Source organism: Methylobacterium sp. 285MFTsu5.1 (assembly GCF_000383455.1).
Lineage (GTDB): Bacteria > Pseudomonadota > Alphaproteobacteria > Rhizobiales > Beijerinckiaceae > Methylobacterium.
This window is the reverse complement of sequence record NZ_KB911286.1, coordinates 1-54505: the sequence shown is the minus strand read 5'-3', so window position 1 is coordinate 54505 and position 54505 is coordinate 1. Positions and strand designations below refer to the sequence as shown.

Sequence of the window (54505 nt, the reverse complement as noted above, 5' to 3'; positions counted from 1 at the left end):
CCCGGTGATCGGCGCCACCCGATCGACGCGCCGGGCGAACCGCCGGCGGTCAGTACCGGACCGTGCGGACGCCGCCGGCCCCGCCGCTCACGACGCTCCGGATGACCTCCTTGGTCGACGGGCTGATCCCACCGTCACCGCGCAGCCGGCGCCCGTCCGCCCGGTCGAGGCGCGCGACGTCGTCGGAGCATCGGTCCAGGGCGCGGCGGACCTTGGACGACAGCGGCCCGCCGCGTTCCGCTGGGGCGCCGGCCATCTCGAACCGCAGGCAGGACGCCAGATAGCCTTTCAGGTCGTCGAAGGCGGCGGCCTGGGCCCCCGACGTCAGGACGATGAAGATCAGGGCGGATCGGGCGAGCATCACGCGCTCCAGGGAAAGCGGTCCGCGCGGACAACGCGCGAGCGGGGCGTTGGTCCCGGAGGCCGCGCCCTCGCGGCCGCCGCACTCAGCCGCTGCGGCGGGGCGCCTGGGCCGCGTCGCGCCGCTGGTCCTGGGTTCCCCGACACTGCACGTATTCCGGCGTTCCCGGCTCGGCGCCGTAGCCCCGGCAGATCGCGTCGTCCTTCGCGGCGACGTCGGCCTCGCTCATGAAGAGCTCGCCGCGGCCGGGCCGGTTCGCCGCGTTGCAGGCCGTCAGGGCCGTGGCCGCGATGGCCAGAACGATGATGTGCTTCATGGGACTCCTCGCCGCCGATCAGCACCACAGCGGCAGGACGCTGTCGATGACGCTGTCGACGACGCTGCCGCGGCGTCCACAAGCCGGCGGTCGACATGGTTATCCAAGGATGGCCGGACCTTCGGCGCCACGCCGCGGTCCCGGCCGTCCACCGCACGGGGCGGGGCCTGCTCGGCATGCAAGCCTGACGCCGCCGTGACCGGCGGTCCCTGCGGGGCCGACATGTCGTGTCGCCGGTGCAGCGGCGGCGCAACGCCGGCTAAGTATCTGCCTCTGCATCCTCCCAAGGCAGACCCACCTTCGGCCCCGCCGGCAGCGCCGCGCGGGGCCTTTTCGTGCGCCGATCCGGAGGGTTGGCGCGCCGCTCCCGGGCGAGACCCTGCGCGCCGGGCGCGGCCGGGCACGACGATCGGCGGCGCACGACGACGGCGGGTGTCGGAAACCGTGTCCGCGCTCCCGCGTTCGGGCACGGAGGCCCGTGCGTGAGGCACAGTCGGGCCGAGATGCCAAGGAGCACATGATGCGTCATGCCCTCTTCGCCATCTTCGCGCTGGTCGCGGCATCGCCCGGTTCGGCGCAGACCAGCACCGGTCCCGCACCGATCCGGCAACCCGGACCAGCCCAGCCGGTGACGCCGGGCACCCCGGCCGGAACCGTCGTCGTTCCCGGCGGCAGCCAGAACAGCGGTCCGGGCAGCACCGCCGTCGTCGCGCCCACCGGGACGGGGGCGACGACCATCACGACGGATTCGGCCGCCGGCGGGAATGCCGGCCAGCCGGAGAACGGCGTACCCCAGATCGGCAAGGGGAGCGGGGACGGCAGCGGCGGCAGCTGATCGCCGGACCCCGTCCTGAGGATCCGCCCCGTGCCGGATCGGGGTGGGACAGGTGGACCGTCCCACCGCCGGCATCGCAACGCGGCGGGCGGCGGCGCGCGGGCGCTGGACCATCACACCGTTGACCCGCAGCCCGGGACCGCCCGTCGCCGGGGAGGGATGATCCCGCGCCGCGTTCAATGCAGATGCCGAGCAAGTCTGTTGCGGGCCATCGAATTTTGATCGCTGTGTCTAACTCAGGTTCTGCTGCCAATCTTAGATAATGATCGGCTTCCAAATAATTGGTATCAATGTACCGGTAAAATTTATTTCCGATTCATCGATGCGGTGTTCGCACTCTCACGTTATAAAGATACTGTAGATTTAAAGCGACGCCGCCGCGCGTCCGTCGGAGATTGATTTGGCGGATCCGGAATTCGAGGGTGGAAAGTTCGGGTCGAACGGCAAGAGATCGATGCTCCGGCAGATCGCGCACGCCCTCGGCGTGCCCGAAGACGCTTTCCTCGACGAATCCGAGGCGCTCGCCACGATCGACATGACGGGGGATTTGCTGCGCGTCTGGCACGCGCTCACCCTGTCGGACCGCCGCTTGCTGCTGCAGATGGCGCGCGGGATGATCTCCCGCGGCTAGAACGGCCACGGCTCCTCCTGCGGCCCCGGCGCCGTCCGCTCGCCCGGCGCCACGAGGTCCACGATCTCGTCGAGCGGCTGCGTCACCCGGATCGTTCGCCCCGCGGCGGTGATGAACGTCTCGTTGCGCATCAGGTCCGTGTCGCTCAGCGCCTGGACGCTCGTCACGCGCAGCAGGTGCCGGCAGCCGTCGCCGTCCTGCACCTGGAGGAAGTTCCCGACCCGCCGAACCGCCGACATGGCGCTCTCCCGCCCCGCTGGTGATCTGTGGCCTAGGCGCCCTGCAGGCTCTCGGCGAAGTCGTCGGGGATCTCGCCCCACTGGCCGAGGATCGTGACGCCCTCCAGTTCGCCGGTCTCGTCGTCGGCCACCACCTTCAGCGCCGCCGCGCCCGGCATCCGCCTGGCCATGTTCTCGGCCTTCTTCACCGCCCCGCTCTCGGTCTGCGCAGGCTCCTGCCGGGCCGGCCGCAGCCGCTTCCGGTGCAGCTCGAAGGGCTGCACCACGAACGCCGTCCTCATCGCCATCGTCGTCCTGCACCCCGGTTCGTCACAGGTTCTCCACAGATCGCACGGGCCGCCCAAGAGCGCGCCACGACAGGGGTTTTCGAGCCGTATCCACACGCGTCCACGGGGCTGGAAGAAAAGTCTCGCCCGCAGATTGTGCCCGGCCCGCCCGTATGATCTGTTCCGCTTTCGTTCTAGCATGGCGAGGCCGCGGGTGCACCTCTCCCGGATCGACGCGCGGCGAATCTCGAGCGCCGACGCCGTCAGCGCGCCGGCGCCGCACCGGCCTCCCCGCGCCTGTCCGACAGGCGTTGGGCAAGGCGGCCGGGTCATGCCACCGGGTCATACCAAGGTATGGCGCCGCCCCGCATCCGTATAAATGTAAGCCTCCGTCGCGATCGCTACACTTTCCGTCATTCAGCAGCACAGACGGAGATTTGTCATGACGGAACGTACCAAGGGAACTGCTCTGATCACCGGCGCTTCGGGCGGGATCGGCGCGATCTATGCCGAACAGCTCGCCGCGCGCGGCCACGATCTCATCCTGACCGCCCGGAACGCGGATCGCCTGGAGGCGGTCGCCGAGACGGTGCGCGGGGCCTCGGGCCGCACCGTCGAGGCGCTCGCGGCGGACGTCAACGACCGTGCCGGTCTCCGGCGCGTCGAGGACCGGCTGCGGAGCGACCCGGCGATCACCCTCCTGGTCAACAACGCCGGCTTCGGCTCCGCGGCCCCGCTGCTACAGGCGGATCCGGACGAGATGGAGCGCATGATCGGCGTGAACGTCACGGCCGTGACGCGCCTCGCCTACGCGGCGGCGCCGGCCTTCGTCGCGCGGGGGCACGGGGCGATCATCAACGTCGCCTCGACCGTCGCCCTCAATCCCGAACTGCTCAACGGCGTCTACGGGGCGAGCAAGGCCTACGTTCTCGCCTTCACGCAGGCGTTGCAGCACGAACTCGCCCCCAGGGGCGTCCGGATCCAGGCGGTCCTGCCCGGCGCGACGGCCACCGAGTTCTGGACCGTGGCCGGCGTCGGCGGCCACCGGAACCTCCCGGCCAGCATCGTCATGACGCCGTCCGACCTGGTCGCGGCCGCGCTCGCGGGGTTCGATGCCGGCGAGGTCGTCACGATCCCGCCCCTGGAGAACGGTGCGGCCTGGTCCGCGCTGGACGCCGCGCGCCTTGAACTCGCCGCCCAGCTCGGCGCGGCGACGCCGGCGAGCCGGTACCGGACCGCGCGCGCCGTCGCCGCCTGAGGCCCTCGCGGGGCATCCCGGCCGGGGCGCCCCTGCCCGCTTCCCGCGGCCGCCCGGTCAGGACTGGGCGAGCGGAAGGCACACCGAGAAGCGGGCGCCCGGCGCTCTGTCGCGGGGGCTCGCGTCGATCGAGCCGCCATGGGCCGCCACGATGGTCCGGCAGATCCGGAGACCGAGGCCGAGCCCCTCGGCCCGCGTCGTGAAGAAGCCGTCGAACAGCCGGTCGAGGGTGCCGGGATCGAGGCCCGGCCCGTTATCGACGACGTCGACCGTGATCGACCCGTCCCGGCAGACGGTCTCGACCGCGATCTCGGGCCCGGGGGTCCGCGCCTGCCGATGGATCTGGATGGCGTTCATCAGCAGGTTGACGAAGACCTGTTGCAGCTGGATCCGGTCAGCGATGACCTGCGCGGCCGCGTCCGCCGGGGCGACGGTGAGCCTGATCTCGGTGCGGTTCAGATCGTGCGCCACGAACCGCGCGGCCTCGGCCAGGACCTCCGCCACGGAGACGGGCGCGCGGACGCTGTCCCGCTTGGCGGCCATGCGGCGTGTGCGATCGATGATGTCCCCGGCCCGCGTGACCTGATCGACGATGCGCTGGCATTGCCGCCGGAGCAGGTCGCGGTCGAGATCCGCGCGATCGAGCAGGCGCAGCATCGCCCCGGCGGTCATGCCGATCGACGATAGGGGCTGCCCGAGTTCATGCGCGATCGACGCCGAGAGCTCGCCCAGCGTCGAGATCCGGGAGACGTGGGCGAGCTCGTCGCGCAGCACCTCCAGCGACATCTGCCGCGCGACGTGCTCGGTGATGTCCACGAAGGAGGCGAGCCACAGGCCGGAGGTGGCGCCGTCCGCCCGCGGGACCACGCAGAACAGCGTCTCGAAGCGCGATCCGTCGAGCCGGACGCTGTGCGCCTGCTGCTGGAACGAGGTCGCGCCCGCCGCGAAGGCCCGGGCGGAATTGACCTGGGCGGTGCAGAGCGGGTCGAAGAAGCGCTGCGTGCGCTGCCCGATCATGTCCGCGCGGCCGCCCGCGCCGAACATCCGCACCGCCGCCTCGTTGACGTCGAGGATGACCATCCCGTGCCGCAGGCGGTCGGCCACGTCCGGATGGGCGTCGAGGTGGGCGGCGATGTCGGTGATTCCGGCCGCCCGCAGCGCGTCGAGGGTGGCGACCCGCTCGCGGGCATCGACGACGACGAAGCCGATCGTCGAGACCTTCATGCAGACGAGGTACCACGCGTCGTTCCAGTCGGCCTCGCTGGCCACGACGATCCGGTCGGCCGTCGGCGTCAGACCGTTGCTCATGTCGGCGGTTCCCGGGGCCGGCCCCGATTCAGGCCCGCCGCGCCCCCGCTATACGGCATCCGAAAATCCCGCTTCCAGTCGGGAAGCGGGACTTTCGGGGGCTGACCCGGGGGGCGTCGCCCCGGGTTATTGATCGGCGTCAGGTCCCCGAGAGGGTCTCCTTGGCCAGGGGCAGGCTGCGCAGGCGTCGGCCGGTCAGCGCCGCGACCGCGTTGACCACCGCCGGCGGCACGCCGGGCAGGCCGGGCTCGCCGATGCCGCCCATCGGCGCCCCGCTCTCGACGATCGCCACGTGCACCCGCGGCATCCGCTCCCGGTCGAGGATCGGGTAGGCGTCGAAGTTCCGGGCCTGCCGCTCCCCGTTCTCGTAGACGACCTGCTCCAGCAGCGTCGACGAGAGGCCGAGCGCCGCCGCGCTCTCGACCTGGCGCTTCACGATCGCCGGGTTGACCACGCGGCCCGGATCGATGGCGATCCAGAGATCGTGCACCCGGGCCTCGCCGTTCTCGAGCGAAACCTCGGCGATCGTCGCCGTCTCCGACCCGAACGGCGAGGCCATCGACACGCCCCGCGCCCGCCGCGTGCCGTCCTGTGCCCGGAACGGCCCGCGCGTCCAGCCGCCCGCGAGGTCGGCCACCGCCTGCAGCAGGGTGCGGTGGCGGGCGCTGTCCCTCAGGAGCGTCATCCGGAGGGCGAACGGGTCCTGGCCGCCGGCCTGCGCGATCTCGTCGAGGAAGCTCTCGTAGAAGTAATCGTTCATCGAGTGCCCGACCGAGCGCCAGAACGCGATCGTCACCGGGTGCGGCACCTTCACGTAGGTGAGCCGCCGGTTCGGGATCGCGTAGGGCTTCCGGTCGAGGCCCTCCACCACCGAGGAATCCACCGGCCCCTTGAACAGCGCGCCGAACCAGCGCCCGATCGGGCCCTCCCCCACCGCGGTGGTCTCCAGCGCCACCGGCATCCCGTCCGGACCGAGCGCCGCCCTGAACCGGGCGAAGCTCAGGGGGCGGACGGCGTCCATGCCGAACTCCTCCTCCCGTGACCACAGCACCCGCACCGGCTTGCCCGTCGCCTTGGCCAGTAGGATCGCCTGCGGGAACGGGCTCGCCGGCCCGTAGTGGAAGTGGCGCCCGAAGAAGCCGCCGAGCATCGGCGAGTGGATCCGGACCTGATCCGGCTGCAGCCCGGCCGTCTTGGCGGCGACCTGCTGGAACAGCTCCGGCATCTGGTTCGGCACCCAGAGGTCGAGGCTGCCATCGGGGGCGAAGCGCGCCACCGCCGAGGGCGGCTCGAGCTGCGCGTGGGCGAGGTAGGGGGCGTCGTACGCCGCCTCCACCACCTTGGCCGCGCCCGCGAAGGCGGCGTCCGGGTCGCCGGCCTGCTCGGCCGGGACGCCGGGGCCCGCCGCGTCCCGGAGGGCGGCCAGCATCGCCGCCGAGGAGAAGCCCGCCGAGACGGTGGCGACGCCGTCGGGCGCCGGCCGGGTCCAGGTCACCTGCAGGGCCTCGACGGCCCTGCGGGCCCGCCACCACGTGTCGGCCACCACCGCCACCGCGCCCGGCAGGCGCTCGACCGCCTGGACGCCCGGCATCGCTTGGACCTCCGCGGCGTTGGCGATCGCCTCCGGCTCGGTGCCGAGATGCGGCGCGTGCCGGATCGCGGCGTGGACCATGCCGTCGAGCCGGATATCGATGCTGTAGACGGCCCGGCCGGTGGACTTGTCGCGCATGTCGAGGCGCGCCACCGGCTTGCCGATCCAGCGGAACTCTTTGGGATCCTTCAGGGCGACGTCGTCCCGCGGCTGCAGCGCCAGCGCCGCGGCGGCCAGGGCGCCGTAGCCGAGGCTCCGGCCGGAGGCGGCGTGGATCACGCGCCCGTTCTCGGTGGTCAGGCTGGCCTGCGGCACGGCGAGCTCGGCGGCCGCCGCCCGCAGGAGCATCTCGCGGGCGGTGGCGCCGAGGCGGCGCATGGCCTCGAAGCTGGAGCGTGTCGAGAACGACCCGCCGGTCATCCGCAGGCCGTTGACGACCGCGTAGTCGGGGCCGGGCGGGGCGCATTCCACCGCGAAGCGCGCCGGGTCGAGGTCGAGCTCCTCGCCGATCGTCTGGGCGAGGCCGGTGTTGATGCCCTGGCCGCCTTCCACGAAGGGGCTGAGCAGGCGCACGGTGTCGTCGGGGCGGATCTCCAGGAAGGCCGTCACGCGGGTCCCGGGTTTCGGCGCGACGGCCGCCGGGCCTTCGGCGCGGGTCTGGGCGGCGGCCGGCGCGAGCCGGAGGCCGATTCCGAGGAACAGCGCGCCCGAGGCGGCCCCCAGGAAGCCGCGGCGGGAGAGGTTGCGCACCGGTTCGCGACGGTCGGCGCGGCGGAGGGGCGTGAGGTCGGTCATCGTGCGCCTCCTCAGGCCGCGGCCTGCCGCACGGCGGCGGCGATGGCGTTGTAGGTTCCGCACCGGCACAGGTTGGTCATGGCGCCGGCGATGTCGGCCTCGGTCGGCTTCGGGGTCTGCTTGAGCAGGCTCGTGGCGGCCATGACCTGACCGGACTGGCAGTAGCCGCACTGGGGCACCTCGATGCCGACCCAGGCGGCCACGACCCGGGCACCGACCGGGTCCTGCTCGATCGCCTCGATCGTCGTGATGGCTTGGTCGCCGACGCTCTCCAGGGGGATCTGGCAGGAGCGGGTCGCCGCGCCGTCGAGGAGCACCGTGCAGGCGCCGCACTGCCCGATGCCGCAGCCGTACTTCGTGCCGGTCAGCCCGAGGCTGTCGCGCAGGACGAACAGCAGCGGCGTGTCCGGTTCCGCGTCCACCGTGTAGCGACGCGCATTGATCGTGAGCTGGACCATCGTTCGACCTCTTGGAATGGGGACGCCGCGACGTGTCTCGGCGTGCGAACCGGCCGGGCGACGTGTCTTCGAGGACGGGCGAAGGCGCGTTCCGGATCGTGTGCCGTGTCGCGAGAGGTACCGCCGCCCCCGGCCGCGCGGAATTATACGAAGGTTAGGGGTCGTCACCCGAAACGGTGCCCCTCCGCGGCCCGCCCCCGGGATCAGGGCCGGCCGAGGACAGTCCATCGCCCCGGATCTTGGCCCTGAAAGCTTCGCGCGGCGCGCGGGCGGCCGGTCACGCTCGCGGGCCGCGGCCGCGGCGAACCTGCGTATTCAGGGATCCGAGCCTTCGAAGCGGAGGGCGCGGGATCGCAGCAGGCCGGCCGGCTGAAGCGCCGACCGGAACGGGACGATCGCCCGTCAGCGATGGACGGAACTGCGGCGATGGGCCGATCCGGCTCGGTCAGGCCGAGGTTTGGGTCGGATCATCCGAGACTCGATGCGCACGAAACCTGCGCGCCGGGCGGTCGGGACCGGTCCATCATACCGACGCATGATATCCGTCCGGTCGCGACGCCTCTACGTGTTCCGAAGATCTCGGGATCGCGGAGGAAATACCATGGACGACCACTACGATGCCCTCGTGATCGGCAGCGGCGAGGGCGGCAAGTTCCTGGCGTGGCACCTCGCCAAGGCCGGCCAGAGGGTCGCGGTGATCGAGCGCCGCTGGATCGGGGGCTCGTGCCCCAACACCAACTGCCTGCCGAGCAAGAACGAGATCTGGAGCGCCGAGATCGCCCACCGCGCCCGGCAGGCCGACCGGTACGGCATCGAGACCGGACCGGTCGCGGTGGATATGGGCCGGGTGGTCGCGCGCAAACGGGCGATGGTTCGCGACCTCATCGACATGCACCTCGACCGTTACCGCGAGAGCGGCGCGGAACTCGTCATGGGAACGGCCCGCTTCACGGGCCCCAGAGCGCTCACGGTCGCGCTGAACGCGGGCGGCTCGCGCGCGCTGACGGCCGAGCAGATCTTCTTGAATCTCGGCACCCGCGCGATCATCCCGGACGTCCCGGGCCTGCGCGAGGCCGGGCCGCTCACCCATATCGAGGCGCTCGAACTCGACGCCGTGCCCGCCCACCTCGTCGTCCTCGGCGGCGGCTACGTGGGCCTCGAACTGGCCCAGGCCTACCGCCGGTTCGGCAGCGCGGTGACGGTGATCGAGCACGGGCCCCGGATCGCGGGCCGCGAGGATCCGGACGTGGCGTCCGCCCTCGCGCAGCTCCTCGAGGCCGAGGGGTTGGCGATCCGCACCGGCACGGAGGTGGTCCGCGTGCGCGGCCGCTCGGGCGAGGCCGTGGAGATCACGGTGCGCGGCGGCGCCGGTGAGGCGGTCATCGCCGCGAGCCACATCCTCGTCGCGGCGGGGCGCGCGCCGAACACAGACGGCATCGGTCTCGACCGCGCGGGCGTGGCGCTCACCGAGCGGGGCGTCATCGAGGTCGACGACCACCTCCGGACGAGCGCGCCGGGCGTCTGGGCCATCGGCGAGTGCGCGGGCAGCCCGGCCTTCACCCACGCCTCCGCGGACGATTTCCGCGTGATCCGCGACACGCTGGCGGGCATCCCGCGCTCGACCGCGGGCCGGCTGATGCCGTCCTGCCTGTTCACCGACCCGCCGCTGGCGCGGGTCGGGTCGACCGAGACGGAGGCGCGGGCCGATGGTCACGCCGTCCGGGTGGCGCGGCTGCCGATGGCGGCCGTGCTGCGCACGCGGACGACCGGGCAGACCGACGGCTTCATGAAGGCCGTCATCGGCCCGGACGACCGCATCCTCGGATTCACGATGCTCGGCGCGGAGGCCGGCGAGGTCATGGCCGCGGTCCAGGTCGCCATGCTTGCCGGCCTGCCCTACACGGCGTTGCGCGACGCGATCCTCGCCCACCCGACCACCGCGGAGGGGCTGAACAGCCTGTTCGCGGCCGTCCCCGCCCGCTGAGGCTCAGCCTGCGGCGGCGGGCTCGGCCGGGGCGCCGCCCGCCGCGCCCGGCTCGGCCGCCGGCAGCTCGACCGCGAAGGTCGCGCCCGGCCCGTCGTTGTTCCCGCCGGTCAGCGTGCCGCCATGGGACTCGACGATGGTCCGGCAGATCGCGAGGCCGATGCCCATCCCGTCGCGCTTCGTGGTGAAGAACGGGCTGAACAGCCTGGGCATCTGCTCCGGATCGATGCCGGTGCCGCTGTCGACGACCGCGATCCGCAGCCGGCCCGGCGCGGGGGCGGTCAGCGCGATCCGCAGCGCGCGGCGGGGCTCGGGCAGGTCGCGCACGGCGTGCAGGCCGTTCGTCACGAGGTTGACCACGACCTGCTGCAGCTCGACGCGGTCGGCCAGGACGCGCGCCTCGGTCGCGGCGATCACCGTCCGCACCGTCGCCCCGGCCGCCAGGATCTCCCGGTCGAGGAGGGCCGCGACCTCCGCCAGGAGGGAGCCCAGGTCGAGGATCTCGGGCTGGCTGCGGTCGCGGCGGAGCTGCTCGCGCGTCCGCTGCACGATCCGGCTCGCCCGCATGCCGTCGCGGACGGCGCGCTCGGCCGCCCGCGCGGCCGCCTCGAGGTCCGGCGTCTCGCGCCGCAGCCAGCGCAGGCAGGCCTCGGCGCTCATCACCATGGCGCCGATCGGCTGGTTGACCTCGTGGGCGATGGAGGCGGAGATCGCCCCGACGGTCGAGACCCGGCCCGCGCGGGCGAGCTCGGCCTGGGCCGCGAGCAGGGCCTCCTTGGCGCGCTCCCGCTCGGTCACGTCGATCATCGCGCAGGCGACTCGGTCGAGGGCCGCCTCGTCGTCCGGCAGCGCCACGACGAGGATCGCGGTCACCTCCCGCCCGTCGGCGCGGATCAGGCGGCCCTGGGCCTCGAAGCGGCCGCCCGCCCGGTCGATCCGCTGCAGGAGCGGCAGGACGAGGTCGTTGCCCGGCGGCAGGAAGCGGCTCATCGAGCCGAGCACCGCCTCGCGGGAGCCGCAGCCGAGGAGCCGCACCGTCGCGTCGTTGACGTCGACCAGCGCGATCCGCCGGGCGCATTCGGCGACGAGCGCGGCGTCGGCCTGCCCGCGGAGGTCGGGCCCGAGGGCGCCGGCGGCCCGCGCCTCGGCGAGGTGGGCCTGCGCCTCGGAGAGATCGACCTCGCACAGCGCGACGTGGCTCTGCTCGAACAGCGCGCGGTAGCGGCGCTCGCTCCGGGCGAGCGCGTCCAGCGCCCGCCGCCGGGCGCTCGTGTCGAAGGCGATGAGGCTGATCCCACCGGTCAGCGCGAGGTAGAAGCCGACCGCGGTCAGGCCGCTCTGCGCGGCCAGCGCCTGGGCGATCATCGGCGAGAAGGCGCCGCCGATGATGCCGCCGACGTTGAACGCCACGGAGGTCCCCGTGTAGCGCACCTGCGGCGGGAACAGGCTCGGCAGCCACGCGCCGAGCGGCCCGTTGACGAAGCCCATCACCCACAGGGCGAAGGCCAGGAAGGCGAAGATGGTCGCGAGGGAGCCGCTGCCGAGCATCGGCGCCAGCAGGATCCCCGACACGATGGTCCCGGCGCAGCCGACGATCAGGACCCGGGCCGGGTCGAGCCGGTCCGACAGCCAACTCGCGACGACGATGGCGGCGGCCATGAACAGGATCGCGCCGAGCTCGACCGTCAGGAACGAGGCCCGGGAGTAGCCGAGCGTCGTCGTGCCGTAGCCGAGCGCGAAGGCGGTGGCGGTCCAGAACAGGGAGAAGCACGCGACGACGCCGAACATCCCGGCGACGACCTGCCCGGCATGGTCGCGCATCAGGGCGACGAGGGGGACGCGCGGGGGCTGCGCGTCCTTCACGGCGGCGGCGAACTCCTCGGTCTCGCCGAGATTGGTGCGGACCCAGAGCCCGAGCCAGACCAGGGGCACGCTGAGCAGGAACGGCACCCGCCAGCCCCAGTCCGCGAACTGCTCCGCGCTGAGGGTCAGGGTCAGGACGAGGAACAGGCCGTTGGCCACGAAGAAGCCGAGGGGCGCCCCGAGCGGCGCGAACATCGCGTAGCGGGCGCGCCAGCCCGGCGGGGCGTTCTCCAGCGCCAGCAGGGCGGCGCCGCTCCACTCGCCGCCGAGCGCCAGCCCCTGCCCGAACCGGAGGAGGCAGAGCAGGACGGGGGCGAGCCAGCCGGCCAGCGCGAAGGTGGGCAGCAGCCCGATGGCCGAGGTCGTGAGCCCCATCAGCAGGAGCGAGGCGACCAGCGTCGCCTTGCGCCCGATCCGGTCGCCGAAATGCCCGAACACCGCGCCGCCGATCGGCCGGGCCACGAAGGCTAGGCCGAAGCTCGCGTAGGCGCTGATCAGCTCCGCCGATTGCAGCGCCGCCGGGAAGAACAGCGGCCCGAAGATCAGGCTCGCCGCCGTGGCGTAGATGTAGAAGTCGTAGAACTCGACCGTCGTGCCGATCAGGCTCGCGAGGAGGACCCGCGCCGTCGTCTGCCTGGGACGCGCGTCGCCCACCGCACTCATCTCCGCGCCTCGCTGCACAGCCTGTCGGGCGGGCGCGCGGCCGGAGGAGGCGGGCGGCCGCGAATCCTGGGCCGGGAGGCGCTGACCTCGCCGGAGGTTGAGCCAGTCCCGGGGACAGTGCAACCGCTCATAGCCACAAGCTTGGCCGCGAGTCGATAGGCGGGTCGGGAGCGGTCCGGCGAGCGGCCATTCGGGGCGACCCGTGCTGACGGTCCGTGCCGGAGGTCCGCGCCGTCCACAGACGGTCGGCTTGATCGGGCGCGGATACAACCTGTAAGCACTGCCCGTGCGGGCAGCCTGTCAGAGGCGCGCGGGGACTCGTCGATCACGATGTCAGGCAACGTCCGGGGTGGCGCGGCGAAGCCCGGTGCCGACACGGCCTCACCGCTGGTGGTCATCGTCGAGGACGACGAGGGCGTCCGCGAAGGTCTGCAGGACCTTCTGCACTCCGTCGGGCTCGACACCCTCGCCTACGGCGCGACGCGCGACCTCCTCGCGGCGACGCTGCCGGACCGCCCGGGCTGCCTGATCCTCGATGTGCGGCTGCCGGGATCCAGCGGCCTCGACCTGCAGGCGAAGCTCGCCGCGATGGGCAACTGCATGCCGATCATCTTCATGACCGGTCACGGCGACATCCCCATGACCGTCCAGGCCATGAAGGCGGGCGCGCTCGATTTCCTGACCAAGCCGTTCCGCGATCAGGACATGCTCGACGCCATCGCGGTCGCGATCGAGCGGGACAGGACCCGGCGGGCGTCGAGCGCGGGGGTCGCCGAGCTCGAGGCGCTGGCCGCGACCCTGACGGCGCGGGAGGCCGAGGTGATGGCACAGGTCGTCAAGGGGCTGCTCAACAAGCAGATCGCCCACGCCCTCGGAATCAGCGAGATCACGGTCAAGATCCACCGGGGCAACGTCATGCGGAAGATGGCGGCCGGCTCCGTGGCCGACCTCGTGCGCAAGACCGAGCTGCTCAAGGCCCGGGCCGCCGTCTGAGCCGGCCCATCGCTCCGTCGCTTCCGCAGACCCGTCCCGGGCCGATCGGCGCGGAACGATGCCGGACATCGCCGCGTTGGCACCCGCACTGGACAGATTCGTCGCGGCGATCGGATCGGGGATCGGCGAAGAAGTCCTGCCTCAACTCGTGAAATCCATGTCTACCGGGTCGCGTCGCGGCGCCCCGGGTCCTGCGTTGCTGTGGCAGGACTCGGTTCATCGGGATGTGAGTCCGTCGCGCGCATCAAACCATCGTATAATTTCGTCGGAGCCGCCGCCGGCCCACAGAGGTGGGATCGATGCGCCTTCGAGAGGCTCCGGAGGGAGATTCGTGCCGGTCGGGAAGAAAGCGGTCGCGGTCGTGGACGACGACGAGGCGGTTCTGGACGCGACGTCCAGCTTCCTCGAGGCGTTGGGCTACGACGCGCGGGCCTTCAACTCGGGCGAGGCCTTTCTGGCCGCGATGGCCTGCAGCGACGTGTCGTGCCTGCTGACGGACGTGAACATGCCGGGGATCAGCGGCATCGAATTGCAGGACCGCGTCCGGGAGCAGCGCCCTGCCCTGCCGGTCATCATGATGACCGCGCTGACCGACGATGCACTCCGGCGCCGGGCCCTCGCCGGGGGCGCCCGCGATCTCCTGCGCAAGCCGCTCGTGGCCGACGAACTGATCCGCTGCCTGGAAGAGACGATCGGGGCCTGACGCTAGGGCCTGACTCCAGTGCCTGACTCCAGGGCCTTTCCATCCGTGACGGGATCGCCGGCCGGCTCCGGACCGGCATCGCGCGCGTGCGCCGCGGGCACGCCGATCCGAGGCCGGTCCGGTTAGGACATCAAACCTCCGTATGATTCCGGCGCGTACGGCCACGGTCCAAGGTCGCGCCATGGAAGCGGCGCGCCGTCGGCGGGCCGGACGAGGAGGCGGGGATGGGACTGACGATGGCGAGCCCGGGTGCGGCACCCGACGAGGCCCTGCTGCACGCGGAGACCGCCCGCAGCGCCATGGCCCGGCTGCTCGCCGTGGCCGGACACGACCTGAAGCAACCCGTGCAGGTGGCCCTCATGGCCATCGACCGCGCGGTCTCGGACGGCGTCGGTCCCCGGGCCGCGGCCCGGCTCGGCCTCGCCAGCGACGCGCTGGTGCGGCTCGGCCGCGAGCTCGACGATCTGGCCCGCTCCTCCCAGGCCGGCAGCGTGGCGCCCCGGCTCGGTCCCGTCGCGGTCGCCCCGCTCCTGGAGGCGGTGGCGGCCGAGTGGGGGCCCTACGCCGACGCCGTCGGGGTGCGTGTCCGGGTCTGCGCCACGGCGCTGACGGTCACGAGCGAGGTCGCCATGCTGACGACCATCCTGCGCAACCTCGTCGGGAACGCCGTGAAGTATGCGGGCCCGGGCGGCCGCGTCGTCGTCGGATGCCGCCGCCGGCAGGGGCGCGTGGCGATCGAAGTTCACGACGGCGGTCCCGGCATCGCGCCCGAACGGCTGGCGGGCATCTTCGACGCCTTCGACCGCGCCGGACGCCGGGACGGGGCCGGTCTCGGGCTCGGCCTTCATATCGTCCGGCAAACCGCCGCGGCGCTCGATCACCCGGTCGCCGTGCGATCTCGGCGCGACCGGGGCTCGGTCTTCGGCGTGACCGCGCCCCGCCACCGTCCGGCATCCGCGTAGACGCCCCGGGACGATCCCGACGGCACCGCCGCCGCGGAGCAGGTCCGCCGTCCCGGCACCGGAGGCCACGAAACGCCCGGACCGCGTGCGCAGGCCGCCGAAATCGGCGGCGTCCACGGCCACGCAGGCGTGCCGCGGCCACACGGCTTGCTCGCCAGGGTTGCTTGTGGAACCGTGTCGGCCTGAGACCCCGAAGAGGCGACGGATGCTCCGCACCGTGCTTTCGCAGACGGAGCGCGACCTGACATGACGGCTGGTGATCCGCCCAACAAGATGGCCGAAGTTGCCGGCCTTGCGGCCGCGATCGCCGACCACATCCTCGCGCAGCACGAGGCCGGGACCACGATCCCGCCGGACCAGTTCCGGATGCTGGTAAGCGCCGCCCGGATGCTCCTGGACAACGGCGTGGCTTGGCCGCCGTCGGTGACCTACCTCGTCATGGAAGTCGCCCGACGGGTCGAGGAGGCCGAGCCGCCGCCCAAGGGCGACGAGGTCGTGACGCACCTGGAGCAGGCGCTCGACGCGGCGAAACCCACCTGAGACACCTGAGACCGACCGTCACGCGGCGGGCGCGCCGACTTCCCGCGGGATCGGCGCCCTATATGGGCCCTATGCCCACACTCGGTCTCAAGCTCCCGCTCCGGATCTGCGTCCTCGAGAACGCCGCCTGCGTCGAGGATGCCGGCGGCCGGCGCACCGGCTACGTCTACTGGGACGAGGGCCGTTCGGGAGGTGGTGACAGGCCCTTCACCCGCGCCGAGGCCATCGAGCAGGTCCGGATCATCGCGAGCGCCTGGGCCGGCGCCCTGGTCCACAGCGGCACCCTCGACACCGGCCCGGCGCCCGAGCCGGGTGCCGCCGCCGCCGAGCCGTCTCCGGAAGGCTGACCGCGCCCGGCCGAGCGGGATCCGCTACAGGCCCGTGCCGCTCACGTACGAGACCGGCGCGCCCGGACCCGAACTCGTCGCGGAGGCCGCGACGGTGGCGGCGATCCAGTCGCCGTCGCTGGTCCCGGATGCCCGGCACTCCCGCGCCAGGGCCCGCACTCGGCGGCGCCAGAGCCAGAGGCGGAGGGTGTGGATGAGGTCGTACATGGTCGGCCCCGCGCTGTCGCTCCCGTCCATGTGGGGCGCGCAGGCGGACCGCTCAAGCCTATGGCGCCCGACCGGTCGAGCTCGGAAGCCCCGCCTCAAGCGGAGCGGTGCTTCATCACGAAGTGGAAGCCGAGCTCGGGATTCTTGCTGAAATCGGCGTCGTAGAAGGCGTTCTCGTTGCCGGAGCCTCTGCAGAAATCCTTGAACTGAAACATGGTCATCGGGACAAATTCCAGCCCGTGCTGCCGGACAAGCTCGCGCCACCACGTCTCCGGCTTGACCGTCGGGTGGTAGCTCACGCCGTTGGCGACATCGTCGTATGTCGCGGCCGAGCCCACGAAAAGACCGCCGTCCGCCAAGTGGGATTTCACGTTCGCGAACAGCTGAGGAAGCAGCGATTCCTCGATGTGCTCGAGGACCTCCCACATCGTGATGACGTCAAATTTCGCTTTCGTCCCTGACCTCTGATCCATCAGGGAGAAGGGCTTGGTGATATCGCAGGTCTTCAGATAGTCCGGGATGATGGACCACTCGGCGCGCTGCGCGCGAAGGGAGTAATCGCTCCCCTCGATCCCGAAAGCCGCGTTGCCTCGGATGAGGAAATCGAAGACGAGGCCGCCCCCCGCGCAGCCGAGGTCCAGGGCCCTGACCTTTCGGCCGAAATGGCTCTCGATCGCGTGGCAGAACCGCTGATTGCGCGTATTGTCATCCTTTGTTCCGCGCGGAACCGTGTGATCGTTGCTCTCGTAGGCGATCGGATGATCCGTCACGAGGCAGAAATCGTTCTTCGGCGCGAGCTGAACCACGGCGAGGCGCCGGACATCTTGCATCTGCGCCAGCTGCTGCGCGTGAGCCGTCATGATCTTGCTGTCGAGGGCGGCATAGAGCTGGCGGCCGACGTCGAGGATCTGCTGCGTGATAAATTGCTTGTCCTGGTCGTCCATCACAAATTCCCGACGAGCGATCTCGAGCTGACGCGGTGTGGCCAGCCCCGAATTTATCCGAGATCCTGTATCAAATCTTTACGCGGCGGCCCGAATTCGGATCGTGGCGCGTCGGCGCGCTGCCCCGACGGCACACTGCGTTCCGGATCTGCCGCCAGCCTGATCCGGCGAGCCGGCAGGACGCCTCACGCCCCTCCCCCGGGCAGACCCGCCCAGGCCTCGCGGACGAGCGCGAGGCGCCGCTCGGCCCGGGCCGCGTCGGCGTCCGCGATTTGATTGAGCACGGCCTCCAGCGCCTCGGATCCGCCGAGCGCGGCGGCCGCCTCGCCCTGGCGGCGCATGGCGGAGCGGTGCGCCCGCATCGCCGGCCCGGCCTTCTGCCCGGCCTCGATCGCCTCCAGGGTGGCAATCAGGGCGGCCGCGAACGGGGCGACGTCGCGCCACGAGGCTGCCGCGGGCGCCGGCTCGGGCGGGTGGGCACGCTCCGGCGGCGGCGCGGAGAAGTTGGTGGTGAGCGGGCGCTTCATGACGAACCTCCACGGGCGCGGTATCAGGGGGCCATCGGCCGGAGCGGAGCTGTACGAGGAGCGCATGGCCGAAAGGCGGAAGGGCACCGGGTCCGGCGAGGATAGCCTGTCGCGCCACATCCTCCCCAATGCCGGCACGATGGTCGGCGTCTGCACCACGCTGATCGGCCTCGTGAAGATCGCCGAGGGCTGGATCGGGCCGAGCCACGTCGACGAGGCCGCCGCCCTGACGGCGATCCTGTTCTTGGTCAGCGCGATCGCGTCCTACCTGTCGATCCGCCTGGACGACGGCGGCGATCTCTCGGTCAACCTGGAGCGCTGCGCCGACATCTGCTTCGTCATCGGGCTGACTGGCCTGACGCTGATCTCGGTACTGTTCGCCTACGAGACGATCTGACGACGCGCGGCGCGGAGCCGGTCGGGCAGGGCCTCGCGGTCGGTCAGCGCCGCCGCCAGGACCGCGAACAGGCCGAGATGCAGGCCGAGCGCCGCCAGCCCGGGGTCGCGCAGGGACCACAGGCCGGCCGCCCCGAGCGCCATGAGCGGCGGTCCGGCCACGTAGACGGCGCTTCGCCACCCGGCGGGCCGGCCGAGACGCCAGAAGCAGCCGGCCAGCGCCGCCAGGGCGAAGCCGCCCTTGAGCAGCGCCATGAAGCGGATCACCCGCACGAGGTCGGGATCGACGGGCGCCGCGGGGACCCGCGCGGCCGCGACGAAGGCCAGCGGAAGCGCGAGGATCGTCAGCGCGGCGAGCAGCAGGCGCGCCCGTGGTGCGCCGCGCGTCGCGGCCCCGGCCGCCGCCGGGATCGTCATCGCCTGAACCCGCATCGGCTTCCTCCTGCGCGCGCCGCGATCGGGGGCGAGTCTAGGCTCTCCGGAGGCTCCGGTCACCTCGCGGGGGAGGGCGGCCGGGCCGCGCCGTCGCGGGCCGGGTCCGAGGGCGGCGCGTGCGGCTCAACAGCCGCGGAACAGCGCCACCCCGAAGGCGGTGAATTTCAGCGGCAGGTGGCAGTGGCGGTCGGGGTCGTCGATCCGGAAGCGGATCGCGGCCTCCTCCAGGAATCCCTCCCCCGCGGCCTCGACGAAGTCCCCGATGACGAACACGACCTCGTAGAGGCCGGCGGCGAGCCGCGTCCGCACGACCGGATGGTCGAGGGTCCCGTCCGCCCCGAGGCGGCCCTCGGCGATCACCCGCCGCTTTCCTCCAGCGCTCAGGACGCGCACGCGCATCCCCTCGGCCGGCCGGCCCGTGGCGGCGTCGACGGCGTGGAGCGACAGGCCAGTCACGGGGTCCCGTCCTCCCAGACCATCCGCCAGGGATGGGCCGCCTCGTAGGCGGCCGCCATCGCGACCAGGGTCTCGTCGCCGCCCCAGGGCGCCACGAGCTGGAACCCGATCGGAAGCCCGGCGCCCGAGGGTCGGCAGGGGATCGAGATCCCCGGGCAGCCGGCGGCGTTGACGAAGCCCGTGAAGGTCGCCGAGCCGCGGGGGCCCACCGGTACCCCGGCGATGCGCGGCGGATGGGTGTCCTCCGCCGGCCAGGGCAGCGCCGCGGCCGCGGGGGTCATGAGGAGGTCGTGATCGGCGAACAGGGCGGCGAGGTCCCGGCGCAGCGCCAGTGCCATCCGCTGCACCTCGAACAGGTCGGCCGCCGACAGGGCCGCCCCGGCCTCCGCCAGGGCGCGGATGTCAGGGCCGAGCGCGTCGAGTCCGCCCGGATGCGCGCGCATCAGCCACGCGATGCCCGCTTGGCCGAGGACCGGCCACGCCTCCGTGATGGCCGTCGCCGCGTCGAAGCGGCCAGTCTCGACCCGGTGGCCGAGGCCGGCGAGGCGCCCGGCCGCCTCGGCGACGCTGTCGGCGATCTCGGGATCGACCGGGGCTGTCCCGAAGGCCGGGACGTGGAGGATCCGCAGCGGGCGCTCCGGCACCGCGGTGGTCCCGAACGGGCCGAAGCCGTGCGGCGCGACGGCATCCGGGTCGGCCGCCCCGAGGATCCGCATGGCCGCCGCGAGGTCGTCGACGGTGCGCGCCATCGGCCCGACCACCTCGAGGTCGAGCATGATCGGCGGCAGCCCGCCGGTCCGCGGCACCCGACCGGCCGTCGGCTTCAGGCCGACGAGGCCGGTATGCGAGGCGGGGCGGCGGATCGAGCCGCCCGCGTCGGTCCCGAGCGCCAGGGGCCCGATCCCGGAGGCCACGGCCGCGACGGCGCCGCCGCTGGAGCCCCCCGGCGTCAGCGCCGGATCCCACGGGTTCCGGGTGACGCCGTGGACCGGGTTGCCGGTGTAGCCCTGGACGGTCAGCTCGGGGACGTTGGTCTTGCCCAGGATCACCGCCCCGGCCGCGCGCAGGCGCGCCACCGGCGTCTCGTCGCGCTCAATGGCCTGCCCGGCCCCCTCCCCCGCGTAGAGCCGGCTGCCCCAGCCGGTCGCGAACCCGGCGACGTTCAGGCTGTCCTTGACGGTCAGCGGCACGCCGTCGAGGGGCCCGAGCGGTCGCCCCGCCCGCCAGCGCGCGGCGCTCGCCGCGGCGGCGCGCTCCGCGCCCTCGGGATCGACGGCGACGAGGGTGTTGAGCACCGGGTTCACGGCCTCGGCCCGCTCCAGGCAGGCGCGGGCGGCCGCGACCGGGCTCGCCGTCCCGGCAGCGTAGCGGCGGCCCAGGGCGGCGGCCGAGAGGGTCCAGAGCGGGCCGTCCGCGTCGATCCGGGTCATGACTCCTCCTCGCGATGGGCGATCCAGCGGGCGAGCGGCCCGGCGAGGCCGGTGGCCGGCTTCGCGGGCGGCCGGGCGAAACGCCCGGCCCGCGGCGGCCGCGTCCCGAGCCGCACCAGGGCTTGCGCCTGGCCCAGGGCGGCCGCCAGCGGGTCGACGAGCGGCACCGGCACCGCGTCCCGGAGGACCGTGGCGAGGCCGGCGAGCGGCGCGCCGGCCAGGATCACGACGTCGGCCCCCTCCCCCACCGCCCGCTCGGCCAGGGCCAGGATCTCGGGCCGCAGCTCGTCCTGCACCTCGGTCACGGCCTGGAACGGCCGGCGCACCGCGTGGAGGCCGGCGCAACGCGCCGACAGCCCGGCCAGCGCCACCGCGTCCTCGTACCAGGGCAGCAGGGCGGGCGCGAAGGTGACGACCGCGAACCGCGCCCCGAGCTGGCAGGCGGTCAGCATCGCGGCCTCGGCCATGCCGACCACCGGCAGGTCGAACAGCTCCCGCGCGGCGACCAGCCCGGGATCGCCGTAGGCGGCGATGACCGCGGCGTCGTGGCCGGAATGGTGGGCGGCGAGCGTCTCCAGCACCGCCGCCCCGGCGAGCTGCGCCTCGGCCCGGCTCGCGATGTAGGGCAAGCCGGACGTGGCGGTGAGCGCGGTGATGTGCGCGTCGGGGGCGAGCGCCGCCTCGGCGGCCCGCGCCATGCGCGCGGTCATCGCCGCCGAGGTGTTGGGGTTGAGGAGCAGGATGCGCATGCGAGGGCTCCGGGCGCTTCAGCCCTCCATCCGGCGGGACAGGCCTGCGGCCCGCTCCATCACGGCGGCGAGCACCACGGTCACGAGGATCAGCAGGCTGGAGGCCGCCGCCACCGTGACGTCGAGGCGGCCCTCCAGGTCCTGCCACATGCGGATCGGCAGCATGTCGGTGGCGGCGTCGCGCAGGAACAGGGAGACCGGGACGTTGTCGAAGCTCGCCATGAAGGCGATGAAGCCCCCGGCCAGGATCCCGGGCCGGATCAGCGGCAGGGTCACCCGGCGGAACGTGTAGAGGCGCGAGGCGCCGAGCGAGGTTGAGCTCTCGAGGAGCACCGGGTCCATCTGCGACAGGGCCGCCACGGTGGTGCGGACCACGTAGGGCACGCAGACCACGGTATGGCCGAGGACGAGGGTCAGCGGCGAGACCGGGATGCCGGCGAGGCTGAACAGCATCAGCGCCGCGAGCCCGAAGGCCAGGGCCGGCAGGACGAGGGGCGACAGGAACAGGCTGTCGAGGAGCCGCGCGGAGACCCGCGGTGACCGGGCGATGGCGAGCGCCGCGGCGGTGCCCAGAACCACCGACAGCAGGGTCGTCCAGCCCGCCACCACGAGGCTGTTCCAGGCGGCGGCCCGGAGCTGCTCGGCCTCCGCGAGCGCCGCGTACCAGCGCAGGGAGTAGCCCGGCGGCGGGAAGCGCAGAGAGAAGCCGCTGGTGAACGACACCACCACGACGATCACGGTCGGCGCCGCCAGCAGGACGAGGCAGAGCCCGGCCAGCAGCAGCACCGCGCCGTGGAAGCTGAACCAGTCGAGATCGCGCCGCAGGCTCGTCCGCATGGTGACCTCCCGGTGAACTCCCGTTGACCTCAGGCGCGCGCGCGGCCGCCCGACAGGCGGCCCGCGAGGTTGAGGAGCGTGACGCAGGCGAGCACCGCCACGAGGAAGACGATCGCGATCGCCGCCGCGAACGGCCAGTTGTTGAGCGAGGAGGCCTGCTGGTACAGGTACATGGGCATGAACAGCATCTGCCCGCCGCCGATCAGCGACTGGGTGATGAAGGCGGTGATCGCCGCCGCGAAGGTCAGCAGGCAGCCCGCCACGATGCCGGGCAGGCAGAGCGGCAGCGTCACCCGGAGGAAGGTGCGCCATGCCCCCGCCCCGAGCGCCGCCGAGGCGTCGGCGAGGTTCGGGTCGATCCGCGACAGGGCGGTGACCAGGGGCAGGACCATCAGCGGCAGTTGCACCTGCGCCAGCGCCAGGACGAGGCCGCCCTCGGTGTAGAGCAGCTTCAGGGGCGCGTCGGTGAGGCCGAGGCCGAGGAGCGCGGCGTTGACGATGCCTTGGCGCCCCAGGATCACGATCCACGCGAAGGTCCGGACCACCACGCTCGTGAGCAGCGGCAGCAGCACGATCAGGGTCAGCAGGCCGCGCAGCCGGCCGGGCGCCCAGGTCAGGAGCAGCGCCAGCGGCAGGCCGAGCAGGAGGGTCAGCGCCGTGACCTCGACGCCGAGCCACAGGGTCGCGCCGAGCACCCGCAGGGAGAACGGGTCGAGCAGGAACCGGGCGTACTGGTCGAGGCCGAACCGGGTCATGGCCGGATCGGCGTAAAAGCTCACGAGCAGCAGCAGCGCCAGCGGCGCCAGGAAGAAGACGAGGAAGAACGCCCCGAGCGGCAGCGCGAGGCGGATGTCGTAGGCCGCCGTCCAGGTGCGGCCCGGGCGGAGGGGCGCCGCGACCGGGCCCTCCGTGGCCGGGCCGGCGCTCACACCCGGATCTCGCGGTTGAAGCGCTCGATCCAGGCCGGCCGGCCGCGGTTGATCGCGGCCCAGTCCTGGAACACCGACTTGCGCTTCAACTCGTCCGCGTCCTTCGCCAGGACCTTGGCGACCTCGCCCTCGATGGCGACCTTCCGGTTGGTCGGCACGATCAGGTAGGGGCTCTGCATCAGCTTGGCCTGCACCTCTGGCGATAGCGCGGCCTCGATCAGCCTGAAGGCCAGCTCCTTCGACGGCGTGTTCTTGACGATGTGGATCGTCGTCTTGAAGGCGATGATGCCCTCCTTCGGTGCGGCGAACTCCACCGGCACGCCTCGGGCCTTCAGGATCTGGATCGCGTTGAAATTGCCCGGCCCGATGTCGACCTGCTCCTGCTGGTAGAGGGCTGCCAGGGCGCCCGGGTTGGCGGCGACGGCGGCGAGGTTCGGCTTGAGCGCCTCCAGCGCCTTGAAGCCCGGCTCGACGTCGGTCTCCGAACCGCCGTGCATGCGGGCGATCTCCACGATGAAGCCGGTGCCGAGCGTCGAGTTCAGGTTGGTGATGCCGACCCGGCCCCTGTACTCGGGCTTCCACAGGTCGGCCCAGGAGGTCGGCGGCGTCTTCACCTTCTCCGGATTGTAGGTCAGGCCGACGATCTGGAAGAACGGCGCCGGGCCCATCGGCTCCTGCGCGTCCGCGATCAGGTCGCCGTAATGGGCCGACTGGGCCACCGGGTAGGGCTCGACGAGGTCCTGGGCGATGGCCGTGAGGGCGGGGCCCGGATCGTGCAGCATCACGTCGATCGGCGGGTTGGCGCGGGCCGCCTGGACCTTGGCGATCTGGTCGACCGAGAGCATCGGATCGAGGATCACGTCGCCGCCCGAACTCTTGCGGAAGGCCGGCACGAGCACGGCCCGGTGCGCCTCCTCCCAGCTGCCCGTGAAGGTCGCGAAGACGAGCTTGCGCGCCTGGGCGCGGGACAGGCCCGGGAAGGCCTGCGCGGCCCCGAGGGTCAGGGCGCTGGCGAGGAGGCTGCGGCGGTGCAGGGGCATGGTCGGTTCTCCTGGCTCGGTGTCGGGCGGCTCGGCCTCAGTGTCGGGGATCGGGAAAGACGCCGACCCGCTCGGGTGCTGTCGGGCGCAGGCGCACGCGGGTGCCGGGCGGCCGGGGCCGGGCGCCCGCCGCGCGCGGCTCGGCGGTCTTGAGGCGGGCGCCGCCGTCGAGGCGGATCTCGTGGACCAGGGTTGCGCCGAGCGGCAGGCCGACCTCGACCGCGCCGTCGAGGCCGTCCGCGGCCCCCGCCCCGGCCCCCGGTCCCTCCTCCGCGAAGGCGACGTGCTCGGGCCGCAGGCAGGCGGCGACCCGGGTCCCGTCCGGCAGCGTCGTGGCGGCGGGGAGCAGACCGCCCGCCTCCAGGGCCACCACGCGGGCGCCGCCCGCCTCCGTCGCGAGCCGCCCGTGCAGGACGTTGGCCGTGCCCACGAAGGTGTTGACGAACAGCGTCTCGGGGCGGTCGTAGACGTCGGTCGGGGGGGCGAACTGCTCCAGGCGGCCGGCGTTGAGCACGGCGACCCGGTCGGCCATCGACAGCGCCTCCTCCTGGTCGTGCGTGACGATCAGCGTGGTGGTGCCGGCGCTGCGCTGGATGCGCTTGATCTCGATCTGCATGTCGAGGCGCAGGTTCTTGTCGAGGGCCGCGAACGGCTCGTCGAGGAGCAGGATCGAGGGGCGCACGGCGAGCGCCCGGGCCAGCGCCACCCGCTGCTGTTGGCCGCCCGACATCTCCCGCGGGAAGCGCCCGGCGAGGTGCTCGAGGCGCACCAGCGCCAGCATCTCGGCGACCCGCGCCCTCTGCTCCGCCCGCCCGACACCCCGGGCCGCGAGGCCGTAGGCGACGTTGTCGGCGACGCTCATGTGCGGGAACAGGGCGTAGTTCTGGAACACGATGCCGACGGTGCGCCGGTTCGGCGGCAGGTGGTCGACGGCTTGGCCGCCGATGATGACGCGCCCCTCCGTGGGCTTCAGGAAGCCCGCCACCGCGCGCAACAGGGTGGTCTTGCCGCAGCCCGAGGGCCCGAGCAGGGCGACGAGCTCCCCGCCCCGGATGTCGAGGGTCACGGTGTCGACCGCGAGCGCCGACCCGTAGCGCTGGGTGATCCCGTCGAGGATCAGGGTGGTCCCGGCGCTCACGGGCGGCCCGCCCCGTCCGCCGCGAAGGCGCGGCCGTGCGCGGCGAGATGCGCCGTCGGGCAGCCCGCCAGCTCCAGGCCCTTCCACAGGGTGACGGCCACGGAATCGACCACCGGCACGCCGAGTTCGGCCTCCAGGGCCGGGGCGAGCGCGGCGCCCGCGAGGTTCGTGCACACGATCGCCACCGCGTCGACGCCCTCGGCCGCCACCGCCCGGACCATGCCGGCGATGGCCTCCGGGCCGGTCTCGGCGAAGGCGAAGTTCTCCGACAGGCCGAGGTGGCGCTCGGCGGCGCAGTCGAAGCCGGCCGCGCCCCAGTTGGCCTGGATCCGGCGCTGCACGTCGCCGGTATAGGGCGTGACGAGGCCGATCCGCCGGAAATCCCGGGCGCGGAACAGGTCGCGGAAGGCGAGCGCCGCGGTGGAGGCCGGGCACCCGGTCCGGTCGGTGATCGCGGCGCTCAGGCGCTCGTCCGCGTCGAAGCCGAGCCACGCGCCGGAGGTGCCGTTCCACAGGATCGCGGCGACGCGGGCATCGGCGAGCAGTTCGGCCGCCGCCAGGATCGGCTCGGGGTCGAACTGGTCCAGCGCCGCCGCCGACAGGCCGATCTCCGTCACGCGGAAGCGGGCGAAGTGGGCGCTGACGCCCGCGACGCCGGCCAGCAGATGCGCCGTGGCCGGCTCGAGGACGCTGTTCGACGAGGGCGTCATCATGCCCAGACGCGTCGTGCCGTTCGCTCGTTCCATGGAATCCATCCCCGATCCGTGAAGCATCCGACAGGCCTGGGCAGGCGACAAGGCATTTTCTGCATGCTGCATGCAATTTGCGCAAATGCATGATATGGCAGCGCAAGCGGCCGAAAAATGGGTCATCGATCGGGCGGCCGGACGCGCTAAGCTGGCGCGGGAGAACGGGAGGATCGATGGACGTCGTCGCACGCCGCCGGGGCCGGCCCCGCAAGGCGCCGGTCGTCCCGGTCGCGCAGCTGCCGCGGACCGGGCTGCACGAGCAGGCGGCGGGCCGGCTCAGGGACATGATCGTGCGCGGCGTGCTGCCGGCCGGCGCGTCCCTCGTGGAGGCGGACCTCTCCGTCGCCCTCGGGGTCAGCCGCACACCGTTGCGGGAAGCGCTCAAGCTCTTGGCCGCGGAGGGGCTGGTCGAGCTGCACCAGAACCGCAGCGCCCGCGTCCCGGACTGGACGCCGGAGGAGATCCTCGAACTGTTCGAGGCGCTCGCCGGGATCGAGCGGCTGACCGCGGAACTCGCGGCGCCGCGGATCTCCGAAGCCCTGATGGACGTGCTGCGCGGCAAGCAGGCGCAGCTCGACCGGATGCACCGGGACCAAGTGCTCGACGCCTATTTCGCCCTGAACCAGGAGATCCACCGGACGATCGTCGAGGCCGCCCGGAACCGCCCGCTGGCGGAGGCCCACGCGGCGCTCCAGGCCCGGGCCCAGTGGGCGCGCCTGCGCGCGCTCTCCAGCGGCAGCCGCTGGGAGGAATCGGCCCGCGAGCACCGGGACCTGTTCGCGGCGCTCGCCGCGCGGGACGCCGCCGCGGCCGGGACCGTCGCCCACCGCCACGTGCTGCGGACCGGCGTGGTGATCGCCGAGACGCTCCAGGCCCGGCGCGCGGACCCCACGGCGCGGTAACGAAGCGTTAACCCTGTCGTCGCATCGGTTGGTCACCAGCCGGACGCTGGCCTTCCACGCCCATCCGATCCGCCCCTCAACACGGGTGGGCGTGGAAGCCTCGACCGCCGCCCGTCAGGCGTCGCCGAACGCGACCCCGAGCTCGGTCTCCTGGCGCCACGTGACGCGCGCCGGCCGGCGCTGACCGCCGACCCCGTAGGCCAGCACGAACGCGTCGGGCACACCGATCACGCTGACGACCTTCAGGCGGGCGCCCCCGTCCGACATGTTGCGGATCGTGCAGTCGATCACGCCGCCGCCGGCGAGTTCGATATGGCCCTCGAGCAGGGTCCGTCTGCGGGGCGCGGCGCGTCTGTCGTCCATCCTCGTTACCCTATGGTTGCGGGCCGGATCCCTCCGGATCCGCGCGCGCTCCGCCGGCCCGGGGCACGGATGATCGATCCCGCCCGCCCGCCCCGTCCCGACGCGACGCCGTCGGGCCCAATCCGGGCCGTCCGCCATCGCGACCAGGAGACCACGGCGTTCGTGTCGATTCCGTCAAAGCGCCACGCGAAAGCGCGGCGGCGCGCCGGTCAGGACGTCCGCACGAGCTGCAGGGCGCCCCGCGCGGCCGGCGGCGCGACGCTGCGGGTCTGGTTGCGGCCGCCGTTCTTGGCCTCGTACAGGGCGCCGTCCGCCAAGCGGTAGGGATCCGGCAGCGGCGCGCTCCGGTCGGCGCCCGGCCGGACGGCCGCGAGCCCGATGCTCACCGTCACGGCGCCGGCCGCGATCCCCGCCGACGGGACGGTCAGCTTGGCCACCTCGGCGTGGACCGTGTCGGCGACGCGCAGGGCGCCGGCCTCGTCCGTCTCGGGCAGGAGCAGGGTGAACTCCTCGCCGCCGATGCGGCTGACGAGATCCTGGGGGCGGTGCACGCTAGCCGCGAGACAGCGGGCGAGACCCTGCAGGATTGCGTCGCCCACCGGGTGCCCGTAGCGGTCGTTGAAGCGCTTGAAATGGTCCGCGTCGACGATGAGCAGCGACAGGGGGTGGCTGTCGCGCCGGGCCGCGTCCAGGTTCCGCCGGAGGGCGTCCTCGAAGCAGCGGCGGTTCGGCAGGCCGGTCAGGGCGTCGGTTCGCGACAGCGCCGCCATCTCGGCCCGCAGCGTCTCGCGGCGACGCAACTCCCGCCCGAACAGGAGCGACAGCGCGATCGTGAGGCCGCACAGCGCCAGCACGATGCCGCCGATGATCGTCGCCTTCGCGGTCCACTCCGCCTCCACGTCCTTGGTGGACAGGGCGACGTTCAGGATCAGCGGCAGATTTCCGATCCGCGTGAACGTGTAGTTCCGCTCGACGCCGTCGCGCACGGAGGTGCTGACGAAGTTGCCGCGTCCCTCGCGCAGGAACCGTTTGAAGATCGCGGTCTTCCCGATATTCGCCTCGAGATCCGCCTCCACGTAGGGGTAGCGCATCAGGCGGGTGCCGTCGGTCAGGTACAGGTTGATGGCCCCGCCCGGTCCGAGATCGATCTCGCTGAACAGGTGCGTGAAGTAGGACAGTTTCACGGTGCCCAGGACCACGCCGCCGAAGCTGCCGTCGGGCCGGTCGATGCGGCGGCTGAACGGGAGCATCCGCTCCCCGTTGAGCCGCGACACGATCGGGCGCCCGACATGGAGGCCGAGCCCGGTGCTCGCCCGGTGGACCTGGAAATACTCGCGATCCGCGTAGTTGCCCGGGCGCGGCGGCACGGCCGCGATGTCGCCGACGGCGTCGCCCCGCTCGTCCAGGATCAGCATCACGCCCATGTCGCGGGCGGTCGCGGCGCGGTCGAACAGGATGAGCTGGCGCAGGTGCGGGTCGGCGGCGGCCAAGCCCGGCACCTTCAGGTTGTCGACCGCCGCGTGGATCGAGAGATCGTACATCTCGATGTTGCGCGCGATGTCGCGCTCGAGGACCTGCAGGAGGTTCCAGGAGGTCTGCTCCGCGCTGGTCCAGGCGTCGCGGCGCAGGTCGGCCAGCATCAGGCCGGACGTCACGACCATGCCCAGCGGGGCCAGGATCCCGAGGACGATCCAGGTGCGGGCCGAGCCGAGCCACGGGGCGACGCGTCGCCAGACGTTCATCGGCCCCCCGCGGACGGCGCTTCGTTGCCACGCTCTGGCACGCCGAGCCTTAACCGCCGCTTTCGCGGCGGTCGGGCCGGTCTTACATCCCGGCGTCTCTGTCCACGATCCGAGAGACCTCGTCGATCTCGCCGCGCGGCCTTCCGAGTTCGCCGCCGGCCGGCGGGAAATGCCGCGTCACGGGCGCGCCGGGGATGTCGGCGACTGCCGCTATGAGACTCAAGCCATGGCCGGCGGTCCGGCGCGAGACCTCCGCGCGGTCGACGCGGCGGAAGACCTCGCTGCACTTCCCCGGCGTCAACCCGGCGCTGGCTCTGCGCGTCGAGCCGTTGTCGGTTCCGACGGCGACAGGTTTCATAACGCCCTTCGGCATCGCCATCCTGAACGGCGTCGTGCTCGCGAGTTACATCCGCGATCTAGAGGCGTCCAACCCCGGTGTCCGGGAGGCCGCCATCCACGCCGCCGCGAAGCCGCTGCGGCCTGTGATCATGACGGCTCACCTTACGGCACTGAACTTCCGGCTATGGCGTTCTCGACCAGCACCCGCGCGGAGGTGCGGCGGCCGCTCGCCACCGCGGTGATCGGGGTCCTGATCGCCGCGACCCCGCTCACCCTGGTGCTGCTGCCGGCGGTCGATACCACCGTCGCCGGCCTTCACCGCCCTTCGAGTGGTCCCGGCCCCCTCCGGGATACGGTTTCAAAGCGCGGCGGCGCGCGGCGACCGACCCGTGGACGCGACAAAGTATCCGCAATCGGTATGTGGATACGCAATTCTGTGCTGATGCCGGGACGATGCTCAGGCGACTATGCTGGACTGACACGGAGCGGGAGTCCGGCATGTTGGACGGCGACGCCTTTGCCCACGAGATCGCGGCGCTCCTGATCGCCGACATCAAGACCTCCGGCGCGCGCACGCGCGGCGAGATCGAGGAGGCCTGCCGGATTTCCCTCGATAGCCTGCTCGGCGGCACCGCGGTGCCGCCGCAGATCGCCGTACTGATGCCGATCGGCCTGGAGCGGTGGCCGCGGGTGGTCGTGAAGGGACGGCCCCTGCCGGACGTGTAGGCCGGTGCCCCTCGCCCCCTCAGCGGCCGATGACGCCGGTGCCCCCGGTCGGGCCGATGGCGTTCGGCCCGGTATTCGGAGCGGGCGTCGCGGCTTGGTTCCTCTGGATGTCCATCCGAAGCGTATTGCTCTGGGTCGTCTGCTCCTGTCGCAGAGCGCGGACCTGACCGCTGGTCTCCATGGATTGGTTGGCGGCGTTCGGATTGTTCTGCTGCACCTGGGCCAGGGCGGGTGTCGCGGCCGCGGCCAGACCGAGGCTCGCGGCGGTGAGCGTGGCGATGAGGGGGCGCATTGAAAAGCTCTCGCGCTGATGGATCCTGCGGAGTTGACACGCCGACGGCCCGCCAAGTTCCATTCCGGTCGCGTCAGGTTGCCGTCCTCGCCGTTTGGCGGGGTGGTTAGCCAATTCCTGCCGACCGACGGCGTTCTTCACGCCTTGTTAACGCATCGGGGCAAGGCTGTCGGTGGCGTCGGGTGTGGGACGTTGAGAGGGGCGTGATGCGGGCCTTGTCGGCGGAGGATGAACAGGCTGTCGATCGGCTCACGCTGCAGCTTCTTCACGACGCCTATTGCGATCTCGCGGCGGTCCTGCGCGGTGCCCAGCCCCAGGCGGCCGCGGCGATTCTCGGGGTCATGGAGCAGCGCGTGACCGACGTCCTGACCCGGATCTGCCGGCAGGGTTCGGAAGGGGCGGCCTCGGTGGAGATAGCCGTCGCCGTCGGCGAGCGGATCGGGGAGATCATGGATCAGGCCCACGGACGGGACGTCGCCGGCACGCGAGCCGCTTGATTTAAAGTGATCACGGACGCCGGCGCAACCAGCGTCTTCGACGCCTTGCGCATACTTTACCATTCAACGCTCAGCTGAAATTACGGGCCCCGCAAAAATTAATTTCTGATTTGCATGAGTTGATATTTTATCTTCCGAATACACACCCCAAAATCGCCAGCTTGTCCATTTTTTACATGATTCGACTTAGCTGCAATGCTTCGGTGCTGCAACAATATTTCCACAACTATATCGACGAGGGTCGAAGAGCCAGCTTATGGCTTTGTGGGCCAATCACGGCGTGTTCGAAGCCCTTATGTTCCACGGTGGCATAAGTTTTATGGAAATCGAATACGGTTACATAACCTTCGAGACGCATCTAATTTGTAGTTCGACTGTATTCCTCAAAATAAGAAAAATTCTGTCTCGCTGCTCCATTTTGTCACGGGGGTGGCGCCATTTGCTGGCGCGGACTTTCATTGTGGCGCGGTGGTCCTGGGTAGCGAGCCGAAGCATGCCAAGAGTATTTCCCGATCCCGTCTCGACACGCCTCGGGCGTCGAGAAATACTGGGATGCGTGAGGTAGCTTCATGAACCTCATCGAGGATGGAGCTGGCGTCGGCAGCGGAGAGGCCAAATTTTATGTAGGCCGCGAATGCGGTGCTCGCGTCGCATTCCCGGCTGATACCGGGAGCCGGGGCGCAGACATGCTTGGTGCCCGACGGATGCGGGACCACATCGAACACCGGTGAAAGATTCCATCCGGTCCCATCGTTGATGAAAGCGTGGTTGCGCAAATGATCGTCGGTGTTCCGGAGATAGGCATTGACCAAGAGCCTGCGAAACATCTCGCGTTCAGGCTCTTGTGCACCGATACGGCGCGCGGCTGCCGCGATGTCCAAATAGGTCTTGCTTGTCGCATAACCATAAGCTGGCTCGCCCAGCAAAGTGCCGGCGCTGAGGTAAGACAAACACGCTCCAGCCGAGGATCGATCAAAACGTGATACCAAGAGAACCGGCCTGTCGTTTACGACACGAAGCTCCCGCTCCGGGACTTGAAGGCCTGCTGCCTCAGCAAAATCGAGGCAAACCGCTTCAGCCCTGGGATTGTCGAACCTGTCGTCCCACGCGGAAAATTTGGCTATCCATTCTTTATCTGAAATCCGAACACGTGCCTTCGGTCGAGCGCCCCCAATATCCGAGCTGTGGATGAGTAGCTGCGCGAGTTGGCGCGCCGACGCTTCGCCTTCCTCGTACTTCTCTGCTGCGATGAGCGCACCTTCAAGGTCGTCCTCGCTTTGAGCGCGCTCAAGCGCTGCTTCCATCCTGGGTATCCAACTCTCGGGAGCCTCTGGCGTTGAGCCGAAGGCCAGATCGCCAGTCCGCGACAGGCCGCCCAGAGCCAGGAATTCCGGCATGCCGAGTTCCAGTTCTGGGAATACATGTGTCAGGATTCCTTTGCCCCAGCCGTCGGGGCCTACATCGTGAAAGGCCAGATGGACCTCTCCCACGGTCGCAGGCCGCCACTTGTTTCCGAGCGGCAGGCCAATGGGGTCAATCGGCCTGCGTCCTTCAGAAGCTAGATAGTCGGAGCTATAGGCAAAACGACCGAGCCGTCGTGAGGAGCCACCTTCGAAGACAAAGAGGCCGATGGGCACATAGCCGCTCAGCCCTGACCGGAACACGTGCATTTCCTCGATGCGGTTATACTTAGAGATTCGCCACATACCCGCTACGATGATCCCGCGGCGATCCAGCAGGGCATCTGCTGTGTCTCTGATATGATCACACAGGCGAATGTCGCCACGTTGATCTGTGCGAATCGGTGAGATCAGCGCACTGAGCAAGAATCTGCTGGCGACAACCGGCCACCCGGCAGTCAGGCGATCATGCGATGTGATGCGCTCACCCGCAACAAGGAAAAGGGCGCCAGGCTTCCGTTAACGATCACGACAGGAAGGACTTCCTCAAGATCATATTGCCGCATCTGCGGCCTTCTCAAAGGTGCCGATCCACGCCAAGTTCGTCCCTGGCAGACCACCCGCACACGCCGCGCCGCTCTTTAGCAGGGGGCGGCCAGCACCGGTGTTAGCAGCACCGAGTGCCGGCCTGACCACGATCCGTATCGTAGAAGGATACCGAGACCATGGCTGAGACCTTCCCTACCGGCGTTATCGCGCCGACGAAACTGTCCCGATGCATGAATTCCGGGCAGTCCCAAGCCCCCGTCCCGGCAACCCGCCTGATCGCCTGAAGGTGCGCTGGCACGCGATACGCCGTGCCTCAGCGTCCCCCCGCTATCCTGCAATCCTGACGCCCTCGTTGCCGCAGGCCTGAGGCTGCGAAAAACGAGCCCGTTCGTCGCCCTGCCATTCGGTGAAGGGCGCGGGTTGGCGTCGCCTGGACGGAAACCATCCATGACCATCGTCGTCCCTCACCCCGCCGCCCAGCGCGGCGGCCGACAGCGGTTGGCCGCGCGTAGGCAGCCTGGATCCGCGACCAGCAGCCGGATCACCGTCCCGCTCGGGAGCGCCGCGGCCCTCGGCTGCGGCCACGTCCAGCCCGCGATCCCGCAGATCTGCGCACCCGAACTGATGGCCGCAGCCCAAGCCGCGCTCGACGGCGCCTTCCGGGCGACCTTCGTGCCCGATCCGCTGCTCGGACCAGGCTTGTCGCAACTCGGATCCGTGCTGGCCTCCATGGTCAAACGGCACGGGTCCCTCATCGAGGCGGCCATCACGGACGTCCTGGAGCGAAGCGGGCGCTACATCGTGCTCCGCAACGTCGCGATGCCGATCACCGTTCCGACCCAGGAACTCGTCCGCGCCAGCAGCGTCGCCCAGCTCAATCAGACCTCGATCGAACTCGCGGGCGCCGTCGCGCAGTCCGTATTCCTCGACCTGATCGTCGTCGATCGGAAAGAGAGCCGAGCCATCATCGCCGAGGTCAAGAGAGGCTCCGGAAAAAATGAGGCTAGGAAAATACACCAAATTGAATGGGTGTTGCGGTGCGCGCAGGTCCAGGGCCGCTCGTTTCTGGCCTCACTCGGCTATGAGGTCGCGCAAATCCGCGCGGTGCTGATCGACGTCTATGGACGGGCCGGGTACGGCGATGACCTTACGGTGAGCGGACCGGCCATAGATCAGCTGTTCGCGACCCCAGTCTTGGCAGCGCTCGAGACTGTGACGGCGGCGCTTCAAGCCCGATTACGCGCGGCTGTGCCGGACCTTCTGACAATGGCGTTGGCGAGCCTCGCCGTTCCTGAGAACGTCAAACACCCGCACTCGCCCGGGCCGCTTGCGCCCTGACCGCACCGCGCCGGCATCGGGTCGCGGCCGCGACCCGATGCGTCCATCTCGCTCTCCATCAATCCCGCACCGTGCGCCTGCGCGCCGGCGCGCTCTCCAGGTCTGTCTCAATGACACTCGCTCGTGACCCCGATGCCCACCTCTCCGGCACAACTGACTCGGCCAAACTCTCGCTGCCGCTGTCCTGGTGGCGCGTCCTCGCCCCTGAGGCGCTCGATATGGCGGCGCAGTGCCGCCTGTCCGCTGCCCTGAATGCCGCGCAGCCCCTGCCGTCCCCCGACTGGTCCGCTGCTTGCCGGGGCGATTCGGCGGCTGCGATCCATATCGCCCTCAACGTCCTCGCCGAGGCCATCGCCTTTCCTGGGCGCCTCGATCCGGCGATGTCGGCGATCTGCCTCTGCGCCGTACGAGGTGACGGCTCCTGCATCGACCTGATCGTGCACGTGCTCGGGCGGCGCGCTCGACGCCGGGCTGATCTCGAGGTGCTCTGCCTCGCCCATGCTTGGTGCTCCGTTCCGCGCCGCGGTTCCGACCGCGTCGGCGTCGCCCGCTGAAAGGGAGGAAGCCGATGGCATTCTCTTCGACCCCGCCTGCCCTGCAGATCGACCCCGAGGCGGCACGTCGCCTGCTCGAACCGATGCTTCCGCGCCGCCTGCGCGCCTGCCTCACTCAAGATCTGCGTGTGGCTTCTGCTTGCTCTGAGCTCGCCCTCGAGATTACCACCCTCGCCCCGGATGCCGAGGCGCTGGTCTCCGCCTGGATCGGGGCGGCCACTTCGGAAGGCGGCTTGTGGCGTGACCGTCGATGGATAGCCCGACGATCCGCTCTGATCCGGTTCCTCGACGTGTGGGCCGTGGAGCACGATCAGCCGGTGGCGCGGGCGTTGGCCGATGTCGCGACGCTGTTGTCCTGCGCCGGCGATGATCGCAGAGCTGCGGCGCGCTTGGCCCAGCCCCTGTGGCTGGAACGCGAAGCGGTTCTCGACCTCCGGAAAGGGCTCGCGGCCCTGGCCGAGGCGCAAACGCGCCTCACTATCGGACGCGTCGCCGAACAGGGTGCCGATTCGGACATCACCGGGGCGACCGATCTCGCTGTCGCGCTGCAGGCAGCTTGGCACGACGCGCTCACGGACGCGCTTCTGACGTTCTCCGAGAAGACGAGCAGCGCCATCGCCGCTGCTGCCACCTTGGCTTGTGGCGCCGATGATGCCTTCGCCAGCGACGTGGCACTCGTCCACGCGCTCGTACCCGTTGGGGAGGTCTTGACGCGACCCGTCGCAGACAGCGCGGCGACGCGGGAGCGGCGCAGATGGAAGACGATCGAGGCTCAGCTCGTCAAAAAAAGCGAGGCGCGCCAGCGCGAGAAGGCGGCGACCGTCGACACCATGCCACAGCGGCCGGATGCCGATGCCCCACCCGCGGAAGTGCCCAAAGGCCACGTCCTCGTCGTTCCGGCGATCCAGGAGACCGGGAGCGACCGCGGCCGCTCCATCGCCCGCGGTTATGAGCACGTCATCGGCAAGGCGCTCCCGCTGGTCGCCGTGCCGGATCTCGCAGTCGTGCGCACGCAGCTCGTCTTCGAATTTCCTTACGCTCAGGTTACGATCGACAGGCTTCTGACCGACCTGATCGGACGTGAGTACACCACGTTCCGGCCGACCCTGCTGATCGGCCCGCCGGGAGCCGGCAAGACCCGCCTCATCGCCAGGATTGCCTTCCATCTCGGGCTGGGGTTGTGGCGAGTCGATGCGACGCGCGACGCCGGCGCATCGCTGGGCGGCCTCGACCGCCGTTGGGCGACATCGGAACCGGCGCATCCGATCATGGCGGTAGCTCGGACCGGTAGTGCCAACCCCCTGATGCAGATCGATGAATTGGAGAAATCCGCGACCCGTTCGGATCATGGTAGGCTCTGGGATGCCCTGCTTTCGATGCTCGAACCGGAGACCGCCCGAACCTACCAAGACCCTTGTTTCCAGACGGAGACTGATATCAGCCGTGTCTCGTGGCTGGCCACTGGTAATGAGATCGGCAACTTGCCCGCCCCTTTGCTTGATCGCCTGCGCGTGTTGGAAATGCCGGCCCCGAGCCACGCAGATCTCGATGCTCTGCTCGAACCGGTTCTGGTAGGAATCGCGGCCGATCACGGGCTCGCTCCCGCCTTCATTGCGCCGCTCGACGGCGAGGAGATCGCGTTGCTTCGACGATCCTGGCGAGGCGGCTCGGTCAGGCGACTGATTCGCTTGGTCGAGGCTGTTGTCAATGCGCGCGAAATTCTCGCTGTGCGACAGTAGATTAACGTGATCGATTGCCGGAGAGGGTATATCGCCCTCCGGTGATATGCTGTCACCCGCGTGAGCCGTGACTCTGCAACGATCGTGCATTCTACTGTGCTGAATAGGCCGCGAATTACTTGCGCAATCATTGAGACTGTAATTTTTAGATGTCTCTGGTGAATTTTCGTCATCATCAACGATTGTAATTGATATCGAGATTTCTTCTTCAGATTCGTTTGAGCTCTCTCGGATCTTCCCTCGAGACACTTGTTCCCCGACGTCGCCAGCCTGCGAAACTGCGCTGCCGGAAACGCCGACCTTTACGGAAGTCTCACGCCACAAGGGATCGAACGCTCGGCGTGCACGGAACTGTTGATCCTCAGGTTCGAGCATGACTACGACGATAGGTTCTGGCCCATCACGGTGGAGGATCGCCGCACGGGCGGCTTCCCCGTGTTGTGCCAGGATCGAGGCGCGAATCGTGGATGGCGATAGTTCGCCTCCCGTGCTGGCGTCGAGCGCCGGGCCGATATCGACAGTTGCGACCTTCATGTGGGCCGGCAATCGCTTGACGACGCCATTCGTGGTCACGGTCCGAGCCTCATGAACCCGCGCGTCGAGATCAGCGGCATATCCAATGGTGTCGCCAAGGATGGGGATCGAAGCTTGGGTGCCCTCTCCGCGTGGACTCAGAATGCGGGACGCCTCCTGCAACGCCGCTGCCTTCGCAACGAAGAAGCGCTTCAAATTGAAGGTTCCGGCAGCCATGGTTAGGACCTCGCGGTATGCCGGGAGGATAGGCGCTGACGGCGATGAAAATCGGAAGCGAAAAATTTAGATCGGCGTGATCTCGGGCATGGCGCTCAACTAGGTCCCCTAGTGGGTCCTGAACCTATCCCTGAACTCGCTCGGGCTTCGGATAAAATTTTTCCGCTTCGCATCGGACAGGAGATGTTGCCCAGGAGCGATCCCTCAAAGCATGAGGTGCTCATGAACGAGGTCCGACGCCGACCCTTGAGGTTACGACTCATCAGGACCATCGCGATTTTCGTCGCACCTGGCCAAGCTAGAGAAACGAACAGGCCAGGGGGCGCGAACCATGACACATTTCACATGTGTCCGTGTCGAACGTATCAGAGACCGCAGCGAGCTAGCTCGCATCGCGTCGCACGGTCTGCGGCTTGATCCCAGCAGCAAGGAGCGTGTGGACCCGGCTCGAACGCCGCTCAACCGCTCAGGATCGGACTATGCGGAGAATCCGCTGGATCTCTCAACGGCGCTCGAAGGCTTCCTCAAATCTACCGGTGCCCGACTATATGGACGCGCGCCGATCGGCCTGCATATCCTCGTGAGCGTCAGCCCAGGCTGGATCACTGAAGCGGGCGAGTTGCACGATCCCCAAAATACGCGGAACGTTCAGTTGGCTCACCAAGCTGTGGACTGGGTCCAGCGAGCACTTGGCGGGGGGAGGCCCTGCGTCGTGGCCTGGCGGCAGGATCTCGATGAGAAGGGCGGCGGGGTCGTGGACATCGTGGCCGCGCCAACCCGTACCGCAAAACTAAATCGGTTCAAAGAAGATGTCACCATCGTGTCGGTGACGGCCGCACTCGAGGCGCACCGTGCTCTACATCCTAACGACCCAACCGCGTTCGGCGCGCTTCAGACCTCTTGGGCAGTTCACGCCGCGAAGACCCTAGATCGTGCGCTTTGTCGCGGCACGCGCAAGATCGATCAGCCCGCCAGGCACCTCGATCCGAAGCGTTACGGCCGGCTGGTAGATGCGGCTCGCGACGAGGCCAAGGCCATAGCGGCGCAGGATCTCGCCGAAGAGCGGGCAGTTCTGGATGCCCGCGAGCGACGGCTGGAAATCGCGGAGGAGAAGATCACTCGGTTCGTTGCTGGGATGGTAGCCGAAAGAGAAGGGATCATGGCGGAGGCCCGAGCTAAGGTTGATGACGCCCTCAACGCTATCGCGATCGGGATCGATGCGCTGACCGATAGTAGGATCGTCGCCGTTGAGCCATGTGCAGAGAGCGGTGAGCTTCTTCTAATTGCCGACATGAACCTTGATGCCGCCGAAAGATCCGCGTTGTGGGAGGCAATCACTCCGGGCCTGCCCGCTGGACTAAAGACGGTCCTTGGATACATCCAAGCTGAGGCGGCTCGATCAGGAGAGGCCAGAAATGGCGACCACGCTAGGCATCCTTCCCCGAGCCACTTCTGAGTTTGATTTCAGAATCTATGTGGAATGCGCTTCGATAATGGTTCTGACCACGCGAGATATGCGGCTGTAGCGGCGGGAGAAAACCCGGATGGTTGCGGCCAGATCGTCCTGGCTGTGATAAACTGCAATGCTTGCAGCTTCGCGTTAGGCCGAAGCTCAAGCACTCGCTCGGGCAAGCCATGGACTGTGCGTTGGAAGATGCACTGTAGTCGGCGAGCGATGCTGCACTATTCAGATTCGATTGCATCGTCCTCGCGCGTGCTGAGATTTGCGCAGGTGATGTACATAGTTCTGGTCGGACCATCAACCAAAGATCGCTCCGCGGCGGTCTGCAACTCCGAGGGGCCGTACTTGGTGATAGAGAGGGCTAATTTTTCAACTGCTCTACCGCAAGCTCATGCGCAAGCCTGCCTACTCCGCCGAATAGTTCGCCAGGCAGGCAGCGATCCAGCCACCGAGCTGATGTCAAGCTTATGAGCGATGTAATATTGACTGGGTTCTGCCCAAGCACCAAAGATAGCTATGCAATTTTGATCGATAGGGCGCAAAAATTTGGAATGCTTATAATTAACTATCAATTTGCCCAAATCGCCTGCGCAAAAATATTTCTTATTGATAGACCTTCATTAAATTGGGCGCGCAATTATATTGTTATGCCGGCTCGCGCTAAACGGATTTTCTCATCCTGATTTCGCCGGCTTTGATCGACTTAGGACCGATCTCAATTTTCGATTTAAATTGCACGTTTCAAACATGCTGAGCTAATGGAATTTGTTGTTCAAGATGTGCGCGTAGGATCGAGTAGCATTTAACAACCTCCTCGAGTCTCTCGGCGTTGAGTCGCCGCATATGCTCGGACCCGTTGGGCTGCCTGTAGGTCGTGGCATAATAGGCAGCTTGAGCCTTTAGCTTGGTGGCGACAAAATCCAAATCGCCCGACCAAGTCGCTTCGGCGCGTACACGGTGAAGGCGCTGGGCGATCTCTAGCCAGTGCAAGTCGAGTGCGATCCCGCCGCCCATCTGTTTGAAAAGGTCGAACATCGAGTCGAGGATCTCGATCGCGGTCTGTGCTGACATGCAGGCTCCGTTAGGTCGATGCTGCGACCAGATCAGGTCGGACGTACCAATCATCGAACAGAGAGAGTTGCCGGAATCGTCGGCGATAGCCGAGTCCGGTCAGAAGGCCATATATCTTGTCGCGGCTGTCGGAGAAGTTGTGTTCGACGCTTATTAGCGCGATGTCGTAGCTTGTAAAATCGAAGCTCTCCAGGACGTCGAACTCTCCGCCCTCCACATCGATGCTCATGTAGTCGATCTGCTTCGGAGCCCGCGCCTCCGAAAGAAAACGGTCCAGCGAGATTGTTTGGACTGGGTATTGTCGCCCATCTTGACGAAATTGGGAATGAAAATCGCCTGCTGCGAATTCATCCATCCCGGACAGCTCGCCGATATCAACCTCATTGAACAAGACTTCGACGCCATTGGTCTTGTGAACGCACTTGTCAGTGATGTAGCAGTTTCGGTTATCATACAATGCCGCATGCCAAGCGCGGGCAGGCTCGGCGAGAGCGCCCTGCCAGCCATAGGCCTTCTCGAGAAGAAGCGTGTTGCTCAGGCTTATACCATCGCAGGCACCAAATTCGACGAAATATCCGTTCCGCTTCTCATTCAATTCGTACAGCGCCCACAGATCCTGTAGAAGCTGCGCGTTGGAAAGGGGCGCTCTCTTCGCCGCAAATGAGAGGAAATCGAGCTCCGAGCTCACGATATGCGGCGGCGCTTCCAGATTGTCCCTGAGATTGACCAGTGCATTGAACACCGTCAGGAGCTCGACATCCATGGCTCTCTGCTCAACCTGTTACTTGGGATCAATGGGGTTGGGTCTGGAACGGGCGGATCGAGGCGCCGTGCCGCGTCTGTAGGATCCGATTTGAGCCGTCGAACAGGACCGTGTGCTGAACCGAATCAACGCCGTGATCGGGGATGGTCTGGGCCGCCCTACGAATAGCGGACTGGAACCCTTTACGGCTGAACCCGTAGGGACGAAGGCTCTCCAACAAGGCGTCGATTAGCTTCGTATGGCCTTCGGCCCGCGCCTGGGCCAGATCGCGGTCGCGCACGGCGCGGTCGCGTTCGGCCCGCAGCAGCGACAGTTCGATCTGTTGCTGCTGGATCTGGCGAATGAACTTCGTGTCAATGTCGTGAGCGAGATTCTTCGGCATTCGGTAGCTCAACAGGCCCGGGAGGGGACGGGTTCGTAACGCGGTTGGTGACACCTCGGCGTCAAGCGACAGCGGCCTTACGTGATCACAGCCACCGAGGTGGACCGGTTATCGAGATGGCACGGCAATTCCTGTTCTCTAGATCGCTTCGGCCATGGCGGTGGCGGCTGTCGCGAGGCCCCATCGCACGAGATTCTGAGCCTCGGTCACCGACTTGGCCTCAGCGTAGCAGCGCAACTCCGGCGCGTTGCCGGAAGCCCGGAAGTGGATCGTCCGCCCGCCGTCCAGCTCGATCCGGATCCCATCCTGCTCGTCGATGGATTCCGGCGCTCCGATCGGTCGGAGGAACGACACCCGGAAGGCCTCCTCGCGCAAGCGGCCCAGGAAGGCGCTGCTCCGTTCGGACGGCGTGTTGGGGAGCCGGTCGCTCGCCATCTCCCCCGCATCGAGGGAGGTCACGAGGTCGGCCAGCGAGGTGCCGGCCGCGCGCGTCGCGGCCAGTGTCGCCAGGATCGGCAGCATGGCATCGCGCGTCGGCAGGGCCGGGAGGGTTCTGCCGTCGCGTGTGATGTCCGAGCCGAGCAGGAAGCCGCCATTCGCCTCGAAGCCCGCCACGATGGCCGCACCGGAGCGCCGCACTTGTTCCATGCCGGCGATGACGTAGGGCGAGCCCACTCTCGTGCGCAGGACCTGCTTGAAGCCGCCGGAACGCTCCAGCGCCGAACCGGCCGTCACGGGCACCACGACCGCGTCGGCCCCGAGGAAGCGTGCCGTAATCAGGCCGAGCACGTCGCCACGCACGATCCGGCCCGCCTCATCGGCGATGAGAGGCCGGTCGGCGTCGCCATCGGTGGTCACGAGCGCGTCGAAATCGCCCGAGGCCATCGCGTCACGAATGAACGCGATATCCTCGGGCCGATGTGCCTCGGTGTCGATGGGCACGAAAGTCTCGGACCGGCCGATCGTCGTGACTTGTGCGCCGAAGCCGGTGAGCAGATCGGCCAGGAGATCGCGGGCGACGGAACTCTGCTGGTAGACCGCGATGCGCAGGCCAGCCAGCATCTCGGACGGGAATGCGTCGATATAGCGGTGCTGGTAGCGGGCCAGGGCGCGGGGTTCGGGTGTGGCAGGGGTCCGTTCCGCCGACACGCCGGCGTGTGCGCGGCGGTCCAGAGCGGCCAAGATTGCCGCCTCGTCCGCCTTCGTGATCTCTCCGTCGGGCCGGTAGAATTTGAGTCCATTGCGATCCTCCGGGATGTGGCTTCCCGTGATCATGACTGCCCAGGCGCCGCGTCGCATCGCCTCGAGGGCGAGGGCCGGTGTCGGGAGGGCGCCGCATTCGATCGCCGTGAAGCCCGTTGCCGCAGCGGCATCCGCCACCGTCGCGGCGATGCTCGGGCTACTGTCGCGCAGGTCTCGTCCGATCACGACTGCCCGGGGGGCTTCGCCCGACATGGAGCGGAAGAACGCGCTGGCATAGGCGTAGGCCGGCCCTCCGACGAGGTCCGTCACCAGGCCCCTCAAGCCACTCGTACCGAATCTCAGGCTGCTCACGGCGGTTCCGTCAGTGTCGATTGAGTTGGGATCGATCACTGATGCCGCGAAACGCCGTGCATCACAACGTCCGCGACGGGAGCCGGGCGCGCGCACGGGATCCTCACGAAGGCGCCGCACGCGCCTCTGCGCAATACCGTTTACCCTCTCTTAACCATGATTCCAGCATTGAGTCCTACGAGCTCACCTCCAAATTTCGGCTGTGGTCAGGATGCATTCGCAGGGTCCCGATCTCTCGAACGTGGTCAGTTTGACGATCGCCTTGTCGGAGCGTGTCGCCGAAACGCGGCGACTGGGGCACCTCGTGGCGGTCGATGAGATCGAGGCGATTGGGAACGTGGCCTCCTTTCTGCGCCAGAACCTCGACGAGTGGCCCCCTCAATTGAGCCGCGCGATCTGCGACGTGATCACAAGTTCGCCGCGCGGGCGAAGCCGTTCGCTGCTGCTTGTCGAGTACATCCAATCCGGTGCCTTCGATCAGCAGCAGTCGGGGAAGCACACCATGCCGTTCGTGATGGATCTGTACCGTATCGTTCTGGGACGGGACGCGGAGGACGATGCGCTGCGGCACTGGTCTGCCCAGCTGAATGCGGGAAAGATCTCGCGGAGGCAACTTCTGGGGACTGTCATCAGTTCAGAGGAATTCCGTGCGTCGCTGAATTAATACAGAACTGCCTATATTTGTTGTGTGTAGGTCAATGCATGTGATTTGGATGTTTGTGGCAATATGAGGCGTCGCGAGGCCGTATTCGATAAAGCGCTAAAATATGTCTCCCGCGCACAAGAATGTGTTGATAGAGTCGAGATATGGGTCGATGAATCGAGCGCTGTCGCCTTTCGCGTGGGGGCTGTGCGTCTGAGATCTGCCTGGGCGGATAGGAGCGGCGGAATACCTTCATGCTGACCGTGACTCGGACGCCGCTTCGAATAAGCTTGTTCGGCGGCGGCACAGATTACCCGGAATATTTTGAGCGGGCGCCTGGAGCGGTCGTCGGTGCCGCTATCGATAAGTACATCATCATAGCCGCGCTGGATTTGATAGGATGTCAGGATTATAATTATAGGTTGAGCTACTCCCGCGTCGAGCACTGCGGGCACATCGACGAGATCGAGCATCCGGTGGTGCGAGAGGTGCTCAAATATTTCGACGTCAACCGACGGCTCGATATGAGCATCATCTCCGATTTGCCTGCGGCAGGGAGCGGTCTCGGTTCGTCCTCAGCGTTCACCGTGGGATTTCTGAGAACGATATACGCGATTCAAAATCAGAAACCTACGAAGATCGAACTCGCCAAGAAGGCGATACACGTCGAGCGCGAGATCCTGCGCGAGAACGTCGGCGTTCAGGACCAGCTCCACGCCGCCTTTGGCGGGATCAACCGGTTCGATTTCAGCGGCTCCGCCATACGGATCTCGCCCGTTCAGATGAGTTCTGCCGCCATTCAGCAACTCAACGCGTCGATGGTGCTGGTCCATACGGGCATCGCGCGGCGCGCGACGACGACGGTCGCCGCGCAGATCGCCGTGACGCGCGCGCGCGCGATCGACAAGGAATTGTCCGAGCTCTACCGCCTCGTCGAGGAATGCGTCTCTCTGCTCGAAGCGGGGACGAGCGGCTGGCTCGCGCAGCTCGGCGAGATGCTCTCCGCCTCGTGGCGCATCAAGCGGACCCTGTCGCGTGAGGTCTCGAACGCGGTGCTCGACGATCTGTTCGAAGCGATCACCGCGTCGGGGGCTTACGGGGCGAAGCTGTGCGGCGCGGGCGGGGGCGGCTTCTTCCTCGCTCTGATCGATCCCGATCGGCTTCCGGCCCTGATCGAGCGGGTCGCGCCGCTGTCCGTCGTTCCGATCGGCATCGACGTCGACGGGTCCACCCTGATCTATCGCCAGACGCGCTGAGCGGCGTCCTCACAGGCCCCAGCCCGGCCGCAGCCGGGCCGCGGACCCATCGCGACGAGAGGCAACGATGCGAATTCTGATCACCGGCGGCGCGGGCTACATCGGGACGATCCTGGTGCCGATGCTTCTGGAGCGCGGGCATCACGTGACGGTGCTCGACACGTTCAAGTCCGGCGCCCCGGACCTGTTCTCGGCCTGCCAGTACGATACGTTCGAGCCGATCAAGGGTGACGCGCGCGACATGCGCATCCTGGACGAGCTGATCCCGAAGCACGACGTGCTCATCCCCCTCGCGGCCCTGGTCGGCGCGCCCCTGTGCAAGGAGGACGCGATCGGCGCCACGACGCTCAACCGCGACGCCGTGGTGGCGCTGGCGCAGCGCGCGGGCGGCGACCAGAGGATCGTCTACCCGACGACCAACTCGGGCTACGGCGTTGGCGAGGCCGGCAAGTTCTGCACCGAGGAATCGCCCCTGCGGCCGATCTCGCTCTACGGCACGACCAAGGTTGAGGCCGAGAAGGCCGTGCTCGACAGCGGCCGCGGCGTCAGCCTGCGGCTGGCGACGGTGTTCGGCATGGCGCCGCGCATGCGGCTCGACCTCCTCGTCAACGACTTCACCCACCGGGCCGTGACCGACCGGGCGCTCCTCGTCTTCGAGGGCCACTTCAAGCGCAACTACATCCACATCCGCGACGTCGCCAAAGGCTTCATCCACGCGATGGACAATTTCGACCGGATGCGCGGCGAGGCGTACAATCTCGGCCTGTCGAGCGCCAACCTGTCGAAGCTGGAGCTCTGCGAGCGCATCAAGACGCACGTTCCGAACTTCGTCTACGTCGAGGCCCCGATCGGCGAGGACCCGGACAAGCGCGACTACATCGTGTCCAACGCGAAGCTGGAGGCGACCGGCTGGTTCCCCGATTTCGACCTCGACCGGGGCATCAAGGAGCTGATCAAGGGCTTCCGGATGATCCGCAACTCGCGGTTCGCCAACGTCTGATCGGGATGGGCGGCCTGCAGCGAACGCGCCGCCGGTCGGCCCGACACGGCGGCCGGCGCGGGAACGGACCGAGGTGATCATGAGCGCCATCGTCGATTTTCTCACGCGGACCCGTGACACCTTCCAGGCCGCCCTCGACGATTCCCGCTTCCACGCGACCCTCACCGAGACCGCCGATCTCGTGACCGCGTCCCTGCGCGGCGGCGGCAAGCTCCTGACGATCGGCAACGGCGGCAGCGCCGCCGACGCGCAGCACATCGCGGGCGAGTTCGTCTCGCGGCTCAACTACGACCGGCCGCCGGCTGCGGCGGTGGCGCTGACCACCGACACCTCGGTGATCACCGCGATCGGCAACGATTACGGCTACGAGCACGTGTTCGAGCGGCAGGTTCTGGCCCTCGGGCGGCCGGGCGATGTCCTGCTCGCGCTCTCCACGTCGGGGCGTTCGCCCAGCGTGCTGAAGGCGATGGACGCGGCCCGCGGCCTAAGTCTGCGGGTCGTCGCCTTCACGGGCGCGACGGGCGGGGCGATGCCCGAGCGGGCGGATGTCTGCCTGCACGCGCCGACGGACGCCACGCCGCTGATCCAGCAGATCCACATCACCGCCGCGCACATCGTCTGCGGCCTTGTCGAGGAAAGCCTGTTCCCGCGCGGGACGGCAGCGTGAGGGACGGCCTGTGACCGAGCCAGAGCGGAAGGGTGGAGGCCCCGTCCGGCAAGCCATGATCCTGTGCGGCGGCTTCGGCACGCGCCTCGGCGCGCTGACCTCGGCGATGCCCAAGCCGCTGCTGCCGGTATCGGGTGAGCCGTTCCTGGACGTGCTGCTGTTCGAACTCGGCCGCCACGGCTTCACCGAGATCGTGCTGCTGGCCTCGTTCCACAGCGAGAAGATCCGCGCCTACGCCGCCGACAACCCGGTCGCGCGACGCTTCGGCATGACGCTGCGGGTGTCGGTCGATCCGGAGCAGGCCGGGACCGGGGGCGCCGTCGTGCACGCCCTTCCCGAGGCCGACGAGACCTTTCTCCTTCTGAACGGAGACTCGTGGTTCGACGTGAACCTGCTGTCCTTGGCCGCCATGGCGGCGCGTCACCCCGATGCGGCGATGGTCCTGTCGCTCCGCCGGGTGCCGGACGCCGCGCGCTACGGCGTCGCGCTCCTCGACGGCATCCGGGTCGCCGCCTTCCTCGAGCGGCCACCTGAGCCGGGTCCCGGTCTCGTCAATGCCGGCGTCTACCTGGTGCGGCGCGATGCACTCACCGGCCTGCCACCGGCCTGCTCACTGGAACGGGACGTCCTGCCCGCTCTCGTCGCCGAGGGCCGTGTGGTGGGCGTGGCCTACGACGGCTACTTCCTCGATATCGGCGTGCCCGAGAGCTACGCCCGCGCCCAGGAAGAGATCCCGGCCCGTCGGAAGAGGCCCGCCGCTTTCCTCGATCGGGACGGCGTTCTCAATCACGACCACGGGTATGTCGGTTCCGTGGACCGGTTCCAGTGGATGGCGGGCGCGCGCGACGCCGTCCGCGCGCTGAATGAGGCCGGCTACTTCGTGTTCGTCGTCACGAACCAGGCGGGGGTCGCCCGCGGCTTCTACACCGAGGCCGACGTCGCCCGTCTGACCGCGTGGATGCGGGACGACCTGCGCGAGGCCGGCGCGCATATCGATGATCTCCGCTACTGCCCCTATCATCCGGACGGGACGGTCGAGGCCTACAGGGCGGTCCACGGATGGCGAAAGCCCGAGCCCGGCATGATCCTCGACCTGATGGCCCATTGGGACATCGACCGCGCGCGCAGCTTCCTGGTCGGCGATCACGAGACGGATCTCGCCGCCGGCCGTGCGGCGGGGCTCGCCGTGCATCACTTCAGGTCGGACGACCTGCTCGCCTTCCTGCGAGAGGTCGCGCTGACGGGGTAGGAAGGGCCCCGGGAAGTGCGGGCCCTCGCCGGGCGCGCTTCGTCGTCCGGCACGCTCAGTCGTGCGACTGGATCGAGAGTTCCGCTTCCGCGGCCTCGCGCATGGCGCGATCCCAGTCGAGCTTGCGCTTGGGCGGAGTCTCGCGCTCCGCGTCCGCGGCTTTCCGATCTCGCGGAGCGACGATCTGGATGTCGTAATCGGGCACGCTTGAATCCGCTCTTTAACCGATGATTAATCATATTGGCGGAACGCGCGGGTCTTGTCAGCGGTTCGATCGCACGATCCACAATCCGGTGACGGCCATCATCGCGTGCCGGACAGGCCGATCAGGAGCATGGCGGCGTGCACGGCTCCGACGATGGCGCCCGACTGGGCGAGCTGTAAGGCCTCGGCTCGCGGGACGCGCACGACGGCGATGTCCTCGCCGGGATCCGGCTGCGCCGGCCCGGCCGCAGTCACGCGCGCGCGGACGAGATGCATGCGGTTGGCGTAGCGGGCCGGATCCGCGTTCAGGGTGACCACGCGCTCGGCATCGGCGAAGATGTAGCCGGTCTCCTCACGCATCTCGCGCTCGGCGGCCGCGAGGATGTCGGGGTCGGCGGGGTCGATGGCCCCGCCCGGAAGCTCCAGGCTCGGGCCCCCATAGGCGTGACGGTACTGGCGTACGAGGATGACGTGATCGGCCGCGTTGATGCCCAGCACGAGGGTGATGTCCGGCGTCTCGAGCACGTAATAGGGATCGACGATGTGACCCGACGGCGTCACGCAGTCGTCGGCACGGAGACCGAGCCAGCGATCCTTCATGACGTGGTGGGATTGGCGGACTGTCCAACTCGGTGTCGAGATCATCGCTTTCTTCGGGCTCGGGGCTTGTGCTTCCGGATATCCGCGGCGGTCATTGTGGATCTTCGCGGCTGAGCGATATGCGCGATGGCAAAACTGTCTCGTCTTTCGGCTCTGACTTCGATCGCGCTGCGGCCGCGCGTTGCGCTGCCCTCGCCCACCCGATAAGCCTCTCGGGGTCGTAGAGCGTCGCGCCGCGGATGTCACAGGTCGTAGGATGACGGGAACGAAACTCGCCATGGCATGCCGCGTCTGCGATGGACGCGATGTCGAGCTGTTCCTCGACCTGACCGATCAGCCGCACTGCAACCGCCTGATCCCGCCGAATCTCGCGGACCGCCGCGAGCCGCATTTCCCCCTACGCGCCGGCTTCTGCCACGACTGCACGCTCGTCCAGATCGATCACACGATCCCGAAGGAGAGCATGTTCAGCGACTACCCCTACGTCTCGGGCACGACGAAGACGCTGGTGGAGCATTTCCGCCAGACGGCGGCCCGGCTCGTGGAGCGGTACGGCCTCGGGCCGCAGGACCTCGTGGTCGACATCGGCAGCAACGACGGCACGTGGCTGCGGCAGTACGAGCCCTTCGGCCTGCGCCGCTGCGGCGTCGAGCCCGCCGCCAACGTCGTGGAACTCGCCCGCGCCGCCGGCGTGCCGACGCTGAACCGCTTCTTCAACGCGGAGACCGCCGAGATCGTCCGCGCGCAGGACGGGCCGGCGAGCCTGATCACCGCCGCCGGCGTCTTCTTCCACCTGGAGGAGCTGCACAGCGTCGTGAAGGGCATCGTCACGCTGCTCAAGCCGGACGGCGTCTTCGTCGTGCAGGCGATCTACCTGGGCGGCATGATCGAGAACACCGCCTTCGATCAGATCTACCACGAGCACCTGTGCTACTACACGCTCCGCTCCCTGGAGCAGCTGTTCGCGCGCCACGGCCTCGAGGTCTTCGACGTCAGCGTCGTGCCGGTCCATGGCGGCTCCCTCGAGGCGCATGTCGGCTTCCCCGGCGCCCATCCGGTCAGCGACGCGGTCACGCGCATGCGCGCCGAAGAGGAGGCTCGCGGCTACGGCAAGTTCGAGACCTATGTCGGCTTCGCCGAGAACGTCCGCCGCCTGCAGGCGGCGCTGCTCGACCTGCTGAAGCGCATGCACGCCGAGGGGAAGACGGTCCACGCCTACGGCGCCCCGGCCAAGGGCGCGACCCTGCTCAACGCCTTCGGCATCGGCCCGCGGCTGGTCCAGGTCGCGGCCGAGAAGAATCCGCTGAAGTTCGGTCGCCTGATCCCCGGTGCGCGCATCCCGATCGTCGAGGAGGGCCGCGTGGCCGCGCCCGACGCCTACCTGGTGCTCGCCTGGAACTTCATCGACGAGTTCCTGGCGCGCGAGCGCCGCTACCTCGAGAACGGCGGCGCCTTCATCGTCCCGGTGCCGGAACTCAAGGTGATCACCGCCACCGACCTGCCGAAGGCGGTCTGAGCGTGACCGCCCTCCCCCAAACCTCCCTGCCCGACACCGTCGTCGTCGTCGGTGCGTCCGGCTTCGTCGGCCGCAACCTCGTCGCGCATCTCGCCGGCCGCGTGCCGCGGCTGATCGCGGTCAGCCCCTCCGGCCGGTCGGTGCCGGGGGCGACCGAGGCCGCGCGCTTCGACGCCCTGGAGGCACTGTCGGTCCCCGCCGACGCGATCGTCGTCAACGTCGCCGCGCAGCGCTACGACGCCGACAAGTTCGAGACGGCGCAGAGCGACCTGCTGACCGGCAACGCCGAGATCGCCAACCGCCTCTACCGGTTCTGCCTGACGAAGGGCATCCGCGAGGTGCGCGCGGCCTCGAGCGTCGCGGTCTATCCGGCGGCCCTCGATCCCCTCGACGACGCGCGGGCCGTCGACCTCAACGCCCCGCCCAACCGGAACGAGGCCTTCTACGCGTGGTCGAAGCGCTGGTCCGAGGTGATCGCCGACCTCCACGCCGAGCGCTACGGGGTCCACACGCTCAGCTTCCGCCTGAGCAACCCCTACGGTCCCCACGACTCGACGGATCCGCGCAAGGCGCACGTCCTGCCGGCCTTCGTGATGCGCGCGCTGGCGCCCGGTGAGCGCTTCGAGATCAAGGGCAACCCGCTGGTCGAGCGCGACTTCATCTACGTCGGCGACGTCGTCGACGTGTTCACCCGCTCCCTAGAGATGCGGGAGACGAGCGACGCGCTCAACCTCTGCCGCGGCGAGACCACGACCCTGCTCGACCTCGCCCGAACCATCCTGGAGGTGGCCGGGGAGGACCGGCCTGTGCACGCCCCCGACACGGCGACTCACGGCGTGCTCGCCCGCCGCTCGACCAACCGGCGGCTGCGGAAGCGCTTCGGGCTGTCGAGCTTCACGGGACTCGCGGACGGGCTGCGGCCGACGATCGCGTGGTATCGCGAGGCCTGTCGCGACGGGGCGCACCATGCCGGGACCTGAGCGCGACATCGTCATCGGGGCGGACGGCTTCCTCGGCCGCAACCTCGTCCCGCGGCTCCGGGCCGAGGGCCGCGAGGTCGTCGGGATCGGTCGCGCGGCGGGTGACCTCTCCGAGTGGGCGAATGTCGAGCGGGCGCTGCGCGCGGCGCCCCCGGCCGGTCGGATCTTCCACGTGGTGACCCGCCAGCGGACCGGCGCGGTGCAGTACGACATCCAGGGCGAGCTGCTGGCGATCAACGCCCGGGTCCACCTGAACGTCCTCGAGGCGTGGCGCCTGTTCCAGCCGCAGGCCAAGCTCGTCTCCACGGGCTCGTCCTGCACCTATCCGGAATCGGCGGAGCCGCTCCCCGAGGCGCGGTTCGGGCAGGGGCCGACGCACCCGTCGGTGATCGGCTACGGGCTCGCCAAGCAGGTCCTGGCGACGGGCTCGGCGGCCTACGCGCACCAGTACGGCCTGAGCTTCCTGCACTGCGTGCTGGCGACCCTGTACGGCCCGCACGACAACAAGGCCTCCGACCGCAGCCACTTTGTCGGCGCCCTGCTCGACCGGGCCGTGCGGGAGAAAGCGGCGGGCGCTGCGCAGTTCGAGGTATGGGGCAACCCGCATACCGTCCGCGAGGTGCTGTACGTCGACGACCAGATCGACGCGATCCTGGCGGCCGACCAGGCGTTCGACAACGAGATCCTCAACTGCGCCGCCAACACGCCCGTCACCGTCGAGGCGGTGGCGCGGGCGGCCCTGGCGGCCCTCGACTGGTCCGTCCCCCTGGTCAGCCCGCCCGGCTCGTTCCAGGGCGCGGCCTACAAGATGCTCGACTCGACGCGGTTCCTCGACTGGACCGGTTGGCGTCCGCGCATCGATCTCGAAGCAGGCCTGCGCAGGCTCGCCGCGGCGGAGTACGCCGACCGTTAGCGAGCCGCGACCGGGCATAAGGTCGCCCGCGCGAGGACCACTGGTGTAGCCTTCTGAGCGGCCGCGCCGAGCGAGGCGAAGGTCGTCAGTGCGCCTTGAGCTGGCCCCAGCCTCTTGTGATGTTCGGGACGGCTCCGAGACTTCGTGAGGGTTCAGGTTTTTGCCGACATCGCGGTCGCGGCGGAGGCAAGTCCCCACCGGACGAGATCCTGCGCCTCCTGTGCCGTCTTGGCCTCCGGATAGCAGCGCAGCTCGGGCGCATTTCCTGAGGCCCGGAAATGGATCGTTCGCCCGCCGTCCAACTCGATCCGGATCCCGTCCTGCTGATCGATCGAGGCCAATGATTCGATCGGGCCGAGGAAGGCAGCGCGGAAGTCCGGATCCCGAAGGCGATGGAGGAAAACGGCGCTCGTCTCGGACGGTGTGTTGGGTGGCGGTCGCTGGTCATCTCTCCCGCATCCAGGGAGGACACGAGGTCAGCGAGGGAAGTGCCGGCGGCGCGCACCGCTGCCAAGGTGGCCAGGATCGGCAGCATCGCGTCGCGCGTCGGTAGAGCGGCCAATGTCCTGCCGTGAAGCGTGACATCCGATCCGAGGAGGAAACCGCCATTCGCCTCGAATCCCGCGACGATCCGTGCTCCGGCTGACATCGCCTGCTCCATGCCGGCGATGACGAAAGGCGAGCCCACCTTCGTGCGCACAACCTTCCGGAAGCCGCCGGAATGCTCGAGCGCCGAGCCGGCCGTGACCGGCACCACCACCGTGTCGGCACCCAGAAAGCGGGCCGTGATGAGCCCGAGCACGTCGCCCCGCAGGATCCGGCCCGCGCCGTCGGCCACTAGCGGCCGGTCGGCGTCGCCGTCCGTGGTCACGAGCGCGTTGAAGGAGCCCGATGCCATGACGTCGCGGATGAAAGCGATGTCCTCCGGACGATGGGCCCCTGTATCGATCGGCACGAAGACCTGCGACCGGCCAATCGGCATCACCTCCGCACCGAAGCCGGTGAGCAGGTCGGCCATCAGGTCGCGGGCCACCGAACTCTGCTGATAGACCGCGATCCGCAGGCCTTGCAGGATGTCCGGCGCGAAGGCGGCAGCGTAGCGCTGCTGATAGCGCGCGATCGCGTCGGTTTCAGGCGTGGCGGGCGTCGAGGTCTGACCTTCGCCGGGCGCGCCCTCCTCCAGGACGGCCAGGATAGCGGCCTCAGCGGTCTTGGTGATCTCACCCGCGGGCCGGTCGAATTTCAGGCCGTTGCGATTCTCGGGGATGTCGCTGCCCGTGACCATGACAGCATAAGCACCGCGCCGCATCGCCTCGAGTGACCTGACCGGTATTTTGGACCGAGCCGAGTGGGAGGCTACTGCATGGTAGCGGCCATGGGTAGCCGGAAGGCCAGATCTGGGAAGCTGACCGGCGCGGGTGGCCGATAGCCAAGCGACGAATGCGGACGGACGCGGTTGTAGGTGGATTGCCATAGATCAATCACGATCTGCGCCTCCTTCAGCGAGTAGAAGATCTCTTGGCGTAGGCACTCGTCGCGCAGCTTGCCGTTGAAGCTCTCACAGTACCCGTTCTCCCACGGCGAGCCGGGTGCGATGTACTGGCTCTGCGAGCCAGCTTTGGCGACCCACTTGCGCAGGGCCTTCGAGATCAACTCGGTGCCGTAGCACATCGGGAAGATGGCTCGACGGCTCTGGGGCGGCGCGCGAAGCCATGCTGAGCGCAGCGCGCCGCCCTGGGCGGTCATGGCCGATCGACAGGTCTCTAGAATGACGGTGTTCGAAGCCTCATTCCGGAGACGGATCGACCATGACCAGACCACAGCTTACGCCGCCGGCCGGCGTTCTCGTAGCCATCGACATCGCCAAGGCCCGCAACGAGGTCCTGATCGAGGTGCCCGGCTCCGGCCGACGACGCCGGTTGAGCGTCCTCAACACCCGCGCCGAGCACGACCGTCTGATCGCGCTGCTGTCGGACCTCGGTCAGCCGGTGACCTGCGGTTTCGAGGCCACCGGCAACTATCACCGCCCGATCGCCTGGCGCCTGCTCCAGGCCGGCTTTGCCGTGCGCCTGATCTCCTCCGTGGGGCTCGCCCGCACCCGCGAGGCCCTGCACAACGGCTGGGACAAGAACGACCCGAAGGACGCCCAAGTCATGCTGCACATGATCCGCATCGGCGCCTCGCAGGTGTATCACGACCCGCTCGCCGCCGGCATCAACGACGTGCAGGAGCTGTCCAAGACGCACGACGCCGTCTCGCGGGCCAAGACCGAGGTGCTGCATCGGATCCTGACCCACTACCTGCCGCTGTATTTCCCGGAGGTCGACCGCTTCCGCCACAACAGCCGCTCGGACTGGTTCTTCGCCTTCCTCGATCGCTTCCCCACGCCCGCCTGCATCACCGCGCTGAGCAAGGAGGCCTTCATCGCCGCCGCCTGGGATGTCGTCGGGCGCAAGGTTGCCAAGGCGCAACTGCTCGGCGACATCTACGAGACGGCCCGCAGCTCGATTGGCCTGCCGGTGCCGCCTGACGCTCCTGCGGTGAGCATGTTCCGGCTCGTCATCGGCGAGGCGCGCGGGCTGATCCAGCAGCGCGACGCCATCGAGGCCACGGCCGACGCCCTCTTGACCGACAGCTCCGACTACAAGCTGCTGCGCCGCATCCCCGGCATCGGCCCGATCAACGCCCTGACCATCCTGGCTGAGGCCGGCGACCTGCGCCGCTTCAGCCATCACCGGCAGTTCCTGAAGTTCTGCGGGCTCGATCTGGCCACCCAGCAATCCGGCACCTTCCGCGGCCAGACCAAGCTGTCGAAGTACGGCAACGCCCGGCTCCGGCGTACGCTCTGGCTGGCTGGGCAGGTGGCTATCCGGCAGCGGGAGAACGGCTTCCGCGACAAGTTTGAGCGCTACATCGCCCGCGACCGGCACGATGCCGACCTGCGGCGTAAGGCGCTGACCGCGATCACCGCCAAGATGGCGCGCGTGGTGCACGCCGTTATCAAGACCGGTGCCGACTACCGGCCCTTCGTCGAGGGGCCGGTGCCAGGTGGGAGAACCCCTCTCAGCAGAGCCGTGAGGGCGTGAGAACCACGACCCTGTAGA

General features: G+C 69.1%; 59 protein-coding genes and 2 pseudogenes. 27 read left to right on the top strand and 34 right to left on the bottom strand.

From position 1 onward, the window contains the following. Window positions 1-49: 49 nt before the first annotated feature. Both H288_RS0121920 and H288_RS0121915 read right to left on the bottom strand, forming a co-directional pair. Window positions 50-361, bottom strand: coding sequence for a hypothetical protein (locus H288_RS0121920; protein WP_020094728.1), 312 nt, complete (start codon window positions 359-361; stop codon window positions 50-52). Window positions 362-446: 85 nt separating this feature from the next. Next, window positions 447-677, bottom strand: coding sequence for a hypothetical protein (locus tag H288_RS0121915; protein ID WP_020094727.1), 231 nt, complete (start codon window positions 675-677; stop codon window positions 447-449). A gap of 517 nt (window positions 678-1194) precedes the next feature. Between H288_RS0121915 and H288_RS0121910 the strand changes: the two genes are divergently transcribed. Both H288_RS0121910 and H288_RS35700 read left to right on the top strand, forming a co-directional pair. Beyond that, window positions 1195-1512, top strand: coding sequence for a hypothetical protein (locus H288_RS0121910; RefSeq protein WP_020094726.1), 318 nt, complete (start codon window positions 1195-1197; stop codon window positions 1510-1512). Window positions 1513-1966: 454 nt separating this feature from the next. Further along, a complete protein-coding gene (locus tag H288_RS35700) occupies window positions 1967-2143 on the top strand; it encodes a hypothetical protein (RefSeq protein ID WP_170855280.1) in 177 nt (58 codons plus the stop codon). Here H288_RS35700 and H288_RS0121900 read toward each other — a convergent pair. Then, window positions 2140-2382, bottom strand: coding sequence for a hypothetical protein (locus tag H288_RS0121900; protein ID WP_020094724.1), 243 nt, complete (start codon window positions 2380-2382; stop codon window positions 2140-2142). The genes H288_RS35700 and H288_RS0121900 overlap by 4 nt on opposite strands. Window positions 2383-2414: 32 nt before the next feature. Beyond that, a complete protein-coding gene (locus H288_RS0121895; RefSeq protein ID WP_020094723.1) occupies window positions 2415-2669 on the bottom strand; it encodes a hypothetical protein in 255 nt (84 codons plus the stop codon). Between the two features lie 421 nt (window positions 2670-3090). Between H288_RS0121895 and H288_RS0121890 the strand changes: the two genes are divergently transcribed. Beyond that, window positions 3091-3906 (top strand): SDR family oxidoreductase, encoded by an 816-nt coding sequence (locus H288_RS0121890; RefSeq protein ID WP_020094722.1) that lies wholly within the window; start codon window positions 3091-3093, stop codon window positions 3904-3906. Between the two features lie 57 nt (window positions 3907-3963). Here the strand turns inward: H288_RS0121890 and H288_RS0121885 are convergent, their stop codons facing one another. The 3 genes from H288_RS0121885 to H288_RS0121875 all read right to left on the bottom strand — a co-directional run bounded on the left by H288_RS0121885 (window position 3964) and on the right by H288_RS0121875 (window position 8058). Further along, window positions 3964-5214, bottom strand: a complete 1251-nt coding sequence (locus tag H288_RS0121885; protein WP_020094721.1) for an ATP-binding protein — start codon at window positions 5212-5214, stop codon at window positions 3964-3966. A 139-nt stretch (window positions 5215-5353) separates the two neighbouring features. Then, window positions 5354-7600 (bottom strand): molybdopterin cofactor-binding domain-containing protein, encoded by a 2247-nt coding sequence (locus tag H288_RS0121880; RefSeq protein WP_020094720.1) that lies wholly within the window; start codon window positions 7598-7600, stop codon window positions 5354-5356. Between the two features lie 11 nt (window positions 7601-7611). Further along, a complete protein-coding gene (locus H288_RS0121875) occupies window positions 7612-8058 on the bottom strand; it encodes a (2Fe-2S)-binding protein (protein ID WP_020094719.1) in 447 nt (148 codons plus the stop codon). Window positions 8059-8659: 601 nt separating this feature from the next. Between H288_RS0121875 and H288_RS0121870 the strand changes: the two genes are divergently transcribed. Then, window positions 8660-10042, top strand: coding sequence for a mercuric reductase (locus tag H288_RS0121870; protein ID WP_020094718.1), 1383 nt, complete (start codon window positions 8660-8662; stop codon window positions 10040-10042). 3 nt (window positions 10043-10045) lie between these two features. On the opposite strand, the gene H288_RS0121865 is transcribed toward H288_RS0121870, so the two are convergent. Further along, window positions 10046-12568: an MFS transporter gene (locus H288_RS0121865; RefSeq protein ID WP_042673594.1), complete on the bottom strand. Its 2523-nt coding sequence runs from the start codon at window positions 12566-12568 to the stop codon at window positions 10046-10048. Window positions 12569-12898: 330 nt separating this feature from the next. Between H288_RS0121865 and H288_RS0121860 the strand changes: the two genes are divergently transcribed. From H288_RS0121860 to H288_RS0121840, 5 genes are all read left to right on the top strand, one after another. After that, a complete protein-coding gene (locus H288_RS0121860) occupies window positions 12899-13561 on the top strand; it encodes a response regulator transcription factor (protein WP_020094716.1) in 663 nt (220 codons plus the stop codon). A 331-nt stretch (window positions 13562-13892) separates the two neighbouring features. Next, complete coding sequence (locus H288_RS0121855) at window positions 13893-14264, top strand: response regulator (RefSeq protein WP_020094715.1); 372 nt, start codon at window positions 13893-13895, stop codon at window positions 14262-14264. 224 nt (window positions 14265-14488) lie between these two features. Further along, window positions 14489-15226: a HAMP domain-containing sensor histidine kinase gene (locus tag H288_RS0121850; protein ID WP_020094714.1), complete on the top strand. Its 738-nt coding sequence runs from the start codon at window positions 14489-14491 to the stop codon at window positions 15224-15226. Between the two features lie 246 nt (window positions 15227-15472). Continuing rightward, complete coding sequence (locus H288_RS0121845; RefSeq protein WP_020094713.1) at window positions 15473-15766, top strand: hypothetical protein; 294 nt, start codon at window positions 15473-15475, stop codon at window positions 15764-15766. Between the two features lie 71 nt (window positions 15767-15837). Beyond that, window positions 15838-16113, top strand: coding sequence for a hypothetical protein (locus H288_RS0121840; protein WP_020094712.1), 276 nt, complete (start codon window positions 15838-15840; stop codon window positions 16111-16113). Between the two features lie 24 nt (window positions 16114-16137). Here H288_RS0121840 and H288_RS0121835 read toward each other — a convergent pair whose 3' ends face one another. The 3 genes from H288_RS0121835 to H288_RS0121825 all read right to left on the bottom strand — a co-directional run bounded on the left by H288_RS0121835 (window position 16138) and on the right by H288_RS0121825 (window position 17791). Continuing rightward, window positions 16138-16350 (bottom strand): hypothetical protein, encoded by a 213-nt coding sequence (locus H288_RS0121835; RefSeq protein ID WP_020094711.1) that lies wholly within the window; start codon window positions 16348-16350, stop codon window positions 16138-16140. Between the two features lie 65 nt (window positions 16351-16415). Next, window positions 16416-17264, bottom strand: coding sequence for a methyltransferase domain-containing protein (locus tag H288_RS0121830; protein ID WP_020094710.1), 849 nt, complete (start codon window positions 17262-17264; stop codon window positions 16416-16418). 185 nt (window positions 17265-17449) lie between these two features. Continuing rightward, complete coding sequence (locus H288_RS0121825; RefSeq protein ID WP_020094709.1) at window positions 17450-17791, bottom strand: hypothetical protein; 342 nt, start codon at window positions 17789-17791, stop codon at window positions 17450-17452. Window positions 17792-17855: 64 nt separating this feature from the next. Between H288_RS0121825 and H288_RS0121820 the strand changes: the two genes are divergently transcribed. Further along, window positions 17856-18188, top strand: a complete 333-nt coding sequence (locus H288_RS0121820) for a hypothetical protein (RefSeq protein ID WP_020094708.1) — start codon at window positions 17856-17858, stop codon at window positions 18186-18188. Here the strand turns inward: H288_RS0121820 and H288_RS0121815 are convergent. The 9 genes from H288_RS0121815 to H288_RS0121775 form a co-directional block, all read right to left on the bottom strand. Beyond that, the gene (locus H288_RS0121815; RefSeq protein WP_020094707.1) at window positions 18173-18619 is read right to left on the bottom strand and encodes a hypothetical protein; all 447 of its coding nucleotides are present in this window, start codon (window positions 18617-18619) and stop codon (window positions 18173-18175) included. The genes H288_RS0121820 and H288_RS0121815 overlap by 16 nt on opposite strands. Before the next feature lie 126 nt (window positions 18620-18745). Then, entirely contained in the window at window positions 18746-19078 is a 333-nt protein-coding gene (locus H288_RS0121810) for a hydroxyisourate hydrolase (RefSeq protein WP_020094706.1), read from the bottom strand. After that, complete coding sequence (locus tag H288_RS0121805) at window positions 19075-20508, bottom strand: amidase (RefSeq protein WP_020094705.1); 1434 nt, start codon at window positions 20506-20508, stop codon at window positions 19075-19077. The genes H288_RS0121810 and H288_RS0121805 overlap by 4 nt, the downstream gene beginning before the upstream one ends. After that, window positions 20505-21257, bottom strand: a complete 753-nt coding sequence (locus tag H288_RS0121800; protein WP_020094704.1) for an aspartate/glutamate racemase family protein — start codon at window positions 21255-21257, stop codon at window positions 20505-20507. The genes H288_RS0121805 and H288_RS0121800 overlap by 4 nt, the downstream gene beginning before the upstream one ends. Window positions 21258-21275: 18 nt before the next feature. Then, window positions 21276-22094 carry an ABC transporter permease gene (locus tag H288_RS0121795; protein WP_020094703.1) on the bottom strand — a complete coding sequence of 273 codons (819 nt, stop codon included), beginning with the start codon at window positions 22092-22094 and terminating at the stop codon, window positions 21276-21278. 29 nt (window positions 22095-22123) lie between these two features. Further along, window positions 22124-23023, bottom strand: a complete 900-nt coding sequence (locus H288_RS0121790) for an ABC transporter permease (RefSeq protein WP_020094702.1) — start codon at window positions 23021-23023, stop codon at window positions 22124-22126. Further along, window positions 23020-24063 carry an ABC transporter substrate-binding protein gene (locus tag H288_RS0121785; protein ID WP_020094701.1) on the bottom strand — a complete coding sequence of 348 codons (1044 nt, stop codon included), beginning with the start codon at window positions 24061-24063 and terminating at the stop codon, window positions 23020-23022. Before H288_RS0121785 ends, H288_RS0121790 begins: the two co-directional genes overlap by 4 nt. A 37-nt stretch (window positions 24064-24100) precedes the next feature. After that, entirely contained in the window at window positions 24101-25201 is a 1101-nt protein-coding gene (locus H288_RS0121780) for an ABC transporter ATP-binding protein (protein WP_020094700.1), read from the bottom strand. Beyond that, the gene (locus H288_RS0121775; protein WP_043712961.1) at window positions 25198-25947 is read right to left on the bottom strand and encodes an aspartate/glutamate racemase family protein; all 750 of its coding nucleotides are present in this window, start codon (window positions 25945-25947) and stop codon (window positions 25198-25200) included. The genes H288_RS0121780 and H288_RS0121775 overlap by 4 nt, the downstream gene beginning before the upstream one ends. A 176-nt stretch (window positions 25948-26123) precedes the next feature. On the opposite strand from H288_RS0121775, the gene H288_RS0121770 reads away from it, so the two are divergent. Next, complete coding sequence (locus tag H288_RS0121770) at window positions 26124-26852, top strand: GntR family transcriptional regulator (RefSeq protein WP_020094698.1); 729 nt, start codon at window positions 26124-26126, stop codon at window positions 26850-26852. 114 nt (window positions 26853-26966) lie between these two features. On the opposite strand, the gene H288_RS0121765 is transcribed toward H288_RS0121770, so the two are convergent. The 3 genes from H288_RS0121765 to H288_RS36000 all read right to left on the bottom strand — a co-directional run bounded on the left by H288_RS0121765 (window position 26967) and on the right by H288_RS36000 (window position 29330). Then, window positions 26967-27215, bottom strand: a complete 249-nt coding sequence (locus H288_RS0121765) for a PilZ domain-containing protein (RefSeq protein WP_020094697.1) — start codon at window positions 27213-27215, stop codon at window positions 26967-26969. A 209-nt stretch (window positions 27216-27424) separates the two neighbouring features. Then, window positions 27425-28957 (bottom strand): sensor domain-containing diguanylate cyclase, encoded by a 1533-nt coding sequence (locus H288_RS0121760; protein ID WP_020094696.1) that lies wholly within the window; start codon window positions 28955-28957, stop codon window positions 27425-27427. An 82-nt stretch (window positions 28958-29039) separates the two neighbouring features. Beyond that, window positions 29040-29330 carry a hypothetical protein gene (locus H288_RS36000; RefSeq protein ID WP_020094695.1) on the bottom strand — a complete coding sequence of 97 codons (291 nt, stop codon included), beginning with the start codon at window positions 29328-29330 and terminating at the stop codon, window positions 29040-29042. Here H288_RS36000 and H288_RS35995 point away from each other — a divergent pair. Further along, the gene (locus H288_RS35995; RefSeq protein ID WP_245274544.1) at window positions 29287-29538 is read left to right on the top strand and encodes an efflux RND transporter permease subunit; all 252 of its coding nucleotides are present in this window, start codon (window positions 29287-29289) and stop codon (window positions 29536-29538) included. The two genes, H288_RS36000 and H288_RS35995, sit on opposite strands and share 44 nt — an antisense overlap. A 256-nt stretch (window positions 29539-29794) precedes the next feature. Next, a complete protein-coding gene (locus H288_RS0121750) occupies window positions 29795-30022 on the top strand; it encodes a hypothetical protein (RefSeq protein WP_020094694.1) in 228 nt (75 codons plus the stop codon). A gap of 19 nt (window positions 30023-30041) precedes the next feature. On the opposite strand, the gene H288_RS0121745 is transcribed toward H288_RS0121750, so the two are convergent. Further along, window positions 30042-30314 (bottom strand): hypothetical protein, encoded by a 273-nt coding sequence (locus tag H288_RS0121745; RefSeq protein ID WP_020094693.1) that lies wholly within the window; start codon window positions 30312-30314, stop codon window positions 30042-30044. A gap of 206 nt (window positions 30315-30520) precedes the next feature. Here H288_RS0121745 and H288_RS32640 point away from each other — a divergent pair, with 206 nt between their 5' ends. Next, the gene (locus H288_RS32640) at window positions 30521-30811 is read left to right on the top strand and encodes a hypothetical protein (protein WP_020094692.1); all 291 of its coding nucleotides are present in this window, start codon (window positions 30521-30523) and stop codon (window positions 30809-30811) included. Window positions 30812-31266: 455 nt separating this feature from the next. On the opposite strand, the gene H288_RS34070 is transcribed toward H288_RS32640, so the two are convergent. Beyond that, window positions 31267-32637 (bottom strand): HipA domain-containing protein, encoded by a 1371-nt coding sequence (locus tag H288_RS34070; RefSeq protein WP_245274537.1) that lies wholly within the window; start codon window positions 32635-32637, stop codon window positions 31267-31269. Between the two features lie 570 nt (window positions 32638-33207). On the opposite strand from H288_RS34070, the gene H288_RS0121735 reads away from it, so the two are divergent. From H288_RS0121735 to H288_RS35150, 4 genes are all read left to right on the top strand, one after another. Then, entirely contained in the window at window positions 33208-34098 is an 891-nt protein-coding gene (locus H288_RS0121735) for a hypothetical protein (RefSeq protein ID WP_020094691.1), read from the top strand. Between the two features lie 110 nt (window positions 34099-34208). Further along, the gene (locus H288_RS0121730; protein WP_157861957.1) at window positions 34209-34652 is read left to right on the top strand and encodes a hypothetical protein; all 444 of its coding nucleotides are present in this window, start codon (window positions 34209-34211) and stop codon (window positions 34650-34652) included. A 14-nt stretch (window positions 34653-34666) separates the two neighbouring features. Then, window positions 34667-36391 (top strand): AAA family ATPase, encoded by a 1725-nt coding sequence (locus H288_RS35990; protein ID WP_020094689.1) that lies wholly within the window; start codon window positions 34667-34669, stop codon window positions 36389-36391. 1081 nt (window positions 36392-37472) lie between these two features. Then, on the top strand, window positions 37473-38597 hold the full coding sequence (locus H288_RS35150; protein WP_158684219.1) for a hypothetical protein: 1125 nt from the start codon (window positions 37473-37475) through the stop codon (window positions 38595-38597). A gap of 747 nt (window positions 38598-39344) precedes the next feature. Here the strand turns inward: H288_RS35150 and H288_RS0121720 are convergent. From H288_RS0121720 to H288_RS0121705, 4 genes are all read right to left on the bottom strand, one after another. After that, the gene (locus tag H288_RS0121720) at window positions 39345-39674 is read right to left on the bottom strand and encodes a hypothetical protein (RefSeq protein ID WP_020094688.1); all 330 of its coding nucleotides are present in this window, start codon (window positions 39672-39674) and stop codon (window positions 39345-39347) included. Between the two features lie 10 nt (window positions 39675-39684). Further along, entirely contained in the window at window positions 39685-40437 is a 753-nt protein-coding gene (locus tag H288_RS0121715) for an FkbM family methyltransferase (protein WP_020094687.1), read from the bottom strand. Between the two features lie 28 nt (window positions 40438-40465). After that, entirely contained in the window at window positions 40466-40819 is a 354-nt protein-coding gene (locus H288_RS0121710; RefSeq protein ID WP_020094686.1) for a hypothetical protein, read from the bottom strand. A 138-nt stretch (window positions 40820-40957) separates the two neighbouring features. Next, complete coding sequence (locus H288_RS0121705) at window positions 40958-42373, bottom strand: phosphomannomutase (protein ID WP_026605184.1); 1416 nt, start codon at window positions 42371-42373, stop codon at window positions 40958-40960. A gap of 211 nt (window positions 42374-42584) precedes the next feature. Between H288_RS0121705 and H288_RS0121700 the strand changes: the two genes are divergently transcribed. From H288_RS0121700 to H288_RS0121680, 5 genes are all read left to right on the top strand, one after another. Beyond that, complete coding sequence (locus tag H288_RS0121700; protein ID WP_020094684.1) at window positions 42585-43037, top strand: DUF4214 domain-containing protein; 453 nt, start codon at window positions 42585-42587, stop codon at window positions 43035-43037. A gap of 233 nt (window positions 43038-43270) precedes the next feature. Further along, on the top strand, window positions 43271-44272 hold the full coding sequence (locus H288_RS0121695) for a GHMP kinase (protein ID WP_026605183.1): 1002 nt from the start codon (window positions 43271-43273) through the stop codon (window positions 44270-44272). A gap of 67 nt (window positions 44273-44339) precedes the next feature. After that, on the top strand, window positions 44340-45272 hold the full coding sequence (locus H288_RS0121690; RefSeq protein WP_020094682.1) for an NAD(P)-dependent oxidoreductase: 933 nt from the start codon (window positions 44340-44342) through the stop codon (window positions 45270-45272). Between the two features lie 79 nt (window positions 45273-45351). Then, window positions 45352-45939, top strand: coding sequence for a D-sedoheptulose 7-phosphate isomerase (locus H288_RS0121685; RefSeq protein ID WP_043712957.1), 588 nt, complete (start codon window positions 45352-45354; stop codon window positions 45937-45939). Window positions 45940-45949: 10 nt separating this feature from the next. Next, window positions 45950-47188: an HAD-IIIA family hydrolase gene (locus tag H288_RS0121680; RefSeq protein WP_026605182.1), complete on the top strand. Its 1239-nt coding sequence runs from the start codon at window positions 45950-45952 to the stop codon at window positions 47186-47188. 55 nt (window positions 47189-47243) lie between these two features. On the opposite strand, the gene H288_RS35695 is transcribed toward H288_RS0121680, so the two are convergent. Next, window positions 47244-47393 (bottom strand): hypothetical protein, encoded by a 150-nt coding sequence (locus H288_RS35695; protein WP_020094679.1) that lies wholly within the window; start codon window positions 47391-47393, stop codon window positions 47244-47246. Between the two features lie 98 nt (window positions 47394-47491). Next, window positions 47492-48037, bottom strand: coding sequence for an NUDIX hydrolase (locus H288_RS0121670; protein ID WP_245274535.1), 546 nt, complete (start codon window positions 48035-48037; stop codon window positions 47492-47494). A gap of 211 nt (window positions 48038-48248) precedes the next feature. On the opposite strand from H288_RS0121670, the gene H288_RS0121665 reads away from it, so the two are divergent. From H288_RS0121665 to H288_RS0121655, 3 genes are read left to right on the top strand one after another with little or no spacing between them, the layout of a single operon-like run. After that, window positions 48249-49508 carry a class I SAM-dependent methyltransferase gene (locus tag H288_RS0121665; protein ID WP_026605180.1) on the top strand — a complete coding sequence of 420 codons (1260 nt, stop codon included), beginning with the start codon at window positions 48249-48251 and terminating at the stop codon, window positions 49506-49508. Window positions 49509-49510: 2 nt separating this feature from the next. Continuing rightward, on the top strand, window positions 49511-50488 hold the full coding sequence (locus H288_RS0121660) for an NAD(P)-dependent oxidoreductase (RefSeq protein WP_020094676.1): 978 nt from the start codon (window positions 49511-49513) through the stop codon (window positions 50486-50488). After that, window positions 50475-51401: an NAD-dependent epimerase/dehydratase family protein gene (locus H288_RS0121655; RefSeq protein ID WP_020094675.1), complete on the top strand. Its 927-nt coding sequence runs from the start codon at window positions 50475-50477 to the stop codon at window positions 51399-51401. Before H288_RS0121660 ends, H288_RS0121655 begins: the two co-directional genes overlap by 14 nt. A 152-nt stretch (window positions 51402-51553) precedes the next feature. On the opposite strand, the gene H288_RS35985 is transcribed toward H288_RS0121655, so the two are convergent. The 3 genes and pseudogenes from H288_RS35985 to H288_RS32630 all read right to left on the bottom strand — a co-directional run. Next, window positions 51554-51703 carry a hypothetical protein gene (locus H288_RS35985; RefSeq protein ID WP_245274542.1) on the bottom strand — a complete coding sequence of 50 codons (150 nt, stop codon included), beginning with the start codon at window positions 51701-51703 and terminating at the stop codon, window positions 51554-51556. Between the two features lie 224 nt (window positions 51704-51927). Then, a pseudogene (locus tag H288_RS35980) lies at window positions 51928-52299 on the bottom strand (phosphomannomutase); the annotation flags it as partial. Between the two features lie 458 nt (window positions 52300-52757). Continuing rightward, window positions 52758-53063: pseudogene (locus tag H288_RS32630) on the bottom strand (transposase); the annotation flags it as partial. 146 nt (window positions 53064-53209) lie between these two features. Here H288_RS32630 and H288_RS0121640 point away from each other — a divergent pair. Beyond that, the gene (locus H288_RS0121640) at window positions 53210-54487 is read left to right on the top strand and encodes an IS110 family transposase (RefSeq protein ID WP_020094673.1); all 1278 of its coding nucleotides are present in this window, start codon (window positions 53210-53212) and stop codon (window positions 54485-54487) included. Window positions 54488-54505: the final 18 nt, after the last annotated feature.

What these genes read in the sequence shown, in the direction of transcription:
- H288_RS0121805 (WP_020094705.1), bottom strand. Translation starts at nt 20,508, where the DNA reads ATGACCCGGATCGACGCGGACGGCCCGCTCTGGACCCTCTCGGCCGCC.
- H288_RS0121795 (WP_020094703.1), bottom strand. Translation starts at nt 22,094, where the DNA reads ATGCGGACGAGCCTGCGGCGCGATCTCGACTGGTTCAGCTTCCACGGC.
- H288_RS0121640 (WP_020094673.1), top strand. Translation starts at nt 53,210, where the DNA reads ATGACCAGACCACAGCTTACGCCGCCGGCCGGCGTTCTCGTAGCCATC.
- H288_RS0121655 (WP_020094675.1), top strand. Translation starts at nt 50,475, where the DNA reads ATGCCGGGACCTGAGCGCGACATCGTCATCGGGGCGGACGGCTTCCTC.
- H288_RS0121750 (WP_020094694.1), top strand. Translation starts at nt 29,795, where the DNA reads ATGTTGGACGGCGACGCCTTTGCCCACGAGATCGCGGCGCTCCTGATC.
- H288_RS0121915 (WP_020094727.1), bottom strand. Translation starts at nt 677, where the DNA reads ATGAAGCACATCATCGTTCTGGCCATCGCGGCCACGGCCCTGACGGCC.
- H288_RS32640 (WP_020094692.1), top strand. Translation starts at nt 30,521, where the DNA reads ATGCGGGCCTTGTCGGCGGAGGATGAACAGGCTGTCGATCGGCTCACG.
- H288_RS0121685 (WP_043712957.1), top strand. Translation starts at nt 45,352, where the DNA reads ATGAGCGCCATCGTCGATTTTCTCACGCGGACCCGTGACACCTTCCAG.
- H288_RS35990 (WP_020094689.1), top strand. Translation starts at nt 34,667, where the DNA reads ATGGCATTCTCTTCGACCCCGCCTGCCCTGCAGATCGACCCCGAGGCG.
- H288_RS0121840 (WP_020094712.1), top strand. Translation starts at nt 15,838, where the DNA reads ATGCCCACACTCGGTCTCAAGCTCCCGCTCCGGATCTGCGTCCTCGAG.
- H288_RS0121885 (WP_020094721.1), bottom strand. Translation starts at nt 5,214, where the DNA reads ATGAGCAACGGTCTGACGCCGACGGCCGACCGGATCGTCGTGGCCAGC.
- H288_RS0121745 (WP_020094693.1), bottom strand. Translation starts at nt 30,314, where the DNA reads ATGCGCCCCCTCATCGCCACGCTCACCGCCGCGAGCCTCGGTCTGGCC.
- H288_RS0121845 (WP_020094713.1), top strand. Translation starts at nt 15,473, where the DNA reads ATGACGGCTGGTGATCCGCCCAACAAGATGGCCGAAGTTGCCGGCCTT.
- H288_RS0121715 (WP_020094687.1), bottom strand. Translation starts at nt 40,437, where the DNA reads ATGGATGTCGAGCTCCTGACGGTGTTCAATGCACTGGTCAATCTCAGG.
- H288_RS0121890 (WP_020094722.1), top strand. Translation starts at nt 3,091, where the DNA reads ATGACGGAACGTACCAAGGGAACTGCTCTGATCACCGGCGCTTCGGGC.
- H288_RS0121720 (WP_020094688.1), bottom strand. Translation starts at nt 39,674, where the DNA reads ATGTCAGCACAGACCGCGATCGAGATCCTCGACTCGATGTTCGACCTT.
- H288_RS0121920 (WP_020094728.1), bottom strand. Translation starts at nt 361, where the DNA reads ATGCTCGCCCGATCCGCCCTGATCTTCATCGTCCTGACGTCGGGGGCC.
- H288_RS0121830 (WP_020094710.1), bottom strand. Translation starts at nt 17,264, where the DNA reads ATGGACGACCAGGACAAGCAATTTATCACGCAGCAGATCCTCGACGTC.
- H288_RS0121765 (WP_020094697.1), bottom strand. Translation starts at nt 27,215, where the DNA reads ATGGACGACAGACGCGCCGCGCCCCGCAGACGGACCCTGCTCGAGGGC.
- H288_RS0121800 (WP_020094704.1), bottom strand. Translation starts at nt 21,257, where the DNA reads ATGCGCATCCTGCTCCTCAACCCCAACACCTCGGCGGCGATGACCGCG.
- H288_RS0121910 (WP_020094726.1), top strand. Translation starts at nt 1,195, where the DNA reads ATGATGCGTCATGCCCTCTTCGCCATCTTCGCGCTGGTCGCGGCATCG.
- H288_RS0121665 (WP_026605180.1), top strand. Translation starts at nt 48,249, where the DNA reads ATGACGGGAACGAAACTCGCCATGGCATGCCGCGTCTGCGATGGACGC.
- H288_RS0121835 (WP_020094711.1), bottom strand. Translation starts at nt 16,350, where the DNA reads ATGGACGGGAGCGACAGCGCGGGGCCGACCATGTACGACCTCATCCAC.
- H288_RS0121825 (WP_020094709.1), bottom strand. Translation starts at nt 17,791, where the DNA reads ATGAAGCGCCCGCTCACCACCAACTTCTCCGCGCCGCCGCCGGAGCGT.
- H288_RS0121735 (WP_020094691.1), top strand. Translation starts at nt 33,208, where the DNA reads ATGACCATCGTCGTCCCTCACCCCGCCGCCCAGCGCGGCGGCCGACAG.
- H288_RS0121775 (WP_043712961.1), bottom strand. Translation starts at nt 25,947, where the DNA reads ATGGAACGAGCGAACGGCACGACGCGTCTGGGCATGATGACGCCCTCG.
- H288_RS0121690 (WP_020094682.1), top strand. Translation starts at nt 44,340, where the DNA reads ATGCGAATTCTGATCACCGGCGGCGCGGGCTACATCGGGACGATCCTG.
- H288_RS0121670 (WP_245274535.1), bottom strand. Translation starts at nt 48,037, where the DNA reads ATGATCTCGACACCGAGTTGGACAGTCCGCCAATCCCACCACGTCATG.
- H288_RS0121900 (WP_020094724.1), bottom strand. Translation starts at nt 2,382, where the DNA reads ATGTCGGCGGTTCGGCGGGTCGGGAACTTCCTCCAGGTGCAGGACGGC.
- H288_RS0121760 (WP_020094696.1), bottom strand. Translation starts at nt 28,957, where the DNA reads ATGAACGTCTGGCGACGCGTCGCCCCGTGGCTCGGCTCGGCCCGCACC.
- H288_RS35150 (WP_158684219.1), top strand. Translation starts at nt 37,473, where the DNA reads ATGACACATTTCACATGTGTCCGTGTCGAACGTATCAGAGACCGCAGC.
- H288_RS0121815 (WP_020094707.1), bottom strand. Translation starts at nt 18,619, where the DNA reads ATGCGGGTTCAGGCGATGACGATCCCGGCGGCGGCCGGGGCCGCGACG.
- H288_RS0121875 (WP_020094719.1), bottom strand. Translation starts at nt 8,058, where the DNA reads ATGGTCCAGCTCACGATCAATGCGCGTCGCTACACGGTGGACGCGGAA.
- H288_RS36000 (WP_020094695.1), bottom strand. Translation starts at nt 29,330, where the DNA reads ATGCCGAAGGGCGTTATGAAACCTGTCGCCGTCGGAACCGACAACGGC.
- H288_RS0121785 (WP_020094701.1), bottom strand. Translation starts at nt 24,063, where the DNA reads ATGCCCCTGCACCGCCGCAGCCTCCTCGCCAGCGCCCTGACCCTCGGG.
- H288_RS0121880 (WP_020094720.1), bottom strand. Translation starts at nt 7,600, where the DNA reads ATGACCGACCTCACGCCCCTCCGCCGCGCCGACCGTCGCGAACCGGTG.
- H288_RS0121895 (WP_020094723.1), bottom strand. Translation starts at nt 2,669, where the DNA reads ATGGCGATGAGGACGGCGTTCGTGGTGCAGCCCTTCGAGCTGCACCGG.
- H288_RS0121850 (WP_020094714.1), top strand. Translation starts at nt 14,489, where the DNA reads ATGGGACTGACGATGGCGAGCCCGGGTGCGGCACCCGACGAGGCCCTG.
- H288_RS0121865 (WP_042673594.1), bottom strand. Translation starts at nt 12,568, where the DNA reads ATGAGTGCGGTGGGCGACGCGCGTCCCAGGCAGACGACGGCGCGGGTC.
- H288_RS0121730 (WP_157861957.1), top strand. Translation starts at nt 34,209, where the DNA reads ATGACACTCGCTCGTGACCCCGATGCCCACCTCTCCGGCACAACTGAC.
- H288_RS0121700 (WP_020094684.1), top strand. Translation starts at nt 42,585, where the DNA reads ATGCATTCGCAGGGTCCCGATCTCTCGAACGTGGTCAGTTTGACGATC.
- H288_RS0121710 (WP_020094686.1), bottom strand. Translation starts at nt 40,819, where the DNA reads ATGCCGAAGAATCTCGCTCACGACATTGACACGAAGTTCATTCGCCAG.
- H288_RS0121870 (WP_020094718.1), top strand. Translation starts at nt 8,660, where the DNA reads ATGGACGACCACTACGATGCCCTCGTGATCGGCAGCGGCGAGGGCGGC.
- H288_RS35700 (WP_170855280.1), top strand. Translation starts at nt 1,967, where the DNA reads ATGCTCCGGCAGATCGCGCACGCCCTCGGCGTGCCCGAAGACGCTTTC.
- H288_RS0121695 (WP_026605183.1), top strand. Translation starts at nt 43,271, where the DNA reads ATGCTGACCGTGACTCGGACGCCGCTTCGAATAAGCTTGTTCGGCGGC.
- H288_RS0121820 (WP_020094708.1), top strand. Translation starts at nt 17,856, where the DNA reads ATGGCCGAAAGGCGGAAGGGCACCGGGTCCGGCGAGGATAGCCTGTCG.
- H288_RS0121770 (WP_020094698.1), top strand. Translation starts at nt 26,124, where the DNA reads ATGGACGTCGTCGCACGCCGCCGGGGCCGGCCCCGCAAGGCGCCGGTC.
- H288_RS0121860 (WP_020094716.1), top strand. Translation starts at nt 12,899, where the DNA reads ATGTCAGGCAACGTCCGGGGTGGCGCGGCGAAGCCCGGTGCCGACACG.